The sequence below is a fragment of the Mycobacterium shunyiense genome, from assembly GCF_058270035.1.
Genome location: NZ_JBZDPT010000019.1, coordinates 1 through 56,573, shown reverse-complemented (window position 1 = coordinate 56,573; position 56,573 = coordinate 1). Strand labels below are relative to the sequence as shown.

Genomic DNA, 56,573 nt, shown 5'->3' with positions numbered 1-56,573 from the left:
AATATCGGCGAGCGCCGCATCGGCATGGCGGATCAGCTCGGCGGGGTCGGCGCTGTCCATGAGAAATCATCATTGCACTGTCGGGCCGCGGCCGGGTGCACGGATTTGTCCGACCGGCCGGACTTCGCTGGCGGGCTCTGCCCGAAGTTCTCGCATCCGCCCACCTTCGCCACAGGAAATGCCCAGCCAGCAGGCCTACCGTGAGGGAAGAGCCATACAAAAACATATGGAAGGTGGCAGATCATGCGAATAGTCCCTGCCGCCGCGCTGGCCATGGCCGGCGTCGCGGCGTCGCTCATCTTTGCGCCCCTCGCCGGAGCTGCACCGGTACCGACCGGCAGCCAGCACATTGGGCCGGCGCCGCAGTCGTGCACCACCACCAACGTGGGTAGTGAGTGCATCTCACCAGGAAACGCGCAGATCAACGATGCTCCGCCGTTCGTCAACAATTTCCCGATGTATGGGGACTTCCCGTGGATCCTGTGATGCGCGGTGATGAGGAGGTCGGGGCATGGCCGTCGACAATCGGTTGGAGGCACTCCTAGACAACGATCGGCCCGTCGGGGCGCTGCGAGAATCCGTCGATGAACGGCAGTTCGCCGGCGGCATTCCCCGGGCACCTGCCCGGTTCCCGATGGTTCGGCTGGGCCGACGCTGGGTCAACGGATTGTGGCTGGTGCTTGTCGGTGCCGTCGCGTTGATCGTCGTCGTGGTGGTGGCCCAACAATTGCGGCAGTACGGCTGGATGCAGAACTTCCTGGCCCGCTATCCGGGTACCTCGACCAGCTACGCGCCCGCGGTCACCACCGGGTTCCCGGCGTGGCTGCGTTGGCAGCATTTCTTCAACATCGTGTTCATGATGTTCATCCTGCGCTCAGGATTGCAGATCCTGGCCGACCATCCGCGGCTCTATGTGAACTCGGGTTGCCGGCCGGGCACGGAGTGGCTCAGGTTGCGTGGCGCGGTTCCCGAAGACCGGCTGGACAAGGCCGACGCACCACGCCTGTGGACCTCCAAGGACGACGCGGTGACCCTGCCGAAGTGGTTGGGAATACCGGGTATTCGTCACTCGATCGGGCTGGCCCGGTGGTGGCATTTCAGCTTCGACCTGTTGTGGTTGGTGAACGGAGCGGTGTTCTACGTGCTGCTGTTCAGCACCGGGCAGTGGCACCGGATCGTGCCGCAATCGTGGGATGTCTTTCCCAACGCGGTGTCGGCCGCGGTGCAGTACGCGTCGCTGAATTTCCCGGCCAACCAAGGCTTTACCGTCTACAACGGTCTGCAGGTGTTGGCGTACTTCATCACCGTGTTCGTTGCGGCGCCGCTCGCGTTCATCACCGGCCTGCTGCAGGCGCCGGCCGTTGCCGCACGGTTCGGCACCGGCCGCGGACCACTCAACCGCCAGGTGGCCCGAACTGTGCATTTCGTGGTGTGGCTGTGGATGGTCGGTTTCATCGTCGCCCACGTCACCATGGTGCTCAGCACGGGCGCGTTGGCCAACCTCAACCACATCACCCTCGGCAGTGACACCCGGTCTTTTCGGGCGCTGGCTGTTGTCGGGGTGGCCGTCGCGATCGTGCTCGGGTTGTGGTTGACGGCAACACCATTGACGTTGCGCTATCCGCGACTGGTGCAGAACGTCGGGCGGTTCACCGTCGGCTGGGCCAAGGCCTGGATGGAGCGGACCCACCCCCGGGCGTCGTACCGGGACAAGGACATCACCCCGTACTTCTGGGCCAATGGCCGACTGCCCGACAGCGAGCGGTACCGGCGGTTGCGGGACGGCTGCTGGTCGCAGTACACGCTGCAGGTGGCGGGGCTGGTGGCCAGTGCGGTCGAGCTGTCCTACGCAGAGTTGTTGGCACTGCCCAAACATGAACAGATCACCCAGCACTACTGCATTCAGGGCTGGTCGGGGGTGGCCAAGTGGGGCGGCGTCCGGATGGCCGACATCCTGGCGCTGGTGCGGCCGCTACCGGAGGCGAAGTGGGTGGTGTTCTACTCGTTGGCCGACGGCGCCGAACCCGGCCATGGGCGCTACTACGACTGCCACCGCATCGAGCACATGCGTGAGCCCATGGCGTTGCTGGCCTACGAGATGAACGGCGAACCCCTCAGCGAGGCGCACGGTGCGCCGCTGCGCCTACGCAATGAGTTGGAACTCGGCTTCAAACAGGTCAAGTGGATCGAGGCCATCGAGTTCGTGGCGGATTTCCGGTCGGTCGGATGGGGCCGTGGCGGCTACAACGAGGACCACGAATACTTCGGCCATCGGATGCCGATTTAGGCGGTTCGGGCCAATGGTCGATGTGCCCGCCTGTCAGCGACTTTTCAGCGACAATCGCAACACGAGTAGCTCCTGTCTCGTCAAACCCATTGTCGCTGAGCGTTTTCGCCTCTCCAGCGCCATGAGTCCCACGAGTCCCGTCTGTCCAGTGCCCGCCTGTCAGCGACACTGTCGCTGATAGCTGGGCAGCCCGAATTCCGTTGCGTACGAGGCTGATGCGTATTCGAATGACGCAAGTTCACATCGCGCCCGTGACCAACGATGCTCACGATATGCATGTGGCGATTGTCGCTGAGTTGTCGCTGATAGGCGGGCAGGTCGGTACGTGCCGGCCCGCCGCGACACGCCCGCCGCGACACGCCGAGGGGCGCGTCAGATCATCTCGTTCTTTGTCAGCCACCGCATCACGGGCCAGCCGATGAACACCGGCAGCCAGCAGGTCAGCACCCGGTAGAGCAGCACTGCGGGCACCGCGATCGCGGCCGGCACGCCGAACGCCGCCAGGCCACCGATCAGGGCCGCCTCGACGGCGCCGACACCGCCGGGGGTGGGGGCCGCCGAGGCCAGGGTGCCGCCGACCATCGTCACGACTGTCACGGTGACGAACGAGGTGGTTCCGCCGAACGCCTCGACGCTGGCCCAGAGTGCCAGGGCCGCACCGAGAGTCGTACCTGCCGCGCCCAACACGATGAGTGCGAGCCGTTGCGGTTCGCGGGCCAGTTTCACCAGGTCCTCGGTGACCTCTTCGAGCTTGGGTCGCACCGAGGACGACAGCCAGCGCCGCAGTTTGGGTACGGCCAGGAATGCGCCGATGAGACCGAGGGCCAACCCCGCGATCAGGTACAGGATCGTGGAACTCGGGACGAAGTGCGACAGGTCGGCAGAGGCTCCGGCCGCGGTGCTGAACAGGATCAGCAGGATCACGTGCACGATCACCTGCACCGACTGCTGCAGGGCGACCGCGGCGGTGGCGCGTGCCGTGCTCAGCCCGCCCTTCTGTAGGAACCGGGTGCTCAAGGCGAGGCCGCCGACGCCCGCGGGCGTGGTGGTGGCGGCAAAGGTGTTGGCCACCTGCATGATCGACAGATTGCGGAAGCTCACCAGCCCGTCGGCGCACGCCCACAGCGCGGCCGCCGCGCCGACATAGGTCAGCGCTGAGACGGTCAGCCCGAGCAGGGCCCACGCCCAGTTGACGGTGCGCAGTTCGGAAAAGAAGGTCGGCACGGTGCTGATGAACGGGTAGGCCACGTACACCAGGGCACCCAACAGCACCAGCTGGATCACCTGGGTTCGGGTGAACCGCGTGATGGTCTCGGTCTGGATCTGGTCGGCACCGGTCTGGCGTTTCACCTCGTCGCGCGCGGCGGTCATGATGGCCTTGGCGTCGGGAACGGCGTCGCGGACCCGCGACGGCACGGCGGTCTTCGTCAGTCGCCGCGACGCGGTCAGCACGGCGTCGCGACCGAACGCGTCGATCGCCGCGGCAACGGCAGACTGCGGGTCGTACAGCGCCGTGGTGGTGACGAGTAGTTGGGCGATGTCGGACTGCAATTGGGCGTCGGTGGCGCCGTACTCGGCGCTGCCGAAGCCGCCGAAAAGCACGGCGCTGTCGTCGACGGTGATCTCCTTGCTGCGGAGGTCGCCGTGGGAGATCTGGTGGTCGTGCAGGGTACGCAGCGCGTTCCACACCCGCCCGACCGTGGTCTCGTCGATGCACTTGTCCAGCGGGATGCCGCGTTTGCGGTTGTGCGCGTACAGGGTCCAGCCGCGGTCGAGCGCGGCCACCGACATGGTCGAGGTACTGGCCAGGCCTAGGTCGCCGATCGCGATGGCCATCAGCGCCCGGTGCTCGACGGCGCGGCGCATCGAGGTCTGCAGGGGTGCGGTCTCGTTGGAACGCAGACGCAGCTTGCGCCACACCTGGCGCACGGCGCCGCCGCTCTGTTGATTGGGGCCGTAGAGCTCGATGACAGCACTGGAGTCAGGATCCTGGGAGGCCGCGTCGAGCATCAGTGGTCCGGCGCCGGCCGGGCGCACCACGGTGAACGAGGAGACGACGAAGCCGCGCCGGGCCAGGGCGCGCACCGCGCCGTCGAGCGGGACCTCCAGCGCCGGGGTGCCCACGATCCACACCACCAGGGCGCCGACGAACCAGCCGGCGGCCAGACCCAGTAGAGAGCGGGCCGGCACGACGGCGCTGACCACGAGGTGGATGGGCACGAACGCCAGCAGCAGCGTCCACCACCAGCGCCGCAGCCGACGGGACAACCACGGCCCGGAGACGGTCAGGACCGCGGCCAGCATGCCGATCCAGCGCGGGTCGTCGAGGAACTGCGACAACTGGGAGCTGAGCCGGTCGGACAGGTCGAAATGCCATCGGGGTGCGGCGATGCCGTTGGCGGTGATCGACAGCGACAACATGGTGATCAGCGCCGCGGCCGCGTATGCGCCGAGCAGTTTCCACTGCCGGCCCAGGATCAGGCTGACCAGGATCACGAATGGCAGCGCCAGGATCGCGATGCCATACGCGAGGTAGACCAGATTGGACTGGGTGGGGGTCAGCACGCCGACGATCTTGGAGATCGACTTTTCCAGCGCCACCCATTCGTAGCGGGTGATCAGTGAGCTGGTGATCACGGTGGCCAGGAAGATCGCGGCCAGTGTCAGACGCAGGATGTCGTTGGTGCGACGGGTCGGCGGTTGCAGGAGGCTGCCGGTGACGGTGATGTCCCGTCCGTCAACGCGCATGTTCCCCCTTCCTGGCCCGGTATCGAGACGCGCTATCAAAGCCCGCGACCAAGGTAGCGGGATCGGATGCGGATATCGGCATTTGATCGCCATCTGGACCGTTACGAATTCACATCGTTCTCATCTGTCACCGCAGGCGACAATTTTTGCTCGCTCGATGTGATCTAGAGCGACGCATGCGGCAAACGTGATGTAACTTCGATCGACATGCCGACGCCGAATTGGCCGGTCCGGAGGAGTTGAACGGGTGGATTCGACCCCATTCGGGCACTATCAGCTGCAGAAGCTGATCGGTCGGGGCGGAATGGGCGAGGTTTACCGGGCCTACGATTCCGACACCGACCGCATCGTTGCGCTCAAGGTCCTGCCGCCGCACCTGGCGCAGGATTCGACGTTCCAGGAACGGTTCCGCCGCGAGTCGCACGCCGCGGCGGGCGTGAGCAATCCGCATGTGGTGCCCATCCACGGCTACGGCGAGATCGACGGGCGGCTCTATCTGGACATGCGGCTGATCGAGGGCCGCAACCTCGGCGCCATGCTCACCAAGACCGGCAAGCCACTGGACCCGGCGTTCGTGGTCGGCATGGTGGAGCAGGTGGCCGAGGCGCTCGACGGGGCGCATGCGGCCGGGCTGATCCATCGGGACGTCAAACCGTCGAACATCCTGATCGCCGACAACGACTTCGTGTACCTGATCGATTTCGGGCTGGCCCGCACCGCGGGTGATTCGGGCATGACCACTGCGGGCAGCACGCTGGGCACGTTGGCCTACATGGCGCCGGAGCGGTTCGACGGCGGCAAGGTCGATCTGCGTTCGGACGTCTACGCATTGGCGTGCGTGCTCTATGAATGCCTCACCGGGGAACGGCCCTATCCCTCCGACAGCCTTGAACAGCAGATCGCCGGGCACATGGTGTCCCCGGCGCCACGGGCGTCGGAGAAGGATCCGCGGCTGGCGGCCTTCGACGAGGTGATCGCCAAAGGTATGGCCAAGAAGCCGTCCAAGCGCTATCAGAGTGCCGGGGCGCTGGCGGCGGCGGCACGGGCCGCCCTGCAGGTGCCGGTGCGCACCACCGGACGGTCGGGTCGCCATTCGGCACAACGGGTTCCGACCCGGGTGCGGGTGTCGAAGAAGGCGGCCCTGATCGCCGGAGCGACGGTTCTGGTGGCCGCGCTGTGCGCGGTGGGGGTGTGGCAGCTTCGCGATGACGGTTCGGATCGTGTCGCCAATACGGTCGGGTCAGCCGGATCCGGTCCGGTGCAGGCGCCGACGGGTGCGGTCGACGAGATCGCGAAGACCGTGCCGTCCGGCATCCGTGACTCCGGTCGATTGGTGGTCGGGGTGAACGTGCCCTACGCGCCCAACGAATTCAAGAATTCGAGCGGCGAGATCGTCGGGTTCGACATCGATCTGATGAAGGCGGTGACCCGCACGATGGGGCTGGTGCCCGACTTCCGCGAGACCGGTTTCGAGGGGATCCTGCCGTCGGTGGCCGACGGCAATTTCAACGTCGGCATGTCGTCCATGACCGATACCGCCGAGCGCGAGAAACAGGCCGACTTCGTCACCTACTTCGAGGCGGGCACGCTGTGGGCGCGACGGCCCGGCTCATCGGCGGACCCGGGTTCGCCGTGCGGGCTGCGAGTTGGGGTGGCGTACAGCACGATTCAGGACACGCAGGAGATCCCGGCCAAATCGGACGCTTGTGTGGCAGCGGGTTTGCCGCCGATCGAGAAAGTGGTCCGCACCCATCAGGACGAAGTGACGGCCGCGCTGATCGCCGGTGAGGCGGACGCCATGACCGCCGATTCCCCCGTCACGGGGTTCGCGATCAAGTTGAGCGGCGGTGCGTTGGAGCCGGCCGGCGAGGTGTTCGACGCGGCGCCCTACGGTTGGCCGGTGGCCAAGGGTTCCGGTCTGGCCGAATCGTTGCGGCTGGCGCTGGAGCACGTGATGGACACCGGCGAGTACCGCACGATCGCCACCATGTGGGGCGTGGAGAAGGGCATGATCACCCAGCCGGTGATCAATGGGGCTGCCCCTTGAGCGGTTCCGTCCTCAGACCGCGTTGCGCCCGGCGATGGCCTTGGCCAGCTGCACGACCTGGCCGTCGGTGAGGTTGGTTCCCGTGATCCGGATGTCGACCACGAGGTTGTCCACGGCCAGGATCGCGCGCCGGCTGCCCTGCTGTGGGGTGAAGGGTGACTGCTCGTTGGTGACATCGATATCGTCGACGACGCTCGGGTTTCCGAGCACGTAAGTGCTTGGCCGGCGGTTGCCGTCGTAGCTGATCTTGAGGCTGTCCCCGGCGCACTGCCGCCAGGTGTCGACCGTGCGGCTGACGAGTGTCCTTGCCGCCGTGGGGGTATCGAAGGCGGTGACGGCCTGGTCGACCTCGAGGTCGTCGCCCTCGTCGGCGAACAGGGACTCGCGGAACTGCCGGAAGCCGCTGTCGCGGTACACCTCGTCCATGGCGTTACCAATCACGGCCAGGCACACCGGGCGCGACGCGTGCTCGTCGGCGTCGAGCCGGGCGGGCTGGCGTAGTGCCGTCTTGGGGTGCAGGTCCGAGGTGGCCAGGATGGTGTTGAGTTCCGATTCGCTGGCCAGCATGCTGCCCAGGACGTCGACCTGTGAGCCGGTGTCGTACACGGGTGGCTTGGTGCTGCACCCGGTGAGCGCGGAACCGGCCAGCGTAATGACCGCGATGGCCGGTACGGCAGCCCGCTTCACGTCCATCTGCCCCCCTCGATCGTGTTTGCTGATCGTAAACGGTCGGAGGGGTCAGGCGCAGCGCTCGAGCGTTGCTGAGACATCTGTAGACACACCGGTCTCAGCAGTACCACGGAGGTCAGGGATGTGCGGTTCCGAAACGCGGCGTGGGCCGGTGATGCCACGTTTTGGATGAGGGGAGGCCTTAGCGCTTCCGGGGATGCAGAACGTCATCCGTGGACGACGTATCACCGGCTTTGGCGCGCTTTGCGGCACGTTTCTCTTTGAGGGATTTTCCGGACTTCTTGGTCAGGCTTTGCCTCGGCGATTTGTCGGCCATGTCGGCCCCTTTGATATGGGGGCCTGTGTCGGTCCCGGTCCCTCGAACCATACGCGTACGGTCGGTTGTGCGGCGCCAACGCAGGTCGTCGCAGTTGACAATGCCTATGGTGCAGCGTTGACTGGTGTTCTGGCCCGGATCCCGCCACAAGGCACAATCGATCCAAGCGCTAGCGGAAAGCAATCAGTTTTCTTGCGGTATCGCGAAATTCGGTTCAGTTCATTCACGTCGGTCTTGACGTGCTCGGAGTAGCCCGAGATGTCGGCCGTGAGCCGAAGCGAGGGCAGTCATTACGCACATCACCGAGCCGAGGGTAATCGGCAACCACGCAGACATGGGGCCGTCAAATCCGAAAGGTGCTGACAATTCGCAAGTTTCACCCCCGGCGCGGACTGCCGTGGAAGTGGCTCGCGCCCAGATCATGTCGAGTTCATCTTGAGTGCTCCATCCATTCTGCATTTGCCGGCCGGCCCTGCAGCGGTGCGTGCCCAACCTGACCGTCTCAGGGTTGGGATGCTCAGCACGTATGCGCCGACTGCCTGCGGTCTGGCGACATTCAGCGCAGCGCTCGCAGGCGGTTTGTCCGCGACCGGTGCGGAAGTGGGTGTCGTCAGGGTCTCTGATGGTTCGACGTCCGGCGACGGTCGGGTGGTCGGCGAGCTGGTCAACGGATCCGCGCGATCGGTGGCGGCCAGTTCGGATCTGCTCAATCAGAACGACATTGCCGTTATTCAGCACGAGTACGGCATCTACGGGGGTTTGGACGGTGACGAGGTTGTCGACATCATCGGTGACCTTGACATCCCGTCGATCGTCGTGGTGCACACCGTCCTCAATAATCCGACGCCACACCAGCGTTCACTACTCGAGGTGGTTGCGGCGCTGGCGGATCGGGTCGTCGTCATGTCTGAGTCGGCCCACCGACGACTGTGTCTCGGCTACCACGTTGACCGGCGCAAAGTCACCACGATCCCGCATGGCGCGATGGTCCCGGCGCCCGCGCACACGAAGCGCGGCGGTAGACCCACCCTGTTGACCTGGGGGTTGCTCGGGCCCGGGAAGGGCATCGAGCGGGTCATCGACTCGATGGGCGAACTGCATCAGCTCAACGGCCGACCACGGTACGTGGTAGCCGGCCGGACGCATCCAAAGGTGCTCGCTGCCGATGGTGAGGAATACCGGGACTTCTGTATAGAGAAGGCCCGGTTGAGCGGCCTGACCGACGCGGTGCACTTCGACTCCGGGTACCTCGACGCGCCGTCGCTGAGTGCTCAGCTCCGGGCCGCGGCGGTGGTGGTGCTGCCCTACGACTCGACCGAGCAGGTCACCTCCGGCGTGTTGGTCGACGCGGTTGCGCATGGGCGGCCTGTCGTTGCTACCGCCTTTCCACATGCCGTTGAGCTGCTCGGGACTGGGGCCGGCATTGCGGTCGAGCATGGAAATCCGGATGCGCTGACATCCGCTTTGCGGAGCGTGCTCACCCAGCCGCGCCTCGCCGGCGCCATGGCCGCCGAGGCTCGCCGGTTGGCGCCCATGATGTCGTGGTCCGTGGTCGCCAATGCGTACCAAGCCGCTGCGCGGCAGATCCTGGCCGACCGATCGGGACGCCGGTGACCGACCTGCCGATTCCCCGGTTCGACCACCTGCTGCGGATGACGGATGGCAGCGGCACCTTCGAACATGCCCGCCTGGCGGAGCCGCGACCTGAGAATGGTTACTGCACAGACGATATGGCGCGGGTACTGATCGTCGCCACCCGTGCGCCCGGCCCCGACAGGGAGCTGAACCGTCTCGCGGGTGTGGCGATGCGCTTCCTCAACGAGGCGCAGACCCTCACCGGCGCCTGCCACAACCGTTTGGACAGTACCGGTGCGTGGGTCGACGAACCGGCGCTGGAGGACTCTTGGGGGCGCTGCCTGTGGGGCTTGGGAACCGCCGCTGCGCACAGTGATGTCGGCATGGTCCGCCACATGGCGGTCAACCAATTCAAGCGTGCCGCACAGCAGAGGTCGATATGGCCACGGGCAATGTCGTTCGCGGTACTCGGAGCTGCTGAGCTGCTCTCCGCCCACCCCGGGAACAGCGTCGCTCTCGCACTGATCACCGACTATGTCGCCGGCATCCCTGCGCCCACCGGTAACTCGGAGTGGCCATGGCCCGAACCGAGACTCACCTACGCCAATGCGGTTCTCGCCGAAGCCATGATTGCCGCGGGGGCGGCGCTCGACGACCCGGCGCTGTACAACCGGGGCCTGGACCTGCTGGCATGGTTGGTCGAGCGTGAGACGGCCGGCGATCACCTGTCGGTCACGCCTGCCGGCGGCTGGGGCCTCGATGACCCGCGACCGGGGTTCGACCAGCAACCGATCGAGGTGTCTGCGCTGGCAGATGCATGCTCCCGCGCCGCTGCTGTCGATCCGAGCGCTGTCTGGCCGGAAACCGTGCGAGCTGCTGCCGCCTGGTTTGAGGGTGCCAATGATGTCGGCGAGCGGATGTGGGATCCCGAGACGGGTGGGGGATTCGACGGGTTGCACGCCGAAGGGGTGAACCGCAACCAGGGCGCCGAGTCGACGCTGGCGGTGATCTCGACTTTTCAGCAGGCGCAACGCTTTTCTCATGCGACCCCATGACGTCACTCCGCCCGATTGCTCTCGCGCGCAGTCCGCAATGGTTGCGAGCTGACCGTTCGCGGGTGATCACACAGCTGTTCGTGCCGGGCCAGGAGGGTTTCGAACGCCAGGACTCCCGGGCAGGCAAGGTTTTGGCGCGGATCCTGGAGCTGGATGAGGCCGACGTATTGGCGGCGTTGGACGATGTCCGTTTCAGATTCGGTGATCGCCATCGCGGCCTCATCGATACGTTTCGACGTCACGCCGGCGAGCTGGCCGACCGGCTGGCTCCCGGTTCGGAGTTGTCCGAGTCGCGAATCTTGTTGCTTGGGGCGGTATTCACCAACGAATACGCGATCGAGGGTGCGGCGCTGTGCAATCCCAGCATCGTCGCGCACCCAGATCAATCGGGCATCGCCACGGGCAGTGTGAGATTCGTGCTGAGTGTGCGTGGGATCGGGGAGGGGCACCGCTCCTCGATCGGCTTCCGGACCGGCGTCGTCGATGATGCCGGCCGCGTCGTGGTCGACGACCCGGTGCCGTTCGCCTCCACCGGTGCGATGGTGCCGACGCTCCTGCATGCGGACGTGTTCCGCAGCGAGCTGGTCCGGTTGCACGGCGGCGGCGAGACGTCCGACTATGTGCTCGATGCTCTCGGCGATCGGTTCACCCGTGCCGACCTCGATCAGCGGCTCGAGCAGTTACAGCGACATCGCAGCACACGGCGGCACGCGCCGGCGACGATCGCGTTGATCCGAGCGATCGCGGACCGCGCGTACGGGGTCGAGTTCTCAGGCGATACCGCACTTTCCGAACGTGTGCTGTGGCCCGCTACGAGCGCCGAGGCCGCCGGGATGGAGGATGCGCGTTTCGTGCGTTTCGTCGACGACGACGGCGCGGTGAGGTTCTACGCGACCTACACGGCGTACAGCGGCTCGCAGATCAGCCAACAGCTGCTGACGACCACCGATTTCCGGTCGTTCACCTCGGTGCCGATGGTCGGACGGGCCGCCGCGAACAAGGGACTTGCCCTGTTTCCGCGCCGGATCCGCGGGCGATTCGCGGCGATGTCGCGATCCGACCGGGAATCGAACACCATCGCCTTTTCGGACCACCCGGCGGTATGGACGAGCTCGCTGCCGTGCCAGCAGCCGACGCAGCCCTGGGAAGCGCTTCAACTGGGAAACTGCGGTCCACCGATCGAGACCGAGGATGGATGGCTGGTGCTCACTCACGGCGTCGGCCCGATGCGTACCTACCGCATCGGGGCCATCCTGCTCGACCTGGACGATCCGACCCGGATTCTCGGTCGGCTCACCGAACCGCTGCTGAGTGCCGCGGACGACGAACGCGACGGTTACGTGCCCAATGTCGTGTACTCGTGTGGCGCGCTCGTGCACGCCGACACCTTGGTGCTGCCCTTCGGGGTCGGTGACGCCGCAATCCGCATCGCCACCGTTCCGCTGCCCGAACTGCTGGGCGCATTGCGCCCGTAGCGCCGCGTGGGCACCCGTCATGGGCGCTCGACCTGGTGTGGTGGCAGGGATCCCTGTCACCACCTAGGCTGAAAGTACTTTCACCCAGGTGGCCCGGACCATGCCGCCGTACACAGACGGACCGGGATTCTGACAATCAGAGATATCGCCGCATACGCGAAATTGAGCCGCGCGGACATCGACGCGATCGGTGCGGAGCTCGACGCCATCCGCAGCGACGTCGAGGAGTCGCTGGGGGCGAAGGATGCCGCCTACATTCGGCGCACCATCGTGTTTCAGCGGGCGCTCGAGGTCGCGGCACGCCTGCTGATCGCAGGCACCCGATCGAGGGCCGGCCTGCTGGCCGGGACAGCTGCGCTGGCCTACGCGAAATCCGTTGAGAACATGGAACTCGCGCACAACGTCGGCCATGGCCAATGGGATTGGATGAATGATCCCGAGATTCACTCCGCCACCTGGGAGTGGGACATGGTGGGCCCGTCGGCACAGTGGCGCTATTCGCACAATTACCACCATCACGTGTTCAGCAACGTGCTGGGTGTGGACGACGACCTCGGCTTCGGCATTCTGCGGATGAGCCGCGACCAGAAATGGGAACCTCAACATCTGGTGCAGCCGTTGCGAAACATGCTGTTGGCCCTCATCTTCGAGTGGGGGATAGCCCTGCACGACTTCTACTCCGCCCGGGACCGGGCGGACACCGAAGCCGGTAAGAACGCCGCGCGCCAGCTGCTGCGCGCCAAGATCGGCCGCCAGCTCACCAAGGACTTCATCGTCCTGCCGGTGTTGAGCGGGCGGCGGTGGAAGCGAACCCTCGTCGCGAATCTGGGTGCGAACGTGCTGCGCAACCTGTGGGCCTACGTGGTGATCTTCTGCGGGCATTTCCCCGACGGCGCGGAGCGGTTCGGCCCGGAGACGCTGCAGGAGGAGAGCCGCGGCGAGTGGTACCTGCGACAGATGCTGGGCGCGGCGAACTTCAAAGCCGGTCCGGTGCTGGCCTTTTCAAGTGGACACCTGTGCTACCAGATCGAGCATCACCTGTTCCCTGATCTGCCCAGCAACCGTCTGGCAGAGGTGAGCGTGCGGGTGCGCGAGGTGTGCGAGAAGTACAACCTGCCCTACACCAGCGGGCCACTGGCCCGGCAGTATCTGCAGACACTGCGGACGATCTTCAAACTCGCCGTGCCCAATGCGGGGTGGCGATCACTGTTCGGAGCGGCGCCACCCGTCTGACCGGGATCCCGAAAAGGAACTTTACTTCTGCAGTCCCTGTGCCGTTGACGGTCGAACAGGGAGAAGCTGTCGATCAGCGGATGGCGCGCCCTGTACCCCCAGTAGACGCCGATATGGGAGCAGTGTCAACGCTTTTGGAATAGTCGTTGTAATACATTGTGGTGCAATGTGTTTCGGTTCCACGGACGGTGCCGATCACACCTCGTCGACACCTGGCGACGCCGGGGTGGCGACACCGCAGGCCGCGGCGAACTGCACCGGGTTGAGGCCGTCGGCGGAGTTCATGTCGCAGTTGCCGAATGGCGGTGCGCCTTGAGGTAATCCGAAACCGAACCCGCTGCCGTCGGTGTACTGGTGGGCGACCTTGCCGGGATAGTCGGGATTACTGCCGTAGGCCGCGATGATGAGCCTGATGCTGCTGGGTTTGGTGCGCCACATGTTGTTCAGGTCGCCGACGTTGCCGTAGCCGATGATGCGGGCTCGGTCGCCGGCGTAATCGGCGAGGTTCGCGTACAGCAGGTTGATCCACTCCGAGCCGTCGCGGCGCGGGTTACCGCCCTGTTCGACGTCGAGCATCAGCGCGATGCGCGGGTGCAGGCCCCCGTTGGCGTCGATCATCGCGCGCACGGTGGTGGCGTTGGCCAACCAGTTGGGCCGGCAGTAGGTGTAGACGATGCCGAACACCAGCCGCCCGGAATCCAGCGCGCCGCGCATCCAGGCGTAGTTGGCCGCGAAATTGTGGTCGCGGTACGTGCCGTCGCTGACCCGGATCGACAGCACCTGATACGGGTAACTGTCATCGACCGGGTGTTGCCACTCGGAGACGTCGGCGAACAGGGTGTCCTTGATGACGGCGGCGGTCTGTACCACCCGCGGGGCTCGGCCGGACTTGCGCCGCTTCCCCCGCGGGACCCTTTGATTCATAGCACCACTGGGCATGGTCGTACTCCTGTGACCAGCGTAGGTCGGGCGGAGTCAGAGTGCGTTGCGGCCGGCGATGATCTTGGCCAGCTGCACGGTCTGCTGGTCGGTGATGTCGTTGCCGCTGATCCGCAGGTCGACGACGAGGTTGTCGACCGCCAGGATCGCCCGGTGGGTGATGCGGTCGGTGACGTCCACGGGTTCGTCGTGCGTGATGTCGACACCGTCGAGCACGCTGGGGACGGCCATCCAGCGGGCGTCCTGCGTTTTGCCGCCGTCGTAGCTGAAGGTCAGGGTGTCGTTGCCGCAGCGGCGCCAGATGTCGACGGTGCGGGCCACCACGTCCTTGGCGGCCTTGGGAGTATCGAACTTGGCGATGGCCTGGTCGACCTCCACGTCGTCGGCGTCGTCGGCCAGTTGGGTTTCGCGGAACTCGCGGTAACCGCTCGGGCCGTAGATCCACTCCATCGCGTTGCCGATGACAACCATGCACTCGGGGCGGGAGACGGGCTCGTAATTGGCATTCGTCATCGGGGAACGCAGTGCGGTCTTCGGCCGGACCTTGGCGTTCATCACGGTGTTGATCTCGGATTCACTGGCCATCATGCTGCCCAGCACGTCGACGTGAGTGCCGTCGGAATCAGGGGCTGTGGGGGTGCAGGCGGTGAGCAGGGCAGTGCATAGCGCCAGGCCGGCCGCCGCGTTGCGATGAGCGCTCATCAGGTCCCCCTTGGATCTGTTTGCTGATCCTAAACGCCATCGCGGGGTGCACCAGACGGTAATCGGTGACCAGAGGGTGAACTGGCTCGCGCGGCTCGCCCGTTCGGCACTCGCGCCCGTTTCTACATCCGGGTCGTGATGGTCGAGCTGTCACGACCCAGTGGTGGAAAACGGCGCGGCTCGCAGCTTGCTCGTTCCCCCGATCGGAGGACATGGGATTCGTCCGGCCGATGGGCCGGTCGGTCGATACAGGCGCGGGCCGGATCGGCGCATTCTTATTTCAACGCCGGAACACACCGGAACAACACCAAAAGCCTTATCCGACAAAGGAGTCGACATGAGCACCATCGCCCGCCGCATCGCCGCAGGATTCACTCTGGCCGCCGCTCCCGCGCTGATCGCCCTGGGCGCCGCCACCGCTCATGCCGATTCCGCCACCCTGAACGCCGGCCCGTCGGTCAGCGCGCATCAGGCCTTCCCGCACCAGCACAACATGCCCCAGCCCGGGTCCGCGACCCATCACCACCACCAGCGCAACCACGCCAAGTAGGCCTGGGGGAGGCAAGGCCCGGACGCAAGCCGGCGTCCGGGCCTTTGGTATGCGGTCGACGGCTCGTATGGTGGGTTTATGGGCGGTACCGCGTCACTACCGCCGGGGCCGCCGTTGCCCCGGGTCGTACAGGCCGCGTTGATGATGCATTACTGGCCGCGTTTCGTTTCGGCCTGCCGCCGCCGCTACGGCGACGTGTTCACGCTGCGGGTCGCGGCGATGGGCACGATGGTGTACCTGGCCGACCCGGCCGACATCAAGGTGGTGTTCGCCGGGGATCCGACGATTTTCCATGCCGGGGAAGCGAATTCGGTGCTCAGTGCGCTGCTGGGTGACAGCTCGGTGTTGGTCATCGACGAGGACGAGCACCACGAACGCCGCCGCCAGATGCTGCCGCCGTTCCACCGCGACGCGGTGGCCCGCCAGACCGAGATCATGGCCGAGATCGCCGCGGAAAACATCGCGGGCTGGCCGGTGGGAACCGCGTTCCCGGCGGCACCGAAGATGGCCGAGATCACCCTGGAGGTGATCTTGCGAACCGTGATCGGGGCATCGGATCCGGCCCGGCTGGCCGCGCTGCGGGAGGTGATGCCGCGGCTGCTCCGGGTGGGGCCGTGGGAGTTGATGGCGGTCGCCCGGCCGGCCCTGATGCAGCGACGCCCGTGGCGGGCGCTGCGGCGAAATATCGAAGAGGCCAACCGGCTGCTGGGCGCGGAGATCGCCGAGCGTCGCGCCGACCCGGAGCTGGCGACCCGCACCGATGTGCTGGCCATGCTGGTGCGTTCCACCGATGAGCGCGGGCACACCATGACCGACCGTGAACTGCGTGATCAGCTGATGACCTTGCTGGTCGCCGGGCATGAGACGACGGCGACGGCGTTGTCGTGGGCGCTGGAACGGCTGACCCGTAACCCGGGAGTGCTGGACAAGGCGGTAGAGGCCGCACGAACCGGCGACGACGAGTACCTCGACGCCGTGGCGAAGGAAACCCTGCGGATCCGACCGGTGGTGTTCGACGTGGGGCGGCTGCTGAAACAGCCGGTCGAGGTGGCCGGTCACCGGTTGCCTGCCGGGGTGATGGTGGCCCCGGGTATCGGACTGGTGCACGAACGCGACGACGTGTATCCCGACGCCGACAAATTCGATCCGGACCGGATGCTCGGCGCGACGCTGGGGCCCACCACTTGGTTCCCGTTCGGCGGCGGCAACCGTCGTTGCCTGGGCGCGACGTTCGCGACGGTCGAGCTGCGGGTGGTACTGCGCGAAATCCTGTGCCGGGTCGACCTTTTCACCACCACCGCGGCCGACGAAGGACAGCGCGTCAAACACGTCACGCTGGTTCCGAACCGTGGGGCACGGGTGTGTGTGCGGGCGCTACGGGAGGTGCCGTCCGCCAGCGCTGCTCAGGCGTCGCTGGCGGCGGAGGGTTAGTCCACCTCGAATCGAACGAGCACGAGGGCGTCGAGCTGCTCGGCGAACTCACCTGGCAGGTCTGGATCGTCGTCGCGGTATACCTGAACACCCATTCCCGGTGGCACATCTGGGGACAGACACAAGCGCACGCCGCTATAGGTCCGAGTGACCATCAGCAACCGGTCGGCTGCCGGGCCCTCATCCCACTCCGGGACGTCGTCGGGGTCGCCGTCAGCCACGGCCTCCGCCAGGGTTGGCATCGCGTCCACGGCCATCAAGCCAAAGGACTGCCCGTCGGGCACGGTGAACGAGCCATGGACTGTGCGATAGAAATCGGCCAGCTCGGCCGGAGCCGCCGACCACAGCTCCGGGTACCGCGCGACCGCCTCCGCCGTCGGCGGCTCACCGACCCATACCGCAACGGTGCGCTGGGCCTGCTTGTATCCCACGTCGGCGAATCGGAAGACGAACTCGACGACATAGACGAGCACTGGTCGGTCATCGCGCTGACCCACCCATGCGTCGACCAGGAACTCTTGCAGCACCGCCCAAAATCGCGGGACCAATGTCCGCGCGCCGTCGGTCCACAGCGACAGCGCCGCCACCGCACGCACGCTCGGATTGGCCACGTCGAACACCGGTAGCCACGACGCAGGGACCAACTCCCGCTGCTCGGGTGCTAGACGGGACACGGCCGAGCCGCGGCGGAACTGTTCGTCGATCTCCTCGTCGGTCACGCCCATGGCTCACCCGATCCGGTAGTCGGGCAAATCGAGGTCATCGCGCACGCTGCCGGCAAACAGCCCGGCTATCGGGCGTCCCAGGTTCATCGCGCGCAACGCGACATCGCGGAACCACAACCCGAACCGGGTTCTCGTGGCGAAGAAACCCAGCATCCGTTCGGCACCGGCCTGCTTGCCCTCGATGAACGGCCGCAGCAGCGATTCATAACTGTCGAAGGCGCGGCGGTGATCGTCGCCGGCGCGGGCGAGTTCGCCCGCCAGGGCGTACGCCTCGGTGATCGCCAGCCCAGTGCCCTCTCCGCCGAGCAGCGAGATGCAGCCCGCCGCATCGCCGATCAACAACACCCGGTCCTCGGACCAACGGTCCATCTTGATCTGGCTGACCACGTCGAAGTAGAGGTCGTCGACGTCGTCCACCGCGGCCAGAATCTGTCGCGCTTCCCAGCCGGCGTCGCCGAACTGATTGCGTAACTGCTCTTTTGGTGTCAATCCGCGGTTGTCGTGCTGGTCGCGGAACACGAACAGGAACATGGTGCGGTTCCCGCGCAAGGTGAACTGCCCGATCTGGCGTCCGGGAACGCTGTACGTGAGATAGGTATCCGAACTCCCGCCGCCGTAGCCGTCCACCACACAGGCCGCGACCTTGCAGCCCAGGTAGTGCTCGAACCGGGCCTCGGGACCGAACACCAGGCGGCGCACGTTGGAGTGCAGGCCGTCGGCGCCGATGACGAGGTCGAAATCGGCGGCCGGGTTCTTCTCGAAGGCCACCCGAACCCCGTCGGGCCGTTGGTCGATGCCGGTGATGCTGTCGTCGAACACCGTCGGCACGTCGCTCTCTACGGTGCGGTAGATGGCGGCGGCCAGGTCGCCGCGGGGCAGGCTGGTGTAGTCGTTGCCGACCATGCGGCGGAACACGTCGACGCGGAGCTCGGCACGTGTCCTGCCGTCGGATCCGAGCGAGCGCACCGACTCCACGTCATAGCCCGCGTCGCGGATCGCGGATTCGATGCCCATCTTTCGGGTGACCCGGTAGCCGATGCCCCAGAAATCGATCATGTAGCCGCCGGTGCGAAACGCCGGCGCCCGCTCGATCAGCGTCGGGCGGTGGCCGGTGCGCTGCAGCCAGTGCGCGAGCGCCGCCCCGGCGACCCCGGCTCCACTGATGGCTATCCGCATGATGATTCGAGGCTACTCGTGGGGCGGCATGGCTGGGCTTGATGTCTGGTCGAGCATGGTGGGGAAGAAGATCGTCAAGATCTTTGACGGCCCATGCGGGGAAGCGCCTCTCAGGACGACAGCCGCCGCGGTCTCGGGCGGGCAGGAAGTGCTCATGTCGATTCCTTCGGGTCTGGTGCCTGGCATCCACGCCAGGCGAACAGGGGAACGTACAAACAGCCACCGACAAGTGCGTGCCCCCGGCAACCGGCGCCCCGATGTCCAGCCGAGCGTCAGACTCGCGTGCCAAGCTGGGGGCATGGCTGCGAAACGTTCCCCGCACCGTGCCGACCTCGTGCTTTCCGGAGGCGGGGTCAAGGGCATCGGCCTGGTGGGGGCCGTCGTCGCACTCAAGGACGCCGGGTATGCGATCGAACGGATCTCCGGAACCTCGGCCGGCTCACTGGTCGGCGCCGTGGTGGCTGCGGCCGAGCAACGTAACGAGCTGACCAGTGCGCAGCTGCGCGAGCTGGCGTTGAACGTGCCCTACCGCAAATTCCGCGACAGCGGGCCGATCGAGCGCATCCCGGTGCTGGGAACGGCGTGGGGGCTGCTGCGTGAGACCGGTATCTATCGCGGGGATTTCGCCTACGACTGGATACGCAGCGAGCTGAAAAACCTGGGCGTCAAGACTTTCGGTGATCTGGCGATCGACGATGATCATCTGCTTCCGGAACGGCGCTACCGGTTCGTGGTCACGGTGACCGACGTGACGACGGGGCAACTGGTGCGTCTGCCCTGGGACTACCGGCGCGTGTACGGGCTCGACCCCGACGAGCAGCTTGTCGCCGACGCCGTGCGTGCCTCGATGTCGATCCCGTTCCTGTTCCATCCGGTCACGCTGAACACCGCGGCCGGCGAGCCGTGCACGCTGGTGGACGGCGGGGTGCTGTCGAACTTCCCGATCGACTCGTTCGACCGACCCGACGGCGCGGAGCCGCGCTGGCCGACTTTCGGGGTGACGGTGGTGCCGTATCTACCCGCACCATCGGCCGAGCAGCTCATCCCCGGGTTGGGGATGTTGCGCTGCGGCGAACCGACCTTCCTGGAAAGCCTGCTCACCACCATGCTGGTCGGTCACGACCAGGCCCATCTGAGCCTGCCGTGGGTGAAGGTGCGTGCGGTCCAGGTGGATTCGACCGATGTCGGGGTGCTGGACTTCGACATCACCCGCAACGAGGCCGAGGCGCTGTACGACAAGGGCTACGCCGCGACGACGGAGTTTCTGACCACCTGGGACTGGCCCGCCTACCTGGACCACTTCCGCCGGGCCACGCGGGTGGATCCGCGCTAGTGCGAATCAGATACTCCGCGCCGGGCCGGGTCAATCTGATCGGCGAGCACACCGACTACAACCAGGGCTTCGCGCTACCGATTGCCCTGCCGCAGCGGACCTTTGTGAACTTTGAGCCGGACCCGTCGGGCGTGCTGTCGGTATCGAGTGCGTTCGGCGACGGGCCGGTGCGGATCGGTCTGGATACCGTGCCCGGGCAGGTCACCGGCTGGGCGGCCTACGTCGCCGGGGTGGTGTGGGCGCTGCTGAATGCCGGGATCGCGGCGCCGGGCGGGACGATGACGATCACGAGTGAGGTGGAGACAGGGTCGGGGCTGTCGTCTTCGGCGGCGCTGGAATGTGCGGTGCTCGGTGCGCTGGTCGCCGCCGTCGGTGCCGATCTCGATCGCATCGAGCAGGCCTGGATCGCGCAGCAGGCTGAGAACGAGTACGTCGGTGTGCCAACGGGACTGCTCGATCAGTTGGCGTCGCTGTTCGGTTCGACCGGGCACGCCGTGCTGATCGATTTCCGCGACGTCACCGTGCAGCCGGTGCGCTTCGATCCCGAGTCGTCCGGCGTGGCACTGCTGTTGATCGACTCCCGGGCTCGGCATGCACACGCCGGTGGCGAGTACGCGGCCCGGCGGGCATCGTGTGAGCGGGCTGCTGCCGCGCTCGGGGTAGCCTCGCTCCGGGAGGCCGACCCGTCTGCACTGCAGAGGATCGCCGAAGTTGATGCCCGTCGGGCCCGTCATGTGCTGACCGAGAACCAGCGGGTGCTCGATTGTGTTGCCGCGCTGGCATCGTCGGATTTCGAGGCGGTCGGTGCGCTGTGGAACGCGTCGCACGCCTCGATGCGCGACGACTTCGAGATCACCACACCGCACCTCGATCTGATCGCGGCCACCGCTGTGCACGCCGGTGCGCTGGGAGCGCGGATGACCGGCGGTGGGTTCGGTGGCTGCGTCATCGCGCTGGTGCCGGGGGAGCAGGCGGACACGGTCGGCGAAGCGGTGTCGCGAGCGGTGCGAGAGGCCGGCTATCCGGAGCCGGGCATTACCAGGACGCGCGCGGGCAGTGGTGCGGGGCCGGCTACTTCAACTTGACCATGCGCGTCGTCGAACTCTCATCCAACTCGACGACATCGGAACGTGACCGCAGGAAGTCGCTGAAAGACTTGAAGCCCAACGACTTCTCACTGAACGACGGGTCCATCCGCTTCATCTGACCCTTGACCGCCGAGTTGTGCAGCCACTCGACGTCGTCCTTCTCCAGGCCGATCTGCAGCGCACGGGTCAGCAGCGCGGTGGCCTGGGCCTGCGGGTCGGGCTCTTCCTTCTTGCGGGTCCGCCTCTGCTGCTTGGGTTCCGGCTCTGGGGCCGGCGTGGGGATGCCGGGCAGGGCGTCGTAGACCACGAACTCGTCGCACGCGGCGGCCAGCATCCGGCTCGAGGAGCCGGCCACTCCGATGCCGACGACGTAGCGGCCCAGGCGTTTGCAGCGCTGGGCCAGCGGGATGTAGTCGGAGTCGCCGGCCACGATCACCACGTGGGTGAGGTCGGGCAGCCGGAACATGTCCTCGACCGCGTCGACGGCCAGCCGGATATCGGCGCCGTTTTTGCTGTAGGCGGCGGTGGGGAAGAGCTGCACCAGATCGACGGCGCGGCCGACGAGCTGTTCGCGGTACCCGGCGTTGACGTCGGCCGACCAGTCCGCGTAGGCGCGGGTGAGCACCAGGGTGCCGAAGGAGGAGGCGAAGTCCAGGATGGCGGCGACGTCGACGGTGGCCTTGGTGAGCTTGTCGGCCTCCAGGCCCTTGGCCTTGTCTTTCTGAAATGAGTTGCGGCCGTTGACCTGGTCGTAGCGGGAGATGACGATGTTGTCGAAGTCGAGGTACACCGCGACGCGGGTGTCGAGTTCGGTCATCTCAGTCCTCGGCCTCGGGTTCGGGCTGCCCGATCAGGTTGCGGGCGCCGGTGGGGCCGAGCAGTTCCCGGAATGCCTGGATGGTGTAGCCGACGACGATGGCGTCGGTCTTCGCGCGTGCGGTGGCCGATCGCGGCAGGCTGAACAGCGGCCCCATCTCCCCGAAGTAGTCGCCGGGGCCGACGGTCTTGATGACTTCCTCACCGCCGCTGGCCAATTCACGTGCAAGCTCGATCTCGCCCTCGGTGACGATGTAGATCTGATCGCCCATCTCGCCCTGGGAGAACAACACCTCACCGGCCGCGATGGTCACGGTCTCGGTGTTCTGATGCTCGACGGCGACGTGCGGGACGAGCTCCACCACGTGGTCGGCCAGTGGCAGGATGCGGGTGTCATGGGTGGCGACGACGACCACGTGGTCGCCGCTGGCGAGTTCGCGGATGAGCCGCAGCACTTCCTCGACCTGGATGAAATCCAGGTGGGCGGTCGGCTCGTCGGCCAGGATCAGCGGCGGATCGAGCGCGATCGCCCGGGCGACCGCGACGCGTTGTTGCTGCCCGCCGCTGAGATCGCCGGGACGGTGGTGCAATCGGCTCTCAAGGTTGACGCGGGTGAGCAATTCGGTGGCGCGTTCGCGGGCTTCACGCCGAGTCCGGCCCGCGGCGCGCAAGGGCACCATCACGTTCTCCAGCGCGGTCAGGCTGGGCACCAGGTTGAAGGCCTGGAACACGATGCCGACGGTGTCGCGCCGGTAGTCCGAGAGCGTCTTCTTGTCGAGCGTTGTCACGTCGATGTCGCCGAACTCGATACGGCCCGCAGTCGGTTTGAGGATCCCGCCGAGGCATGACAGGAGCGTGGTCTTCCCGCAACCGCTGGGGCCCAACAGAATTGACAGCGATCCGGCGGGAACTTCGAGGTCGAGGCCGTCGATCGGGCGTACCGCGTAACCGCCGCTGGAGTATTCCACGACGAGGTCTTTGACCATCAGATCTGCCATATCAGGGACCTCGGAATGCCAGTGCGGGGTCGACGTTCACGGCGCGACGCAGTCCGGCCACACTGGCCAGCAGGCCCACCGCGACAGCGACGATCGGTAGCGCGACGAATGCCACGGTCGGCACGTCACAACGCATCGGGAAGAGCGGTCCGAGCAGCAAGGACAGCCCAGCGCCCAGCACCGCGGCCAGCAGAGCGACCGTCACGGCCTGCATCGCCAGGCCGGCCATGATGGAGCGGCTGGCCACGCCGACGGCCTTGAACACCGCGAAGTCACGCGTGCGTTCCAGCGCCGACAAGTAGATCACCGAGCCGACGATCAGCACCGCGACCGCCCACAGCAGGCCGGCCATCAGGCTCATCGCCTGGTTGGCGCCCCGCAGCGGACGCACCATGTCGTCGATGGCGCCGGAGCGGTCGACGATCCGGAATTCCGGTGGCGGTGGGCCCGGGTTGCCGACGATGCCGACCGAGGAGATCAGCTTCTGCCCGGAGAACAGCAGCATTTGGGCGCCGGGGACCGACAGGTAGATGTTGTCCTGGGCGGCCAGTGCGGTGAGGTCGTCGACCAGGCCGACGACGCGCAGTTTCGCCGCGCCGACCGCGACATCTGAGCCGATCGGCTGGTTCATCGTCGTCGAGACCGCGACCTCGTCGGTGGCGCGCGGGGCCCGGCCTTCCTTGATGGCCGGCGTGCCCGGCCCTGCCTCGGGCACGCCGAACACGTTGACATTGCGCGGGGTGCCGTTGTTGGGGATGGTCGAGGAGCCGTAGACGAGCGGGACGGCGGTGGTGACGCCGGGCAGCCGGGCGGCACGCTGAACGTCGGTGAGCGGCAGCGGTGCCGAGCCGAGGAACGGGCCAGCCGCACCCGCTTTGATCATGTATGCGTCGAGGCCCAGGGCGTCGACGCTGCGTTCGGCCTCCACTCGGAAACCATGGGCCAGACCCGTCAACACCAACGTCATGGCAAAGACCAGGCCGGTGCCGACGGCGGCGATCAGGAATCGCCGTCGCCGCCATTGCAGATCGCGTAACGCCGCCATCAACACGTCGGTGCCCTCCGCATCTCTGCCGACGTTACCGAGGTGGATGTTGCTGGTGGCGGTTATTGGGGCATTTGGTGTGGGGGGTGCGGTTTCGTACCGGTGACGGACGCCCCGCGCACTGCTACTGTCCAGCGCAATCGGCGAGGGGCAGAGGTATGCAGGCAATAGCCGAAGTTCGGCACAAGCTGGGTCAGATCATCGAGTCGGGGCATGCGGTGGCGCGGCTCGTCGACCGAGGCATCATCGAGCCCCTGGACATCGGCGCGGCGGTGCGCAGCGCCAAACTTGCCGGGCTGTACGGGCCGCAGGCCACCATGGCGATTCAGGGCGGGCGGCGGTACGCGGACCTGCCTGCGGTGGTCGACGAACGCGGCACGTTGACTTATAAGCAGGTCGACGACCAGTCATGGGCGTTGGCAAATGGCCTGCAAGGTCTAGGGCTCAAGGAAGGCTCCGTTGTCGGGCTGTTGTGCCGGGATCACCGCGGCCTGATCGTCGCGATGGCCGGCTGCGGCAAGCTCGGTGTGCGGCTGGTGCTGATGAACACCGGCTTCGCCAAACCGCAGTTCGCGGAGGTCTGTGCGCGCGAGGGCGTCAGCGTGGTGATGCACGACAGCGAGTTCCTCGGACTGCTCGACGCGCTCCCTGCCGAGCTTCCGCGAGTACTGACCTGGGTGGACGACGACGCCGAGTTACCCGACGGCGCACAGACAATCGACGACATCGTGGCCGCGAACCCGACCGGACCGCTGCCCCCGCCGAGCAAGCCCGGAGGGTCGGTCATCCTGACCAGCGGCACCACCGGTCTGCCGAAGGGCGCCCCGCGTGACGCCGTGTCCCCGTTCGCGACCGCGCAGATCGTCGACCGAGTTCCGTTCCCGCGCAAGGGAACCATGGTGATCGTCTCGCCGATCTTCCACAGCACCGGGTGGGCCACCTACCTGGTGGGTGCTGCCTTGGGCAACAAGGTGGTGACGGCGCGACGGTTCAACGCCGAGGGCACACTGAAGCTGATGGCCGAACACCGGGCCGACATGCTGGTCGCGGTGCCGACGATGCTGCACCGGATGGTCGAACTGGGCCCCGAGGTGCTCGCCAAGTACGACACGTCGGCGCTGAAGGTGATCCTGATCGCCGGGTCCGCTCTGAGCCCGGAGTTGTCCACTCGGGTCCAGGATGCCTTCGGCGATGTGCTGTACAACATGTACGGCTCCACGGAGTGCGCGATCGCCACCATCGCCACGCCGGCCGAACTGCGGGCTGCTCCAGGAACTGCGGGGCGGGCCCCGGTGACCTGTGAGGTGGTGCTCTACGACGAGAACGATCAGCGGGTAGAAGGCGCCAACCGCCGCGGCCGGATTTTCATCCGCAACGGTGCGCCGTTTCAGGGCTATACCGATGGTCGTACCAAGCAGATCATCGACGGCTACATGTCCAGCGGCGACATGGGCCATTTCGACGAGAACGGACTGCTGTTCGTCGACGGCCGCGACGACGACATGATTGTCTCCGGTGGTGAGAACGTCTTCCCGCAGGAAGTCGAGAACCTGCTGGAGGAACGCGACGACATCGCCGAGGTGGCGGTGGTCGGTGTGGATGATGTCGAGTTCGGAAAACGGTTGCGGGCCTTCATCGTTGCCGAGCCTGGTGCCAGCCCTGACGCGGCCGAGATCAAGCTGCACGTGAAGAACAACCTGGCCCGGCACAAGGTGCCCCGCGACGTGGTGTTCGTCGACGAACTGCCGCGCAATGCCACCGGCAAGCTGCTGCGACGGGTGCTCGTCGAGATGGTCATCGATACCTGATGTCCGTGCGTGGGTCTCATCACGCTCGTCACAGGCACCGTCCGTGAGACTCCTCTCCTGCCGCAGGGCGCGTCGACGGGAGCTGCCTTGTCGGTGGCTGGTGCGACGATGCGCGGTTCACTTCAAACAGGAGGTTGATATGAAGCGTGTATCGGTGGCAGTCGTCGGTCTGGTGGCCGTCGCTCTGGCGGCGAGTCCGGCGGCGGTGGCGTCGCCGTCGTGGACCATGCCGAATCTGATCGGGATGGATCTGCAGGGCGCACAGGATGCGATCCAGTCGCTGACGCACGGTGAGGTGTGGTTCAGCAGCTCGACAGATCTGACCGGGAAGGGCCGGGCCCAGATCAGCGACCGCAATTGGCAGGTGTGCAGCTCGACACCGCCGCCCGGGTCGACGTTCGGTACTTCGACCAAGATCGACTTCGGGGTGGTGCGCATCGACACGGAAAAGTGCCCGTGACGCGGTGACTTTTGGGGCTCGAAGCCGTCGCTTCGAGCCCCAAAAATCGCTGCATGGGCGGTAGGCCGGCTCGCCTTAGTCTGGTTGACGACGGAACCGGGGGCCTAGATGTTGCGAGCGATGATGTGTACGTCCGTGCTGTTGGCATTCGGGGTATCGATGACGGCGTGCGGCCCCCGGACGGAAGCGCCGATGCCGCCGGATCAATCGAAGGTCTTCTTTCCGGGGACGGGTGAGACCTACGGACTCGACCTCACGCCGACCGACCGCGACCATCTGGCCGAGCTGTATGCGCTTCGTCAGATCGATCCGTGCGGCTTCGTCGACCGGAAAACCCTGGAAGGCAACGGCCACACGGACTTCAGTTACACATATTCCTCGGTGTCCTGGATCGAAACCGGTGCGAATTCGCCTATCGCGACACTCGGTGGTGAGGGGTGCACGGTTGGCTTCCCGGCTACCAAGGCGGGGCTCGAACTTCTGGTCCGACCGGGCGAAGTCCGGTGGAACGACAGCCAGTTCAGTTCCGATCCAGCGCATCCGGGTGTCCTGGGGACGACGCCACCGGGCTGCACGTTTCGGGTTCCTCTGCCACTGGCCGGCCTCACCGGCGCACCCGAGTCTATGCGGGATCCGGTGATGGAGGTGTCTGCGGTGGATGTGACAGACGGGCGGCGGAACTCTGAGGACACCGAGCTGTGCGAGCTCGGTGGGGCGGTCGCGGGTGAGATCGCGGCACACGTCGAAGCCAACGGCGTCCCGGTGCACACTGATAAGTCTTCAACTGCGACACGGTTTCTGACCGCAGATCCGTGTGCGGCAGCGGCGGACCTTCACGCGGTGGGCTTCGAATGGTGGGAACCCAAACCCGAAGCGCAGTGGCCGACGACGTGGCGGCATCCCGGTGTGTGCGAACTCCAACTCGATCCGGCCGCCGGCGAACCCGCCACGGCCGTAGCCAAATACGGACTGGTCAAGTGGTCCGATGACATTGTCAAGATGCCGTGGAGTCCAGAGTCGCAACGTAGCGAGCAGGACGGCGTGACACTGTTCGACGTCGGTGGGTCTTCGGGTCCAGACTGTTACGTGATCGCCAAAACCAACCTCAATATTGAACCGGTGACCGTGGGAACCGGGGCTGCCGACCTGGTCGCGTCAACTCCGATCGTCACGGTGCGAGTGAGCGCACCTACCGCAGGGAACTGCGCTGGCAGCGCGAAGGAAGCGGCACTGAGGGCAGTCCAGCGGGCGGGCTGAGCGTCACCGCTTGCACAGCTCGTACATCTGCGTATCCGCATCGACGAGTTGTTGAATGATGTTGGTATAGCTCGCTGTTCGAATCTCGACGCTATCGTCGGATAGTCCGGGTGTGCGGGCTTGTTCGACGATGCTGACGGCCTCGGCTGACAGATCGCTGATCCGGTGCAGATGGCGGCTGATTCCGGGGTCGGCGACCTCGTCGGCATAGCGGCCCAGCTGAGCTGACCACGCGTGGTACTTGTACAGGGCTGGTCCGCCGGGGCCGATTTGGCCCGGGTCGAGAAGGTCCTGGTGGTCAGCGATGTAGCCAACTGCTGCCCGGGCGGTGCGGCAGTCTCGGCCGGACTCTTGCGTGAAGAATAAGGTGGCCAGCATAGCCGCGGCCACCAACACGAGAATGACACCGATTCGAAGCAGATGCTCACGGGTCGTCGGCACCGCGGGAGGCACGGCGTGAGCGACCGCAGCGGCGACCTCCGGATCGGCATCGGCGGCGGCGCGTAACCGTGCCAGATGCGGCTCACGGCGACGCCGGACCCATGCCGGCCATACCTGTGCGACCACCATCATCACGGCCAGGACCAGAAACATTGCGGCCAGTCGAGGCTGGTCTGCCATGAATTCAACGGCGGGAAGCGGTACGGCGAACAGTCCGATGAGCACCCAGGTGAGGCGGCGGCCCGTCGGGGTGACACGGTTCCGGTATGCCCGGGCCAGATCGCTGGCGCGCACGGCGGCGGTCAGCACCGCCGGGTCGGTGGGTACCGGACCGCGACGCAGTGCCATGGCGGTTGCGGTGCGCTGGGCGGCGGTGAGGCCCTCGAGCACGGTGGCGTAGGTTCTCACGACGGGTCGGCCGAGCAGGGTGATCGGGATGCCGGCTACCAGCCCGAATATGGCCAGTCCGATCGCGTCAACCCAGATCGGCCACGGCGTCGACCAATGGTATTCGGGTCGCAGCACGGCCCAGCCGAACAACAAGAACCACACCGTTATCCATGCCGAATTGACGAGCCAACGAGCCCACCACGATGCGGTGTTGTACCAAACCCACAACGGACGAAGTCCTTTCGACGGACGGTGCTGCGTTCAGCCGGCGCCCTGCGATTGTGACATCGCTATGTGGGGTCCGATTGCGCCAATTTTCCGCTACCAGGTCAATTGAACGCGGTGCTACCGGACACGGCGTGCGTCGTGCTGATGAGCTTCGCGTAGCAGTGATTCCGGTCGAAACCGTGGTCGCTGCACCAGGCCAACGCCCCGCTCGCGGTGGGATAGGTGATCGGCGCGATGGTGACCCAGAAGTTGGGCCCGTCGAACGTCGACCAGTCACCGGACCACAGGAGCTTGGCGCCGTACTCCTGGCGCAGCCGCAGATGCTCCTCCAACGTCAACTCGTTGTTCCACACCACACCTTGGTCGACGACACCCGGCCGCTTGGAACTCAATTGCGGCACCCATCGATCGGAACCCTGGGTGCTCACGACGGTGTGGTCGTCCAGCGAGATCTGGCGTAGCTGTGCCGAACTCGACGCTTCGGCGTTGCGGGTTGTCGTCGGCGTGTACGACGGCGTGGCAGCCGTCGTCGGCGCCGGCACCGTCTTGTACACAGTTGGCCCAGCGACGGTCACGCCCGTCGGCGGTGCGAGCGTCGGTGTCTGTGCCGATGACGAGTCGTCTGAGTTATTCGACAGGAGCAGACCGATGACCAGCCCGACCCCGCCGAGCAGGAGTGCGGCCACCAGCACGACGGCGGCCATCGGCACCAAGGATTGCCGGGGAGGCGGTCCGGGCTCAGTGGCACCGGATGCGATGTGCGCGACGACCGGCGGTGCGGTGAGCAACGGCGGTGAAACATATGGTGCCATCATGGTTTCGGCGCTGGCGGCGACCCTCTCGTCAGTGGTGTGCAACGCCCGTTGCGCGGCGCGCCCCAATGCGCCGGCGCTGCCGTAACGGTCGTCGGGCTCCTTGGCCATGCCACGCGCGATGACGGTATCCAGGGATGTCGGGATTCCCGAGTGGGCCGTACTGGGCCGCGGCGGCGGGTTCGTCAGATGCGCCGCGATCAGCTGTTCGTTGCTGTGGGTCGGGAACGGCGCGTCGGCGGTCAGCGCCTCGTAGAGCACGCAGGCCAGCGAGTAGATGTCTGCGGCGGGCGTGCACGGCTCGTCGCCGAACCGTTCCGGGGCCATATAGCTGAACGAGCCGATCCGCGTGTCTGCCTGGGTGAGCCTCGAATCACCTTGGGCCTGAGCGATACCGAAGTCCAACAGGTAGGCGAAGTCCGCAGAGGTGACGATGATGTTCTGCGGCTTGACATCCCGGTGGATCAGCCCGCGAGGGTGGGCGGCATCCAACGCGGAGGCGATCTGCTCGATGACGGTTACCGCGCGGCGCGGCTCGAGCGGGCCGCTGTTGATGAGGTCATGCAGGGTCTGCCCGCGGACCAGGCGCATGTCGATGTAGAGGTTGCCGTCGATCTCGCCCCAGTCGTGAATCGGCACGACATGGGGCTCCTCCAAACTGGCCGCCGCCTGCGACTCACGCAGGAACCGGGTCCGGAACTGCTCATCGTGCGCAAACTCGGCGCGCAGGATCTTCAGGGCAACGGTCCGGCCCTTGTCGGTGTCGACGGCCTCGTACACCTCGCCCATGCCGCCACGGCCGAGCAGCGCGGTCAGCTCATACTTGCCGAACCGGCCACCCACGCCCGGGTTGTTCTCGACCATCCTGTGTGCCTCCTCGACTGGCGAACAGGAGAACGTAGCGCGGGGTCCCGACAAGATTTGCGCATTGCCGGACCCGGTCTCGGCCTTAGGCTGATGAGCATGCGATTTGCTCCCGTTGCCGCCGCGTTGTTGGTCGCGGTGATGGTCGGCGTGAGTGGCTGCACCGGTGCGCCCGATCGTGAACAGGAAGCAATCGACATCAAGAACCGCATCGCGGCGATGCCGGGGGTGTCCGAGGTCGGCCTGATCTATGACAACGGCATCCTCGAAGGCACTCGGTTCGAACTGAAGGTCGACATGGCGCAGGCCAGTGATCAGCAGGTCGGCGAGGTGGCCGCGCAACTCGATGAGCTGCGCGGCAAAGATTTCGCGAAGTTCGATCAGTCGATGAAGATCGTTGTGGCCAAATGGACTTCGATCTCGGGCAGCGTCGATCTGCCCGACGACGTCGAACACGTGTCCGGGCTGGTGCGTCGCCTTCGTGCCGAGGCTCCGGCCGGGGAAATCAGGTGGTTCAGTGGCGCCGCGCCTGAGGTATCACAGATAGAGGTCCGGGATGCCGAGCAACCTGGTGCCGCCGTCGACGCGATCCTGCGGATCTTCGCCGACCGGCCACCGAGCGACATTGAAGTCGCTCCCGCCGACCGGGTCGGTGATGCGCACTGGAAGGTCTTCACCCGCTTGACCCCGGCCGACAAGCAACGCATCGACCGGCAACTGGCCGCGGCAGCGCCCGCCGACCCTGGGTGGGTCAGCGTCCGGGACGGACGGGTTGTGCACCTGACTTTCGGGGTGCCGACCCGGGCGACTGCCTATGACGACATCGTGCGGACCATCCACGCGCTCGAGGCCGGTCCGGAGCATCCGGTCAGCCTCACCTGGCGCTGGGACGGCGACCGGGCCCGCTTCGACGAGCCACGTTGGGCGGGCAGCGCCATGATCGGCAAGTGTGAGTACGTCAACGGCGACCGCACGAAGTCGGAACCGCTCCTGCCGGAGGCGTTGGCGCTGCAACAGCGCATCCGCGACGAGTTCGACACCTGCCTGAAGTAGAGGCTAGGTCGGCGGGGTCAGTTTGATCGCGGCCAGGTGCTCGCGGTCGACTGCGTCGGTGAACTCCTCCAGCGTGGGGATGCGCTGATAGCGGAACGTCAAACCCATCATCCGCTGGGCGCGTTTGGGGCCGTAGGACTCGGCGCAGCGGTGGAACAGATCGGCGACGGTCGCGCGGTCGCCGATGAGCTCACCGCGCATGGTCGTCGTCTTGCCGTCGAGCAGCACCTCGGCGGTGGCGCCGCCGCGGAAGTTGTTCTTCCACGCCGCGTCGGTCATCGCATAGAGGGTGTTGTCGATGACGTGCGCGGTGAGCGGAATCGCATACTGCTTTCCGGTCTTTCGTCCCCGGACGTTCACGACCATGAACTGTTTGCGTGTGGCGCCGGCGAACGGGGTGCGCACCAGCATCCGCATGATCGGGTTGACGACACGCAGCATTACTTTCGGCGGATGCGCCACGGTGACCGCGGGCGACTGCTCTGTCATGACCTCACGCTAGGCCGATTGTTCGGTGTTGCCCAGGGTGTCAATGCGCGTCCTGCCATGCCTGCCAGATGTCAGGGCGGAGTCGGCCGCGGGGTGGAACCTCCAGGCCGGCTTCTCGCGCCCAGGCTCGGACCTCGGCGGTGCTCGGGCCGGGCGCCGCGCTGCCCTGATCGACGATGGCAACGTCGACGTGGACCTGTGAAATACGTTGTATTGCAGCCTCTTCAGTTGTCGACCAGGCATGCGCGGCAGCGAGGAACCGGTAGGTCCATTCCTCGGCGAGTTGGCGTGCTTCGCAGAACACGATCGGCACGTTCGGCCACCGAATTTGTAACTCTGCCAACCCGTCGGCGACCACGGCGGGGCGGACCCGGTCCAGCTTGAACAGTTGCGAATAGCGGTCCTCGACGACGACTGCGGCGCGGGGGAGGGCGGCCAGGTCGGCGATCTGATAGCGCAGTTTGCCACCGGTGAGGCTGGAGACCAGGTCGGCCAGGGATTTGCGCTCCACGCTGGCGACGAGCGTTCCATCGATGGTCAGCCCGTAGTCGCCGCATGGCAGTGCGCGCTGAATAGTATCGGCCTGCTGGCTGGCGAACTTGTAGGCGTAGCGCTCGTGGCTGTCGACGACGATTTGGAGCTCGGCGATGCCGTGGGCGCGTGCTCCCGGGGTTCGCACATTTGGGCGGGCCTGCTTGCGGGTGCGTGGTGACTGCCAGAACACCGCGTCCCTGCCCCGGGCGGTCGTGAAAACCAGCTGCGAGCGGTTCTCCCGTGATCGCTGCAGGATCACGTCGATGGCAGCACCCCGACGCTGGCACGAGCGCAATTCGACACGTTCGACGATCACCGCGTCCGTAGGCCACTCGTCGAGGCCCACTGGATAGCAGTACAGCGACTTGGCGCGCGGCCACGTCCCCGACGTGCGGAAGAGGAGGTCGCCGTCGGGCTGTGGAATCCGCAGGAGGTAGGGCAGTCTGGAGCCTTCGTCCGGGTTGAGGGCTATGACCATCTCCGCCACAACGTGATTCTGCCTGATTCGCCGTCGAGACCAATCGGTGGCCGTCGTGAGGACGTCTGAAGTGCGGAAAGTCGTAGTACAACCTCTTTTGCAAAAGACGTCGAACGACTACAATCGGAAATGTCGTCGAACGACTACAAGGAGTGGGCATGCAAGTCAAGACAATGGGCGACGTTGGTGCCCTCGTCCGCTCTGCTCGCACAGCCCGTGGAATGACTCAGGCTGAGCTGGCCGAGCAACTGCGCATGAGTCGGGACTGGGTCGTTCGGCTGGAGAAGGGGCATCCACGACTGGAAGCGCAAAGGGTGCTCGATGCACTTCGCGTTGTCGGCGTGAGCCTGGAGGCGACCGCGCCCGAGGGGCCGTCGAACGCTCGAAAACGTACCCGGAAGGGAGCTCCCGAGAAGCCCAAGCCTGCCGGAACGGCTCCCGCAACCCTTGATCCGTTCGACGCGCTGTTCGGCACAGGGAAAAGGTGATGGCGGACAGGGCGTTGCGGATCTACCTGGACGGGATCCCCACCGGCACGGTGACACAGTCTGCTCACGGAGCGCTGAGTTTCACCTATGACGATGAGTACGCCGAGCGGGACGACCCGACACCGTTGTCGCTGTCCTTGCCTGTCGTGTCGAATCGGCATCGGGACAAGGCTGTTCGGTCCTATCTTGAAGGTCTGCTTCCAGACAGTGAAGGTGCGCGACAGCGGTGGGGACGCGAATACAACGTCTCGCCGAACAATCCCTTCGCCCTGCTCGCTCACGTCGGGCGCGACGCAGCCGGCGCAGTCCAGATTCTCCCGCCCGAAGTCGATCCGTCTGACGCGCGGGCGCGGACGGGTGACATTCAATGGCTCAATGAGACTGAATTCGCCGAGCTCGTCCAAGCGCTCGCTGCTCATCAATCCGACTGGGACCCAGGAAGGTTGGAGGGCAGGTGGAGCCTCGCTGGCGCTCAACCCAAGGTCGCGCTATTCCGGGAGCCAGAGTCCGGGCGGTTCGGGATCCCGCGAGATTCGACGCCGACGACCGTGATCGTCAAGCCGGCAACTGCTGGTTACGCACGGCATCACATCAACGAGGCACTGTGCCAGCGTGCAGCGAGCGAAGCCGGGCTGCTCGCAGCCGAATCCACAGTGATGGAGATCGGTGACGTTCAGGTGTTGACCTCGACGCGCTACGACCGCCTTTATCACGGGACTACCTGGCACCGGGTCCACCAAGAAGACATCTGCCAGGCGTTGTCGGTCCACCCCAGTCTGAAATACCAGTCCGACGGAGGCCCCGGTGTCGGTGATATCGCTGAGCTTCTCAACAGGCTGCCGATCGAGGACCGCGCTGTGAACGCCGAACGCTTCTTCAAAGCGCTTGCCTACAACGTCCTCATCGGCGGAACTGACGCTCACGCCAAGAACTACTCGCTCGTCCTCGTTGGGTCACGCGCCCAGGTGTCGCCGCTGTATGACGCCGCCTCTGCGGCACCGTACAACCAGCGCGAGCGCCTACACGCTTCGATGAAGATCGGTGACCACTGGAAGATGCTCGATGTCACCACCTCGGATTGGAGGAAGGTTGGACGCCGTCTCGGAATTCCCGCGGATCAAGCTGTGGCCTGGGTGGACGAACTCCGTATGGACCTTCCTGCTGCGTTCTCGCGTGCTGCCGCGGCTCTGCCAGAGAGCGTGCGACCCGAGGCGGCACGCATGACGGAGCGGATCATTGAGCATGTCTCCGGGACATGGAAGCCCAACCTGGACCGCTGAACAGCGCGACCATGGCGGTATGGCCGGTTTCGTCACGGTCCGGGTCTACGCCGAGCTCAACGACTTCTTGGAAGCGGACTCGCGCGGTCAGCTCGTGCGCCGCCCCTGCCAGAGCCATCAGACCGTCAAGGATGTCCTGGAGGCCATGGGTATTCCGCACACCGAGATCGACCTGATCCTGGTTGACGGGGAACCGGTGGGTTTCGACCACCGCCCGGCAGTCGGCGATCGCATCGCGGTGTATCCGATGTTCGAGGCGCTCGACATCGGGTCCACGGCGCGGCTTCGGCCCGAGCCATTGCGGGATCCGCGGTTCGTGATCGACGTCAACCTGGGACGCCTGGCACGACTGCTTCGGGTGCTGGGGTTCGACGTGTGGTGGGCGAGCGACGCCGACGATCAAACGCTGGCCGACATCAGCCTGAACCAGCAACGGATCATGCTGACGCGAGACCGGGGCTGTTGAAGCGTCGCGCGATCACCCATGGCCTGTTCGTTCACTCTCAGCAGCCGGAGGAGCAGACGCTGGAGGTGATGCGGCGGTTGGATCTGCGACGGCGGGTCGCGCCGTTCACCCGCTGCGTGCGGTGCAACGGAAGGTTGGCTGCGGTGGCGAAGGAGCAAGTGATCGACCGCCTTGAGCCGTTGACCCGCCGCTACTACGACGAATTCAGCCAGTGTCCGGAGTGCGGGCGGATCTATTGGGCCGGTTCGCATTTCGAGAGATTGACCGGTCTGGTCGACGGGCTGCTGGAACAACTCTGATCAGGACCGCGGGAGTGGCTGGGCGCGAAGGAAATTGGTCCTCTTCCCACTCTCACTATACGGCGGGGGGTGGGGCTTGCGGCAAGGCCCCTGACGTGCTGCACAATCTTCCGGTCCGTGACGAGATGGGGGATTTTGTGACGAATACGCCGAAACCGTTCGAGGTGCACGAGTCCGGTGCGCTCCTGCACGGCACGAAGGCCGACCTGGCCATGGGCGAGTACTTGGTGCCCGGACGCGAGTCGAACTACCAAGCGGGACGGATCATGAACCACGTGTACGTCACCCGCACATTGGATGCCGCGGTGTGGGGCGCCGAGATGGCCGCCGGCGAGGGGCCGGGCCGCATCTACATCGTCGAACCCGAAGGTGTGCTGGAGGACGACCCGAACGTGACCGACAAGAAGCTGCCCGGCAACCCGACCTGCTCGTATCGCACCCGCGAGCCGGTGAGAATCGTCGGTGAGCTCACCGACTGGGTGGGGCATTCACCCGAGCAGCTGCAAGGCATGCGCGATGGCCTGGCTGACCTCCGTCGGCGCGGACTGGACGTCATCTACGACTGATCTCATAGACCCCGCCGGTTCGCTCGATACGGGGATTTGTGCCCACTCCCCGTACCCTTCGATCGTGAACGCGATCGACCCCGACCAGCTCAGCACGTGCCTACGGGTGCTCTCCGAGGTGGACAAGCTGCCTCCTGAGCATCCCGACGCCGTTGCTGTGCGGCTGGCCACCGCGAAGATGTTCAAGGCGCTGAAGAAGGCTCGTCGCACCGCCAGACGCGACGCGATCGTGGCCGCAGACCGCGCTGTCATCGCCGCGACCGCCACGGGTGCGCCGGGACGGATCGACGACGAAACCCAGGGCCTGCCGCTGGTGTCCACCGCGGTCGGGGCCAGTGCGGGCACGCTGCTGCGCTCGCGGGCCTGCTACATCTGCAAGAAGCACCACACCGTGGTCGACGCCTTCTACCACCAGCTTTGTCCAGAATGCGCCGCGATCAACCGGGCCAAACGCGACGCCCGCACCGACCTGACCGGGCGCACGGCCCTGCTCACCGGTGGGCGGGCCAAGATCGGCATGTATATCGCGCTGCGACTGTTGCGTGACGGCGCGCACACCACGATCACCACCCGGTTTCCCAACGACGCGGTGCGCCGCTTCGCCGCGATGGAGGACAGCGCCGACTGGCTGCACCGGCTGCGGGTGGTGGGGATCGACCTGCGCGACCCGGCCCAGGTGGTTGCCCTCGCCGACGAGGTGGCCGCACAGGGTCCGCTGGACATCCTGATCAACAACGCGGCGCAGACGGTGCGCCGTGCGCCGGGCTCGTATGCCGCGCTGGTGGAGGCTGAGCGGACCCCGCCGCCGGCCTTGGTGGACGTCGTCACCTTCGATCACGTCAGTGACGCGCATCCGCATGCCCTGGCCGGGAGCCTCGGCGAGCACCCCACCGCGCACGCACTGACCGAGCTGGCCCTGACCGCCCGCAGCGCCTCCCCGGAGCGGATCTCCGCGGGGACGGCCATTGACGCCGGCGGGTTGCTGCCGGATACCGCGTCGGTGAACAGCTGGACCCAGCGCGTGCACGAGGTCGACGCGATGGAGCTCCTCGAAGTGCAGCTGTGCAACCAGACCGCTCCGTTCATTCTGGTGAGCCGGCTGCGTCCCGCGATGGCCGCGTCACCGGCCCGACGCAAGTACGTGGTGAACGTGTCGGCGATGGAAGGCCAGTTTGGCCGCGGCTACAAGGGGCCCGGGCATCCGCACACCAACATGGCCAAGGCCGCGCTGAACATGCTGACTCGCACCAGTTCTGGGGAGATGCTGGAGCAGGACGGGATCTTGATGACCGCGGTCGACACTGGGTGGATCACCGACGAGCGTCCGCACCCGACCAAGCTGCGGCTGGCCGAGGAAGGTTTTCACGCACCGCTGGATCTGGTGGATGGTGCTGCGCGCGTGTATGACCCGATCGTGCGTGGGGAGTTGGGCGAGGATCTGTACGGGTGCTTCTTGAAGGATTACTCGCCGGCTAGTTGGTAGGGCGATCCTTCAGATGGCATCGAGGTCATGCATTGCGGCTGCAATGGCCTTCATGGGAAGGAAGAGGTGGAGAGGATCCACCGGCGACGCAATGAACTCTGCGTGGTGCAGATAGAAACTGCGGGCATTGTCGTCACGAGCATGGACCAAGAGTGCGGGTGCGGCTACGGACCTCGACAGCATGAAGACGCGCTGGAGTGCGTCGCCGAGTAGGCCCCATCCCAAGCCGCGGCCCTGCCATTCGAGGTCGACGGCGAGTCGTGCCAGAAGGAAGCACGGAACCATCTCGGGTGCCTTTTTTGCGATTGCCTCGGGTGCGGCGCGGCGTCGGTAGCCGGCGACGGTGATCGCGTAGTAGCCGACGACGCGGCCTTCGTACGTGCTGACGTATGTGGTGGCGTTGTCGGCCCGCTGGTTTTGCCAGCTGTACTTGCGGAGCCAATCGTCGAGTTCGGCGGCGCCTGATTCGAAGGCCGATCGGTCGTGGGTTTTCGTGAGTTTCTCGGGTCGAGTTGGTTTTGGCTGGGTGTCCGCCACCGGTCGTGTCAATCGTTGTCGGCGAAAGGGCTCTCGCGTCGGAGAAGCCGTCCAAGTTTGGGCATCGGCTCCAGCGGTGCATCGAGCAGGGTTTGGAACTCGACCCATTGCTCTTCGCTGGCGACGAACCACTTGCGGTCTGCGAGAACTCGCTCGGCGGTCTCTAGTGCGCTGTCCAAAATGAAGTCGGTGACCGTGCTGTCGGTGGCTTCGGCCGCCCGACGGATGAGGAGCTGTTGCTGCGCGCTGGCACGAATATTCATCCGCTGGTCGCGGGTGGTTTTCGTGGTGCTGGCGTCGGTGTTGCGCATATTGCCTCACTCGGTCGGTATGTACAGCGTACGTACGTCGCTGTCGGGGATCAACAAGGACGATTCGTTGGCGGCCACATCACCCCGCGATCGGTCGACGCACGTCCAGCTGTGCCAAGTCGGCTGCGATGCGCCCGGCCGCCCATCCGGCACCGTTGGACGGCGACATCATGCGGGCAATCGTCGCCGGGAAGAGCCGGTTGGTGAGGTCATCGGTTGCCTGGCTGCGCGCTGCCAGTACCGGAAGCAGTGTGCCGCGGTCCACCTCGGTGGCCACCGTCGTGGAGGTGACGGTGAGGCGTTCACCGATGCGCTCGGAGTACGAGAGAAGAAATGATTGACGAAACGAGCGGGTCCGGGTCCGTCCGTCGCCGGTAACGCGGCCCGCTGCCAGCATCGCCCGGTTGGCCTGGACTAGTAGTGAAGTCGACAGCAGCTCAACGAATTCCAGATCGCACGCGGCGCCGATGACGGCGACGAACCCGAGCTTCTCCGCGCACACCATCTGACACCGGTTGGCCGTTGCCACGGACTGCACCAGCGCTGCCTTGGCGATGACGTAGGGACTGTCGATCCAGATTCGCCGGGCGGTCGCCTCGGCTGCGCGACCTTGCTCGTGATCTCGGATCGCATGGTGCAGTGAGTATCTGCTCATCAGTTCTTGGGCCTTGGCCGAAAGTGCTTCCGCTTCTTCGGGAAATTTGGTGGCCTCTGCCTTGGCCAGTAGCCCGCGCACCCGGCTGAGCGCTTTCGCATCGGTCGGGTTCACCGCGACCGCCGAATGCTGGTGCGCACCGGGCAACGGCAGCAACGGCTCGAGGATCGGAAGGGTTCCCAGCAGCCGCAGCACCTTCAATACGACGGTCAACGCTGCGTGATGGTCGACGGCATTCCTGTCCGCCCAGCTCCACATCTGCGGAGCGCCGTGATCGAAATCCGCAGGCAATGCGGCGAGTTCGGCCCGCCATCGAGGATGCAGGGTCGTGACGGAATAGTGCCGCGATTCGCGAACGACGGACTCGGCCAGGTAGCCGGCTGCCGCTGCGTCGAGACGGCGACGAGCGAATTCGTGCAGGTCATTGGGCGACCAACCCACCTGCCACGCGCTGTTGATGGCACCGGCCAAGGTGCCCTCGGCGGCAAGGTCGAGATCGTCTGCCCAGCAGGGGAATTCGTCGAGTAGCTCAGCGGCGTGGAATTCCGCATCGTGGTCGGGACACAAAGCGGAGTTGTACAGCGCCGCGGTGATGCGGTCGAGGAGGGCGACCCGGTCGTACCCGGGATCGGTGCTCCAGCGTTCTCGTCGGGACGATGCGCGGCGGTTCTTCTGCTTGGCGGCGCGCTTCTGGCGGTTGCGGCGGCTCATGTCTGGAGTGTGCTGCAACGGTCTGACAAATTGCGCGTGCTGCCGCGCAGGCTGGACCGCGGCACATCGTGGGGCGGCTCTGCATTCGTAGTCTCTCTGTCTCGCGCCCGGGCACCGATGCCAGGCGAACAGAAGAACGTACAACTGTGCGCCGACAAATTCGGGGCCGTGATGTTCGGTTCGGATTTCCCCGGCAGGCGCTGGGTGGTGTCACCACCACGGAGGTCACCCCGACGCCCAGCGCATCAATGCATCATGATGCAGAGATGCTAGGATGTGGCATGCGGACCACCGTTGATTTACCTGATGACCTGCATAGGCAGGCCCAGGCGATAGCGCGGGACACGCGCCGAACCCTGAGTGAGACGGTTGCTGACCTGATGCGAAGGGGCCTGGGCGTAGCTTCGGCTCCCTCGACGGTTTCGACCGATCCCAGGACGGGGTTGCCGGTGGTCAGCGTAGGCGCCGTCGTCACCTCCGAGGATGTGCGGTCGCTGGAGGACGACGAGTGACCACGCTGCTCGACGCCAACGTGCTGATCGCGCTGGTGGTGGTAGAGCATGTGCATCACGAGGCGGCTACCGAGTGGCTGGCAGCGTCGGACGAGGCATTTGCGACCTGCCCGATAACACAGGGGAGCCTGCTGCGTTTCCTGTTGCGTAAGGGGTACCCCACTTTGGCGGCCCGCGAGGTGCTCGTCGCAGTCGCAGCGTCCGATCTACACGAGTTCTGGCCGGATGCAGTGTCTTTCGATGGTGTGCGACTGGACGGGGTGGTCGGGCACCGACAGGTGACCGACGCCTACTTGGCGCAGCTTGCTCGCCACTATGGCGGGCGGTTGGCGACGCTCGACACCGGGCTGGCGCATCTGCACGACGACGTCGCGGAGTTGGTGTCGTCCGGCGATCACTGATGTCGGAGTCGTCATGGACCATGTCGGATTCGATCGGGATGGATCTGCAGGGTGCGCAGGACGCGATTCAGTCGCTGACCGACGGTGACGCGTGGTTCAGCAGCTCCACTGATCTGACCGGCAAGGGCCGGGGTCTGGGTAGTGGGTCTTTGTCGGAGGTCGTCAAATTCTTTGACGGCCTCCCAAATCGGTGGACGCCGCGGACTCCGAACACCGTTGAGTGCATCCCCAATCCAGCCGAATGGCTGCGCCGTGTCATGTGCGGGCCCCGTCTCTCGGGTGCGCCGCGCCCCCTCGCTCCGTTATGGTCACCGGCACGCAACTTAGCCGGCTCACACCCGAAGCAGCCGACCTCACCGGTACCAACTGCCTCACTGGTCACCAATCAGGCTCGGGCTCAGGGTGAATCCGGCGCGGCGGTTTCGGGATGGTGGTGCCGATAGCTAGCCTGGCGAAGCCTCGAGGGAAGTGAAATATCGATGTTGGTTCTGCACGGATTCTGGTCGACCGAGGACCTGTGTCTGTGGGCCGAGGATTCGGCCCTGTCGGTGAAGAGCGCAAGCCAGGCGTTGCGTGCCGCCCGTCCGCATCCCTTCGCGGCGCCGGCCGATGTGATCGCCGAAATCCACACCGGCAAGCCAGGCAACGCCGTGCTCCTGTTGCCTTCGCTGCGGACGTCGCCGCTGGACTCGCCGGAACTGATGCGGGTCACGCCGCGGCCCGCATCACGCAGTGCGCCCGCGCTGCTGCCGTGGTCGGTTCCCGTGGTATCGCTTCCCGCCGCCTCTGCGCTGGCCCTTTTCGATGAGAAGGCAGCCGATGTGCGGTACGGCGAGTCGGTGACCTACATCGCCGATATCGCGAACTTCGCGCGAAAATTGGTGGCGCGCGGTCGAATTCTGCCCGCACTGGGTGTCGACGAGGGGCAGCCCGTCGCGTTCTGGCGGCCGGTGATTCAGGGCGCCGACGTGATGGAACTCACCGCGATCATCGCGGCTATGCCTCCGGTGTGCCGGGCGGAGTCGGATGCGGCCGGCACACCGGAGTTGGTGACGTCGGCGTTGGCCGCATTTGTCGACGAGTTGGCGCGCGCCGCCGCGCCGCCGGCCGAGGGGTTATTGCCACCCCGACGCGGGCGGCGCCCGAAACGCCTTGCGGTCGAAGAAGAATGGATGACCGCACTGACGGCGCCGGACGGCAGGTTCGATGCGGACCTGGATGATCTCGATGCCTTGGCCGACGCGCTGACGCCGTGGGATGAGATCGGGATCGAGGAGCCGGGCCCGGCTCGTGCGACCTTCCGGCTCACCGAGAACGAATCCGACGACGACGACGCGGGCTGGCGGCTGGAGTTCCTGCTGCAGTCGGTCGCCGACCCCAGCCTGTTGGTCCCGGCCGAGCAGACCTGGGACGACGACGGCAACCTGCGGCGTTGGCTTGACCGTCCCGAGGAGTTACTTCTCGCCGAACTCGGATGGGCCGTCCGGGTCTACCCGGAACTGACCTCCGGTCTGCGCACCGCACGTCCCTGCGGTATCGACCTGGACGCCGAGGGCGCCTACCACTTCCTGTCGGTCGCGGCGCCGCTGCTCGACGATGCGGGCTTCGGGGTGCTACTGCCGTCGTGGTGGGATCGGCGCCGCAAGCTCGGTCTCGCCGTATCGGCGTCCACCCCCGTCGACGGTGTGGTGGCGACGGCGAGTCGGTTCGGCCGCGAGCAGCTGATCGACTTCCGGTGGGCGCTCGCGGTCGGCGATGACACGCTCACTGAGGATGAGATCAACGCGCTGTCGCAGACCAAGGCACCGTTGATCAGGTTGCGCGGTCAATGGGTGGCGGTCGACCAGGAGCAGCTGCGCCGCGGGCTGGAGTTTCTCAAGGCCCATCGGTCGGAGCAGGCGAGTCCCGCCGAGCTTCTGGCGTTGGCGGCGAGCCACCCCGACGACACCGACACCCCGCTGGAGATCGTGTCGGTGCGGGCAGATGGTTGGCTCGGTGATCTGCTCAACGGTGTTGCCGGGCAATCACTTCAGCCCCTGCAACCGGCGCCGGACTTCGCTGCGACGCTGCGTCCCTACCAGCAGCGGGGCCTGTCGTGGCTGGCCTTCCTGTCGGCGCTGGGTCTGGGCAGTTGTCTGGCCGACGACATGGGTTTGGGCAAGACCGTGCAGTTGCTTGCGCTGGAGTCCACACAACGTCACAACGAGCCCGGTACTGCGCCGACACTGCTGCTCTGCCCGATGTCGCTGGTCGGCAACTGGCAGCGTGAGGCCGCGAAATTCGCACCTGCGCTTCGGGTTTACGCCCACCACGGCCCGGCACGGCTGCGCGGCGAGGCTCTGGAGGAACGGCTGGCCGAGGTCGACCTGATTGTCACCACCTATGTGACCGCCACCCGTGATATCGATGAACTCGCGGACTACCGGTGGAACCGGGTGGTGCTCGACGAGGCTCAGGCCGTCAAGAACAGCCTGTCGCGCGGCGCCAAGGCGGTGCGGCGGCTCGACGCCGTGAACCGCATCGCGCTCACCGGCACCCCGGTGGAGAACCGGCTCGCCGAATTGTGGTCCATCATGGACTTTCTCAACCCCGGCCTGCTCGGTTCGTCGGAGGTGTTCCGGGCCCGGTACGCGGTGCCGGTGGAGAAATACGGCCAGACCGAGCCGGCCGAACGGCTACGCCGGATCACCCGCCCCTACATTCTGCGGCGGCTCAAGACCGATCCGGCCATCATCGATGATCTGCCCGAGAAGATCGAAGTCAAGCAATACTGCCGGCTCACCACCGAGCAGGCCTCGCTCTACCAGTCGATCGTCGACGAGATGATGGAGAAGATCGAGCACACCGACGGAATCGAGCGGCGCGGCAATGTACTTGCCGCGATGACGAAATTGAAGCAGGTCTGTAACCACCCCGCGCAGCTGTTGCACGACCGCTCACCGGTTGGCATGCGCTCCGGCAAGGTGATCCGGCTCGAGGAAATTCTGGAGGAGATTCTCGCCGAAGGCGATCGGGTGCTGTGCTTCACCCAGTTCACCGAGTTCGCCGAGATGTTGGCGCCGCACCTGGCCGCGCGGTTCGGTCAGGACGTCGCGTACCTGCACGGCAGTGTGCCGAAGAAGCGGCGCGACGAGATGGTCGAGCGTTTCCAGTCCGGTGAGGGACCGTCGATCTTCCTGCTGTCATTGAAGGCGGGCGGAACCGGCCTGACCTTGACCGCCGCCAATCATGTTGTGCACCTGGATCGGTGGTGGAACCCAGCGGTGGAGAACCAGGCGACCGACCGGGCCTTCCGGATCGGTCAGCAGCGCACCGTGCAGGTACGTAAGTTCATTTGCACGGGCACGCTCGAGGAGAAGATCGACGACATGATCGAGCAGAAGAAGGCGCTGGCCGATTTGGTGGTCGGCGACGGCGAAGGCTGGCTGACCGAGTTGTCCACGGGGGATCTGCGCACATTGTTCAGCCTGTCGGAGGGGGCCGTCGGTGAATGACTGGTATCCGCCGTCGCGGCCCCGTGCCGCTGACGGGTTGAAGGCCCGCAGCGCCCGTGGTGCGATCGCCCAGACCTGGTGGTCGCAACGGTTCATCGAAGTGCTCGAGGCCATGGGGATGGGCAGTCGGATGCAGCGCGGCCGGAACTATGCCCGCCGGGGTCAGGTGATCTCGCTGGACGTCGGGCCGGGTCTGGTCACTGCGGAGGTGCAGGGCAGTAGGGTACGGCCCTATCGGGTCCGGATCGGGATCGCTGCGTTCGGCAAGGGCGAGTGGTTGCAGATCGAAGCTGTACTGGCCGAAAGTGCGTTGTACACTGCAGCTTTGCTGTCCGGTGAGATGCCGTCCGATATTGAGAATGTGTTCGGCGCGTTGGAATTGCCGCTGTTTCCGACGACGGCCCGCGACCTGTCCCTGGACTGTTCGTGTCCGGACTTCGCCGTGCCGTGCAAGCATCTGGCGGCGACGTTCTACCTGCTGGCCGAGGCGTTCGACGAGGATCCGTTCACCATCCTTGCCTGGCGAGGCAGGGACCGTGAGGACCTGTTGGAGAATCTGGCGGCCGCCCGTTCGGGTGGGCGGCCGGCTGCCGACCGGGTGGTGTCCTCGGGGCCTGCTTTGGCCGACTGTCTCGATTCATTCTTTGTGCGGCAGAGCGCTCTTCCCGTTCTCGGCCCTCCCGTTGCCTCGTCGACGGCACTGCTGGATCAGCTGCCCACGGTGGCGGTCGCCGTGCGCAGGCGGGGGCTCGCTGAGATTCTGCGACCGGCGTATGTGGCGTTCGGGGAATCCGACGCGGCGGCGCCCTGACCACGTCTACTCCTGGCCCCACATGGCGGCAAGCATGCCAGCTCTCGGAAGCAAGGTGCGCCCAAGATTCTCGACCTACCCGACACCGTCTGGATCAACCCACCAGCCCGGGAGGCCAACACCACAGCCGCTTAACACCCGATGGACACATCCGCCTTGACAAATTCCGGTTCACAAATTTGCTGGCCATGTGGAGGCAGCTTTCCGATTTGGGCCGTAGCCATTGACAGCTACTTCACAGCAAGTGCGCTCGATCGGCCTGAGATGATTGCTGTAGTCAGGGCTAGAGCCCAGGGGGGAACTATGGCAGATCTGCGTGTGACACCGGAAGTGCTGCGAGAGGTGTCGACGGAATTCGGGACGGCGGCGCAGCAGTTGCACGCGAGCCTGGCATCGCTCGACAGCGAGGTCGCGCAGATGCTGGGGCCGAGTTGGAGCGGGAGCGCGGCATCGGCCTATGACACAGTCTGGCGCGAGTGGCATGAGGGGTCGTCGAAAGTCGTTCAGGGGTTGACGGCGATGTCGGAACTCTTGGTCACGGCGGCCGCCCGGTATTCGGGCACTGACCGAGACGCTGGCGTGTCCATCGCAGGATCGGATCTCTAGAGCATGGCCGCTTTCAAGGTGGATCCGGCGGTGTTGTTGGCCGCTGCCGATCGGATGTCGCAACTCGAGCAGCACATGGAGCAGACGGTGGCGCAGCTGGAGGCCGTCGAGCATCAATTGGGCACAGCCTGGGATGGCGAGGGTGGGCACGCGCAAGCTGCCGCCCAGCAGCAGTGGACCGAGGGCGTGGCCGAGATGCGACACGCATTGGCCCATTTACGGGCAATAGCTGAGGGTGCACATGAGAACTACCACGGCGCTGCGCAAATGAACCTGCGCAACTGGGGTTAGTCGGTGGGCGGCTACGAGGTCGATCCGCAGCAGTTGGCGGCCTCCGGGAAAAGTGTTGGTGCGCAAGGTGACGCGCTGATCGCTGCGCTGCACACGTTGGATTCGGCGTTGGCGGGATCTGAGCTCATGTGTGGAACTGATGGGGCGGGTCTGCAATTCTTCTCCGACTACCGCAAGAGCGCGCAAGCGGTGATCTCGGCGGCTGAGTCGGCGGTGAACGCCTTCCGCAATGTCGGGTATGGCGTTGAGGTGTCGGCGCACAACTATGCGGTCAGTGATGCTGCCTCGACCGTCGGCGGTGGACGCGAGTCGATTCCGGTGCCGGCGGAGCCGACCAAGTACGCGGCCTCGGGGGTGGTGGGGCAGTCGGGGCCGGAGATCCCGGAACCGAGCTTGTGGTCCTTGGTCCAGCCATTCGTCAGCCGGGCTTGGCCGAACGGCAATCCGGACACGATGCGCGCGGTCGCGGGCGCATGGCGTTCGCTCGGTATGGCGATGTCGACCGCAGCAGGCGATGCCGGGGATTGCCTGTCGAGCGTGGCGGGTCACGATATTCCCGAGTTGACGCACATTACCGGGGCGCTGAGCACGTTGACCGGTGGCACCAGTGCTTTGGCAGGCAAGTGCAGTTCCCTTGCGGAGAAGCTGGATTCGTTCGCTGGTGAAGTGCAAGGCGCGCAGGACGCGATCCGGGATCTGCTCCACCGATTGAGTGCCTCCGGAATTGTCAGCCAGATCGGCAGGGTTTTCAGCGGGCATAACCCGCTCGATGGCCTCAAACAGATCGGCCACGATATCTCGGAGATCCTGCACGCCCTCAGCGGTGAATTGGACACCGCTGCTTCCGGTTTCCAGGTACTCATCGATGGCATGGATGGGCTGGTTCGCGATTTCGAGGAATGGGACCGCAAGGAGTTCACCCGGTTCTTCGGCAACGACGTCGGCGGTTTCTTGGCGGGCTTTGTTAATGCGCGCACACAAATCGCTGAGGGCGTGGTGAAGTCGGGGCTGGAGGTTGGGCAGTCCGTTCCGACGATGCTCGCCCACCCGGTAGAAGCAGCGAAGGGTATCTGGGAGATCGACAAGAACCTGGCGGAGTTCTTCAATCCGTTGGGTCCGATGCTTGATCCGAAGGGGCAGAAAGAAGCCGGCGAGCATCTACTTGAAACCGTCAAAGGTGTTGTGGATTACAAGGATTGGTCCAGTGACCGCCCACTGGTCGGGCTGGGCGACAATCTCGGCAACATTGCACAGGTCCTGATGCCCGGTGTCGGCGAGGCCAAGGCCGGAGTGACAGCGGGGAAGGCGGGCGAGGAAGGGGCGCAGGTCGCTCGGGCCGAGGGTGCGGCAGCCCGCAGCGGGGTGGAGGCATTCGGGAAGACCGGGGTCGATGAAATCGCCGGCCAGGCCGGCAAGATCGGCAAGGACCTCGACTCGCTGAGCGCCGCCCCGGTGGAGGCACCGAAGGGCCCTGAACCGGTGGCGCGGCCGGCGGACTCGGGGCCTATGCCATCGTCGCATTCTGGCGACGGTGCCGCAGCGGGGGACGCTGGTGCCGGAAAGGCCCCGGCAGACGCCGGGGTGCGGCCGAGTGGGGAGTCGGTGCCCGGCACTCATGGTCCGGGGACAGCAGCGTATGGCGGCGAGGACGCCGCCGGTGTGCACCATGGAGTTGCTGACGGTGCGCATACGCCTCCACCGGAGTACGCGTGGACCAACGAAGCGAACCCGGGTGGCGCTGTTTCGCATGAGCCTCCTGTACCCCACGAGATGGCTGAAGCGCACAGCGGTGGTGGTGACGATGGCGGTTCGCACGGGGGTGGCGCTGATCAAGGCGGTGGTAACCATGGTGGGTCGAGTGACGGGTCACGTATCTACTCGTTGATGGACGATAGCTCCCATACCACCGGGTTTGCCCCGGACCAACTATCGGATGTCCAGCGCATTGATGGCGCATTGGCCGACCACGGCGTCAAGAAGAGTGACTTCATCGACTTGATCAACACAGCGACCGATAGTCTCACCCCGGCCCAGCGGGACCTGATCAATGATGTGCGCGACTATTTGCCCCATCCGACGAGCGACACCGTGATGCAGAAGGTGATTCCGCCGGGGTATTTCGACGAAGCAAACGGCTTGGTGCAGGGTCGTGCCGATGACTACATCATGGAGCACGGTGTCAGCCCGGATCGAGTGGGTGGTGCGGTCACAGTGGCAGACGATACGGCTCACCTCGGCACACCCGACGGAATCTACGACGGTCTCAGGTTGGACTACACCGACTCTCCATTTGAACGCTACGACCCAGGCACACACGTCATTCGGTTCCAAGCCGACCCTGAGTCACCGGGCAGTTATGAAGTGCCGCGCAACTCCGACATGGGAGGCAGCAATGCCTACGACTCGTGGGACGATCCGTTCACCGGTAATGGGTTCACGAAGTCCGGGGACGACGTCATTCCGGAGTACTACGCCAGAAACACGACGATGAGAGAGGGTGCCGAGATGTGGGAAGTTCTTGACGACGGCACACAACGCCTCGTTGCAGTCTTAAAGGGCGGACACTGGATTCCGCAGGGGAACTGATGATTGAAATGCCAACCACGGGCGCGATCGCGGAATATCGCGGTGAGCGATACCGCATCGTTTTCAGCGGTGACGACTGGGTCGCATTGCACGCAGAACCGGATACTGAGATCCCGGATGGGTTCGCGACCGGCGAAGCGTCCATGGGTCGTGGGTACCACCAGTCTTGGGTGAAGGTTCCCCGATCCGCGCTGGACGGCGTGGTGCACGTTCGCGTGAGCGGAAAGCTATCCGGACACGCTGTGTCCCTGCAGAGCCAATTCCCTGACGGACAAATTGGGGTTGAATTCGTCGGTCCCCCCGCGGTGGCTCGGGAACTTGGATTGGACGGCGACCAATACATGGGATGGACTGGTCTGGTGATGCCCGACAGGTTGACAGACGTACAGGTGGAAGAGACGCGTCGTGCCTGACACGCTGGTATTGCAGAAGCTGCTTGCAGGCCCCACTGCTAGTGCGATCGTGGAAACGGGCCACGATCAAGTTGGCGGGTTTGTGACGGATGCGAGAGCGGTCGTCGGCCTGCGGACCCCGGCAGAATTGTTGGCGGCGTATGGCATTGAAGGAACGCCCGAATTCGTCGATGTCGTGCGGTTCGAGCAGCCAAGACTGGCTAGATTCAGTGCCCCGGGTGAAGCTGAACGTCCGTGGCCGGTTTTCCCGCACGGCTTCCTGCTTGGCGACTCGTTGGCGCAGGTATGGGTCATGGGACGGACCCGGTACTCATACGGCGCTGAGTATTGGCGGATTCGTTCCGATGGTGAGCAGAAGCGGCTTTCTCGTTACGAGGGCGCTGCTCGAGGCTGGGTTGGCGCCAAGCAATGGCGACCGCCGAGTCCTCTAGTGGGCAGCATGGCACGCTGGCGCGGCGGGGAGTATTTCGCCGACGTGGCTGGCGACAAAGTCCTTCTGACTGCGACAGCCGAGGAAGGTCCCGCAGGTTTCTCGCAGGTTCATCCGCGGGCGTGGTCTGCGACAGCGCCTTTGTCGGAATGTGAGGTATTCGAGCGGGTCTACACCGCTGAGTTACAAGGTGTTCCGGTGCGTGTATTGCGTTCTGGCGGAGGGGCAGCCGAACTGCTCTTGCTCTCCGATGATCCCGCCGATGCGGAGCAGGTCGGCGCCGGACTCGTTGAACCCGGTGTCTACGAACTGATTGTGGATCCCAGTCGGTTGGCGAACGTGCGCGGCATCGAGAACCAATTGGCTCGGGGGTGAGTTGACGCAGGATCTCCGCGTGCGCTTACGGGTGCTCGCAGATGGAAGTCAGCTCCCATGTTGTCGAGGGGGCAGATGGGGAGGTCAGGTGCCAGGCGACGACATCGATATCAATGAGGCGATTCGTTTGTACTTGGAGCACTTTCCCGGTGGCAATGATGCAGATTTTGCTTCATATTTCGGTCCGGCTGCAGCCGGAGTCGCCAGAGGGCTGGTTCGCGCGGTACTTGACGAGGCGATGAGTATCAACCCTGACTGGAACTCGATGGACCTCAACGAGGCCGGTGACTACGTTGAATCAGTGATGCAGGATCGCCATCCCGAGCTTTCGAGGAAGTCCTTGGAATGTATTGGCAACTACTTCACGTATCTGATGCGTTAATACGATCGAACTTCGAAGCCTGGGTCTCCTCTTGTTACTGAGGGGTTTGTCGCGATACTGCCACTCGGGGATCGCAGGGCTGCACCGAAATTCGTCCGCGGCTGGACGCAGGACAACTGCGAGTCAGGAAGGGTTGCCCGCCGGTCGTTGGGGCCGCCGTACTAATGCGCCCATTCGATGACCCTGCATTTACGTCGCACCACGCTGCATCGGTTAGCGACTCAGTCAAGCAAGCTGCCCGAGCGCCGCCGCTACCGCCGCGCGCACCGTGGTGGCAATGGTCTCGGGGGAGGACGCGTCGAACTTGCCGTCGAGATGCAGGAAAGCCAGGCCGTGCACGAGGGCCCACACCGCATTCGCCATCGCATCCGGATCCGACGTGGGAAGCGCCTGCCGCACAATCGATCTGAGGTACTCGCTGATCGCATCCACCGCGGCGACGCGTTCGGGGCTCGTCGGATCGCACGGTTCGGCGAACATCGCCCGGAACAGGCCGGGGCGTTGCAGTGCGAAGTTCACATAGGCGATGGCGATGTCGGCGAGGTCGTCCGTCGTTTTCGGTGACGGGTTGGCCGCGGCCAACTGGGCGGCCAGGTCGCGGTAGCCCACCGCGGCGACCGCGGACAACAGCGCGTCACGATCGGCGAAATGCCGGTACGGCGCGGCAGTCGACACCCCCGCCCGCCGGGCCGCCGCGCGTAGCGACAGTTCGGTCGCGCCGCTCTCCTCGAGCAGTTCCAGCGCGGCCTGCACAAGAGCGCTGGGTAGGTCGCCGTGGTGATACGACCGCGTTGACGTGGGCATTCGGGATCCACCTCACAAGTGTTGACACCGCTTACATGTTGATCGTATGTTAGCAGTCAGTAAAAGTAAGCACTGTCAACATTGCTAGGAGTTCCCATGTCGAACGCGTCGGAGGCGTTGTTCGCGCCCCTGCAGCTGAAGTCCGGCCAGGTCTTGTGCAACCGGATCGCGAAGGCCGCCATGGAGGAGGGCATGGCCGGGCAGGCGCAGCTGCCGGATGAGCGCCTCATCGCGCTGTACCGGAAGTGGGGCGCCGGCGGCACCGGTCTGCTCATCACCGGCAACGTCATGGTCCACGCCGAGGCGATGACCGGGCCCGGTGGCGTGTTGCTGGATGCCGACTCCCCGCTCGAGCCGTTCGCGGCGTGGGCGCGGGCCGGCAAGGACGACGGTTCGGCGATGTGGATGCAGATCAGCCACCCCGGCCGTCAGGTCCAGGCCGACATGCCGGGTGTGGTCTGGGGACCGTCCGACGTTGCGGTCGAGCTGGGTCGGCATTCCAAGCGCTTCGGGCAGCCGGTCGCGATGACGGCCGAGCAGATTGCCGACACCATCACCCGCTTCGCCACCACCGCGCGCCGCGCCGAACAGGCCGGGTTCGACGGTGTCGAGGTGCACGCCGCGCACGGATACCTGCTGTCGCAGTTCTTGTCTCCGCTCGTCAACACCCGCACCGACGAATGGGGCGGCTCGCTGGAGAATCGCGCCCGGCTGCTGTTGGAGATCGTGCGGGCGATCCGCGCTGAGGTATCGCCGGGCTTTTCCGTTGCGGTGAAACTGAATTCAGCGGACTTCCAGCGCGGGGGCTTCGACGCCGACGATGCCCGCAAAGTGATCGACATGCTCGCCCCGCTCGGCGTCGACCTGGTCGAGCTGTCCGGCGGCAGCTATGAAAGCCCCGCCATGACCGGCCGCCCGGCCGACGAGCGCACTGCGGCCCGCGAGGCGTACTTCCTCGAGATGGCCGCCGAGCTCGCGGTGAGCAGCCCGATTCCGCTCATGCTGACCGGCGGCATCACCCGGCGTCAGACGGCCGAGCGGGTGCTGGCCAGCGGTGTCGCGGTGGTCGGCATGGCCACCGCGCTGGCCGAAACCCCCGACCTGCCGGCACGGTGGCGCCACGGCGCGGAGGCGACCGGACGACTGAAGCCCGTGACCTGGTCGGACAAGCCGCTCGCCTCCATCGCGAGCATGGCGATGGTCCGTTACCAGATGCGCCGGCTCGGCGCGGGGAAGAAGCCCGCGCTGGGTGTTAGGCCGGCGTTCGCTCTGGTCGCCGATCAATTGGTGTCGCGGCGGGCCCTGCGTCGTTACTCGCGATGGTTGGCGTCGCGGCCGCGGGTGGGTACTCGGACATCGGTTTGACGGATCGGGACAGGAGACGATCATGACGAACGTGCTGATGGTGATCTCGGCGGCCGACCGCTGGACACTCAACGACGGGACGGTGCATCCGTCCGGGTACTGGGCCGAGGAGGTCGCGCGGCCGCACCAGATCTTCACCCAGGCCGGGTGGCACATCACGGTGGCGACGCCGGGTGGCAAGGCGCCGACGCTCGACCAGCTCAGCCTCGGGATCTCCGGCGGCATGCCGTGGAAGCGCAAGGAGGTCAAGAGCTATCTGGACAGCATCGCCAACGTGCTGGCCCATCCGGTATCGCTCGACACCGTGAACGCCGACGACTTCGACGTGGTGTTCTATCCCGGCGGCCACGGTCCGATGGAGGACCTCGCCTACGACCCGGTCTCCGGCGCGCTGCTCGCGCACCGGTTGGAGTCCGGCCAGCCACTGGCGCTGCTGTGCCACGCGCCAGCGGCGATCCTGGCCGCTGCCGGGCCGGACGGGGTGTCTCCCTTCGCCGGGCGGCGCATGACCGGGCTGTCCAACCGTGAGGAGCACCTGAACAGCTTCGGGCGCAAGGCGCCGTGGTTGTTGGAGGACAAGCTCGAGGAGTCCGGCGTCGACTACTCCAAGGCGCTGCTACCGCTGCGTCCGCATGTCGTGGTCGATGGCAATCTCTACACCGGGCAGAACCCGCAGTCTTCGGAGAAGCTGGCCGAGCGGCTGGTGGCTGACGTGGGGAGGGCCTGATGGCTGTTCAGGATGTGGTCGAGGTTGACCTCGGTGGTCATCTGGTCACGGTGCCCAAAGGTGGACTGTATGACCGGTTTCGGATGCGGACCGATCTCGACGAGGTCGCGCGTGATCCCCGGGTGTCCAGCGTCGACTTCTTTCGGAAGCTGCCCAAGACCGAGGTCAACTCGGCGATCGGCCCGACGCTGACGCCGAACTTCTACTACCGCATCTCCACTGCCAGGCTCGTCATGCTGGCTCGATCCCGTGACATCCGCATGCGGCTACCGAAAGCGCTTGCGCCGCTGGAGGTTGCATCCGGCCTAGGGATCGTTTCGGTGATGTTCTTCCGGTACGACGTGTGCGACATCGACTTCTACACGGAGGCTGCTGTCGGGGTCGCGGTTCGCCCGGCGCGGCATGGCAAGCTCGGCTTCGCCGACCTGGCGAGCAGCCTGGCCAACGAGCACCTGCACTCCTACGTGCTGTCCCTGCCGGTGAACACCCAGATCGCCCAGGTGCGCGGACATGACGGGTATGGGTTCCCGAAGTGGGTGACGGGGCTTGATGTCTCCATCGACCCGGACCGGACTGTGGCGCGCGTCGGCAACGACGACGGTGGGATCGACCTAGCGCTCTCCGCTGTCACCCCGCGTCAGGCGAAGTATGAGACGGGGGAGCGGGTTTCGACGCTCACGTCGTACACGTCATTGGGTGGCGCTTGGCATTCCACGCTGAGTCAGACGAATGTGCTCTCGGCCGGAACGGCGCAGTTTCCTCGGGGCGTCGACCTGCAGGTCGGGCAGGGGAGGATGGCTGACGACCTGCGGTCGCTCAAGCCGATCAAGACGATCCAGTTCGATGTCGTCACGGAAGGTCAACTGGCGCTGCACATGCCGGTGCCGGTGTCTGTGCGGGATCTGCTGGTCAGTTGAACGCCGCGCTGCCGGCCACGGGATGCCTCGTGCTGATGAGCTTGGCGTAGCGGTGATTCCGATCGAAGCCGTGGTCGCTGCACCAGGCCAAGGTTCCGGTTGCGGTGGGATAGGTGATCGGCGCGATGGTGGCCCAAAAGTTGGGCGCGTCGATCAGTCACCCGACCACGGCGGCGTGGTGCGGTCCTACTCGCGTAGTCGCACGTGTTCTCTAGCAACGTCAACTCTTTGTCCTACACGACACCTTTACGAGATGGCTGCCCGACTCAGGAGTGCGAGGCCCTGACTACCTCCACGTCTGAGGTCCAATGTGCTATTCCGCGTCGTATGTCGGCGTAGTTTGGATTGCCATAGTCAGGCGGCGCTGTCTCTTCAAGCCCGTTTATCCGTACGGAGTACAGCGATGCCGAATTGGCGGTGATTGACAACGAACCACTTGGAGACGTCTTCAATTCAAGTGAAAATTCTGATTCTTTACGAAGTGCAGTTGAGCTGATAATCGTCCAGGCGGTCCTCCCGCCTCGCCGGTCAGTTTGATTCCACGAGTAGTGGATAACGTCGCGTGCTACTAGTAGTGCGGTACTTGTCTCTGTAATTCTCTCCGCCAGACGCATCTCTAAAACAACACCGAGTACGGACCGAATTCCGTCGTATCTTACTTCAAGAATCTGTGCCTCTAGGAGAGCATCTTGTTCCGAGAACGGATCAGGTGTGACGATACCGCTGGTCACTAGCTGTCCGGGCTCAAGGAAGAATAAATCATCCAACATCGGCATACTTAAGTCCTAACCTAAAGGGATGTGCCAGTACGGGTCTGCGCGGCTGATTGTCTGGCCTGTGATCGGATTGACTGCCTGGCCTGCGCTATTTTCGTAGGATACGTATCCGTTCGGATACTGGTAGTTACCAGTGGTTACTGGGTCCATGACGCGAACTCGGACCACTCGCGGGTCTAATACCCGGCTACCGGGAGGGATGTCATAGACCATGCCTTTGCCGTTATCAGTGACTGTTCCCGCTGCGCCCGGAGGCACAGCGGGCAAGGACTCATTTCCAGGACCCATAACAGTCTCAGGCCTCGGATGTCCTGAGCTTCCGGGGAACGCGCCATCGGGGTAGATACCGAAGTCGGCGAGTCTAGCGCGTAGCGCGGCTTGCTGAATGTCGAGGGATTCTCTCTCTGCGAGGCAAGCGTTGTATTGGGGCACTGGGAGTGGTCCGACGATTGCTACGGAACACCTGCCGTTGTAGGAAGCGATGTCCAGGTTCAGCTTGTCCCACGCCGCTAGCGCCTGTTCCTTGGTCATGAGTCGTGGGTCGTCGGGGGCAGGTGCGGTCTTGAAGGTGACCGCCTGCACTGTGCCGTTCTCGTGGAATGTGAGTTCGTCTAGTGGCGCGAGTGTGGTGGTGATTTTGGCGGCCACCTCACCGTCGATGTTCATGAGTTTCTGTACTCGGGAGGTGATTTCGGTCGCGAAGGCGGTGGCTCGGGCCTGTCGGGCCTCGAATCCGCGCATCAGCGGACTCCATGACCGGTCGCTGACGGAGAAATCCTGCTCCACAGTGAACCCGGCGATCTGAGCTTCTTCGATGGCGTCGAGGACCTGGGTTTTAGCCCAGACGATTTCACCGGCGCCATGACGGGCGGCGGAAGCGGCAGTTTGCAGGCAGTCGACCGCACCACGCACCTTCACCACATCGCCCCACGCGCGGTCGGCTGCGGCGTCCGCGCCCTGTCCTGTCCATACAGTGCCGCCAGGCGAGAGGGTCTGGGTGTGCAGGGACTCGAAGGTGGACTCCCAGAGTTTCGCTGTGGTGGCCCAGTGGGTGTCGGCGGACTCCAGGTGCGCGACGTCCAGGGCTTCGACATCGGTCCGGGTCGGACTAGTGAACCCGTTGAGGGCGGGCATATCAGGCCTGTACGGTCTGGCCGATGTCGGCGATGTGCAACGCCGAGTCGGCGTCGGTGCCGAGGTAGGAATCGGCGGCGGTACGCACTTTGGCCCCGGTCACCCTCGTGCGGGTGGCCAGGATTGATGAGGCGGCGGTGATCCGGCTGTGGCCCTGCTCGACCGCTATCGTGCTGGCCCAGAAGGACGATCTGGTAGCTGGGGGAGCGGTGGTGCCGGTTAGGACGGTTGCTGCGGTGTCATGTGCACCGGCGAGCTGGTGCAACCCAGCCTCGTCAACATTGATGGCTTCCCCCACGGAGGACACTGTAGGACAGCGGGGTGCTGGCTAGGGCTATCTGCTGTCCCCGATGGTCTCGCCGTAGTTGACGAAGTACGGTGGTCCGGCACTGACTGCGGCGACCACGGTGTTCGACATGGTGATGGCTGATTCGGACTAAGGCAGGTGCATCGCACTGGCCGCGGGTGCCGCTGGCGGTGGCGGGGGTTGAGCTATGGCAGAAGGCGGTGCGGCGTTGAGCCTCATGACGGGTCCGTTTGCCAGTTGCCGTCCCGGTATTCGCCGCTGCAGGTGAACTTGCCGGGGTTTCGGCGAGATCGAAATGGGCGAGTGACCGCGCTCACTGAAATTCCCCACTGACGCTCATTGAAAATCCCCACCCGTGTGGCTCCGCCGAGAAGGGCGGGCCTCCCTCGATGCTGCTGGTGTC

The 56,573-nt window shown here is 65.4% G+C and carries 52 protein-coding genes and 2 pseudogenes (1 of these 54 running past the window's edge); 34 read left to right on the top strand and 20 right to left on the bottom strand.

Annotated features, from left to right (window positions below; genetic code table 11):
* Positions 1–60, bottom strand: the beginning of a protein-coding gene (locus tag AC4ELS_RS12355) for an SNF2-related protein (RefSeq protein WP_499047559.1). It extends 1,887 nt beyond the left edge of the window; the window shows 60 of its 1,947 coding nt (coding positions 1–60); it begins with the start codon at positions 58–60; its stop codon lies off the left edge, out of view.
* 183 nt (positions 61–243) lie between these two features.
* Here AC4ELS_RS12355 and AC4ELS_RS12350 point away from each other — a divergent pair, with 183 nt between their 5' ends.
* Together AC4ELS_RS12350 and AC4ELS_RS12345 are read left to right on the top strand one after the other, a co-directional pair.
* Positions 244–486, top strand: a complete 243-nt coding sequence (locus tag AC4ELS_RS12350; RefSeq protein ID WP_110777958.1) for a hypothetical protein — start codon at positions 244–246, stop codon at positions 484–486.
* 25 nt (positions 487–511) lie between these two features.
* A complete protein-coding gene (locus AC4ELS_RS12345; RefSeq protein ID WP_463791011.1) occupies positions 512–2,287 on the top strand; it encodes a molybdopterin-dependent oxidoreductase in 1,776 nt (591 codons plus the stop codon).
* Positions 2,288–2,659: 372 nt separating this feature from the next.
* On the opposite strand, the gene AC4ELS_RS12340 is transcribed toward AC4ELS_RS12345, so the two are convergent.
* Entirely contained in the window at positions 2,660–5,035 is a 2,376-nt protein-coding gene (locus AC4ELS_RS12340) for a flippase-like domain-containing protein (protein ID WP_448443600.1), read from the bottom strand.
* A gap of 247 nt (positions 5,036–5,282) precedes the next feature.
* Here AC4ELS_RS12340 and stpK7 point away from each other — a divergent pair, with 247 nt between their 5' ends.
* Positions 5,283–7,082: a serine/threonine protein kinase StpK7 gene (stpK7, locus tag AC4ELS_RS12335; protein ID WP_499047556.1), complete on the top strand. Its 1,800-nt coding sequence runs from the start codon at positions 5,283–5,285 to the stop codon at positions 7,080–7,082.
* A 12-nt stretch (positions 7,083–7,094) separates the two neighbouring features.
* Here stpK7 and AC4ELS_RS12330 read toward each other — a convergent pair whose 3' ends face one another.
* Positions 7,095–7,775 (bottom strand): sensor domain-containing protein, encoded by a 681-nt coding sequence (locus tag AC4ELS_RS12330; RefSeq protein WP_448443596.1) that lies wholly within the window; start codon positions 7,773–7,775, stop codon positions 7,095–7,097.
* 826 nt (positions 7,776–8,601) lie between these two features.
* Here AC4ELS_RS12330 and AC4ELS_RS12325 point away from each other — a divergent pair.
* The 4 genes from AC4ELS_RS12325 (at position 8,602) to AC4ELS_RS12310 (ending at position 13,426) form a co-directional block, all read left to right on the top strand.
* Positions 8,602–9,702: a glycosyltransferase gene (locus AC4ELS_RS12325; RefSeq protein WP_463791008.1), complete on the top strand. Its 1,101-nt coding sequence runs from the start codon at positions 8,602–8,604 to the stop codon at positions 9,700–9,702.
* Between the two features lie 38 nt (positions 9,703–9,740).
* A complete protein-coding gene (locus tag AC4ELS_RS12320; protein WP_448444167.1) occupies positions 9,741–10,718 on the top strand; it encodes a glycosyltransferase in 978 nt (325 codons plus the stop codon).
* Positions 10,715–12,193 (top strand): glycoside hydrolase family 130 protein, encoded by a 1,479-nt coding sequence (locus tag AC4ELS_RS12315; protein ID WP_448443594.1) that lies wholly within the window; start codon positions 10,715–10,717, stop codon positions 12,191–12,193. Before AC4ELS_RS12320 ends, AC4ELS_RS12315 begins: the two co-directional genes overlap by 4 nt.
* Positions 12,194–12,322: 129 nt before the next feature.
* Positions 12,323–13,426: a fatty acid desaturase family protein gene (locus tag AC4ELS_RS12310; RefSeq protein WP_499047839.1), complete on the top strand. Its 1,104-nt coding sequence runs from the start codon at positions 12,323–12,325 to the stop codon at positions 13,424–13,426.
* Positions 13,427–13,621: 195 nt separating this feature from the next.
* Here the strand turns inward: AC4ELS_RS12310 and AC4ELS_RS12305 are convergent, their stop codons facing one another.
* Positions 13,622–14,350 (bottom strand): glycoside hydrolase family 25 domain-containing protein, encoded by a 729-nt coding sequence (locus AC4ELS_RS12305; protein WP_499047554.1) that lies wholly within the window; start codon positions 14,348–14,350, stop codon positions 13,622–13,624.
* A gap of 51 nt (positions 14,351–14,401) precedes the next feature.
* The gene (locus AC4ELS_RS12300) at positions 14,402–15,067 is read right to left on the bottom strand and encodes a sensor domain-containing protein (protein WP_499047552.1); all 666 of its coding nucleotides are present in this window, start codon (positions 15,065–15,067) and stop codon (positions 14,402–14,404) included.
* Between the two features lie 337 nt (positions 15,068–15,404).
* Between AC4ELS_RS12300 and AC4ELS_RS12295 the strand changes: the two genes are divergently transcribed.
* Together AC4ELS_RS12295 and AC4ELS_RS12290 are read left to right on the top strand one after the other, a co-directional pair.
* Positions 15,405–15,617 (top strand): hypothetical protein, encoded by a 213-nt coding sequence (locus AC4ELS_RS12295; RefSeq protein ID WP_064887940.1) that lies wholly within the window; start codon positions 15,405–15,407, stop codon positions 15,615–15,617.
* Between the two features lie 78 nt (positions 15,618–15,695).
* Positions 15,696–17,048 (top strand): cytochrome P450, encoded by a 1,353-nt coding sequence (locus AC4ELS_RS12290; protein ID WP_499047549.1) that lies wholly within the window; start codon positions 15,696–15,698, stop codon positions 17,046–17,048.
* On the opposite strand, the gene AC4ELS_RS12285 is transcribed toward AC4ELS_RS12290, so the two are convergent.
* Positions 17,045–17,773 (bottom strand): hypothetical protein, encoded by a 729-nt coding sequence (locus AC4ELS_RS12285; RefSeq protein ID WP_499047547.1) that lies wholly within the window; start codon positions 17,771–17,773, stop codon positions 17,045–17,047. The genes AC4ELS_RS12290 and AC4ELS_RS12285 overlap by 4 nt on opposite strands.
* A gap of 3 nt (positions 17,774–17,776) precedes the next feature.
* Positions 17,777–18,949 carry an FAD-binding domain gene (locus tag AC4ELS_RS12280; RefSeq protein WP_499047545.1) on the bottom strand — a complete coding sequence of 391 codons (1,173 nt, stop codon included), beginning with the start codon at positions 18,947–18,949 and terminating at the stop codon, positions 17,777–17,779.
* 298 nt (positions 18,950–19,247) lie between these two features.
* Here AC4ELS_RS12280 and AC4ELS_RS12275 point away from each other — a divergent pair, with 298 nt between their 5' ends.
* Both AC4ELS_RS12275 and AC4ELS_RS12270 read left to right on the top strand, forming a co-directional pair.
* Positions 19,248–20,282: a patatin-like phospholipase family protein gene (locus AC4ELS_RS12275; protein WP_499047543.1), complete on the top strand. Its 1,035-nt coding sequence runs from the start codon at positions 19,248–19,250 to the stop codon at positions 20,280–20,282.
* A complete protein-coding gene (locus AC4ELS_RS12270) occupies positions 20,282–21,367 on the top strand; it encodes a galactokinase (protein ID WP_499047541.1) in 1,086 nt (361 codons plus the stop codon). Before AC4ELS_RS12275 ends, AC4ELS_RS12270 begins: the two co-directional genes overlap by 1 nt.
* Here the strand turns inward: AC4ELS_RS12270 and AC4ELS_RS12265 are convergent.
* From AC4ELS_RS12265 to AC4ELS_RS12255, 3 genes are read right to left on the bottom strand one after another with little or no spacing between them, the layout of a single operon-like run.
* On the bottom strand, positions 21,354–22,187 hold the full coding sequence (locus tag AC4ELS_RS12265; protein WP_418008517.1) for an NYN domain-containing protein: 834 nt from the start codon (positions 22,185–22,187) through the stop codon (positions 21,354–21,356). The genes AC4ELS_RS12270 and AC4ELS_RS12265 overlap by 14 nt on opposite strands.
* Before the next feature lies 1 nt (position 22,188).
* Positions 22,189–23,184, bottom strand: a complete 996-nt coding sequence (locus AC4ELS_RS12260) for an ABC transporter ATP-binding protein (RefSeq protein WP_499047539.1) — start codon at positions 23,182–23,184, stop codon at positions 22,189–22,191.
* Between the two features lies 1 nt (position 23,185).
* The gene (locus tag AC4ELS_RS12255; RefSeq protein WP_499047537.1) at positions 23,186–24,235 is read right to left on the bottom strand and encodes an ABC transporter permease; all 1,050 of its coding nucleotides are present in this window, start codon (positions 24,233–24,235) and stop codon (positions 23,186–23,188) included.
* Positions 24,236–24,387: 152 nt separating this feature from the next.
* Between AC4ELS_RS12255 and AC4ELS_RS12250 the strand changes: the two genes are divergently transcribed.
* The 3 genes from AC4ELS_RS12250 to AC4ELS_RS12240 all read left to right on the top strand — a co-directional run bounded on the left by AC4ELS_RS12250 (position 24,388) and on the right by AC4ELS_RS12240 (position 27,754).
* Positions 24,388–26,037 (top strand): acyl-CoA synthetase, encoded by a 1,650-nt coding sequence (locus AC4ELS_RS12250; RefSeq protein WP_499047535.1) that lies wholly within the window; start codon positions 24,388–24,390, stop codon positions 26,035–26,037.
* A 139-nt stretch (positions 26,038–26,176) separates the two neighbouring features.
* On the top strand, positions 26,177–26,497 hold the full coding sequence (locus tag AC4ELS_RS12245) for a hypothetical protein (protein WP_498885747.1): 321 nt from the start codon (positions 26,177–26,179) through the stop codon (positions 26,495–26,497).
* A 192-nt stretch (positions 26,498–26,689) separates the two neighbouring features.
* Positions 26,690–27,754, top strand: coding sequence for a hypothetical protein (locus tag AC4ELS_RS12240; RefSeq protein WP_498885745.1), 1,065 nt, complete (start codon positions 26,690–26,692; stop codon positions 27,752–27,754).
* Positions 27,755–27,757: 3 nt separating this feature from the next.
* On the opposite strand, the gene AC4ELS_RS12235 is transcribed toward AC4ELS_RS12240, so the two are convergent.
* A complete protein-coding gene (locus tag AC4ELS_RS12235; RefSeq protein ID WP_498885743.1) occupies positions 27,758–28,747 on the bottom strand; it encodes a hypothetical protein in 990 nt (329 codons plus the stop codon).
* Positions 28,748–28,914: 167 nt separating this feature from the next.
* Positions 28,915–30,489: a serine/threonine-protein kinase gene (locus AC4ELS_RS12230; protein ID WP_499047533.1), complete on the bottom strand. Its 1,575-nt coding sequence runs from the start codon at positions 30,487–30,489 to the stop codon at positions 28,915–28,917.
* A 99-nt stretch (positions 30,490–30,588) separates the two neighbouring features.
* Here AC4ELS_RS12230 and AC4ELS_RS12225 point away from each other — a divergent pair, with 99 nt between their 5' ends.
* Positions 30,589–31,542 (top strand): hypothetical protein, encoded by a 954-nt coding sequence (locus AC4ELS_RS12225; protein WP_498885740.1) that lies wholly within the window; start codon positions 30,589–30,591, stop codon positions 31,540–31,542.
* Between the two features lie 3 nt (positions 31,543–31,545).
* Here AC4ELS_RS12225 and AC4ELS_RS12220 read toward each other — a convergent pair whose 3' ends face one another.
* Together AC4ELS_RS12220 and AC4ELS_RS12215 are read right to left on the bottom strand one after the other, a co-directional pair.
* Positions 31,546–32,031 (bottom strand): hypothetical protein, encoded by a 486-nt coding sequence (locus AC4ELS_RS12220; protein ID WP_498885738.1) that lies wholly within the window; start codon positions 32,029–32,031, stop codon positions 31,546–31,548.
* 40 nt (positions 32,032–32,071) lie between these two features.
* Entirely contained in the window at positions 32,072–33,052 is a 981-nt protein-coding gene (locus AC4ELS_RS12215; RefSeq protein WP_498885736.1) for an ERCC4 domain-containing protein, read from the bottom strand.
* A 149-nt stretch (positions 33,053–33,201) separates the two neighbouring features.
* Between AC4ELS_RS12215 and AC4ELS_RS12210 the strand changes: the two genes are divergently transcribed.
* The 6 genes and pseudogenes from AC4ELS_RS12210 to AC4ELS_RS12185 all read left to right on the top strand — a co-directional run bounded on the left by AC4ELS_RS12210 (position 33,202) and on the right by AC4ELS_RS12185 (position 37,625).
* Positions 33,202–33,531: a helix-turn-helix domain-containing protein gene (locus AC4ELS_RS12210; RefSeq protein ID WP_498885734.1), complete on the top strand. Its 330-nt coding sequence runs from the start codon at positions 33,202–33,204 to the stop codon at positions 33,529–33,531.
* Positions 33,531–33,788: pseudogene (locus AC4ELS_RS12205) on the top strand (HipA N-terminal domain-containing protein); the annotation flags it as partial. The gene AC4ELS_RS12210 and the pseudogene AC4ELS_RS12205, both read left to right, overlap by 1 nt.
* Before the next feature lie 186 nt (positions 33,789–33,974).
* Complete coding sequence (locus AC4ELS_RS12200) at positions 33,975–34,811, top strand: HipA domain-containing protein (protein WP_498886201.1); 837 nt, start codon at positions 33,975–33,977, stop codon at positions 34,809–34,811.
* 19 nt (positions 34,812–34,830) lie between these two features.
* A pseudogene (locus AC4ELS_RS12195) lies at positions 34,831–35,576 on the top strand (Mut7-C RNAse domain-containing protein).
* A 125-nt stretch (positions 35,577–35,701) separates the two neighbouring features.
* On the top strand, positions 35,702–36,142 hold the full coding sequence (gene arr / locus AC4ELS_RS12190; protein WP_498886199.1) for an NAD(+)--rifampin ADP-ribosyltransferase: 441 nt from the start codon (positions 35,702–35,704) through the stop codon (positions 36,140–36,142).
* Between the two features lie 64 nt (positions 36,143–36,206).
* Entirely contained in the window at positions 36,207–37,625 is a 1,419-nt protein-coding gene (locus AC4ELS_RS12185) for an SDR family NAD(P)-dependent oxidoreductase (RefSeq protein ID WP_498885732.1), read from the top strand.
* Between the two features lie 9 nt (positions 37,626–37,634).
* Here the strand turns inward: AC4ELS_RS12185 and AC4ELS_RS12180 are convergent, their stop codons facing one another.
* The 3 genes from AC4ELS_RS12180 to AC4ELS_RS12170 form a co-directional block, all read right to left on the bottom strand.
* A complete protein-coding gene (locus tag AC4ELS_RS12180) occupies positions 37,635–38,162 on the bottom strand; it encodes a GNAT family N-acetyltransferase (RefSeq protein WP_498885730.1) in 528 nt (175 codons plus the stop codon).
* Positions 38,163–38,170: 8 nt separating this feature from the next.
* Positions 38,171–38,473 carry a type II toxin-antitoxin system TacA family antitoxin gene (locus AC4ELS_RS12175; RefSeq protein ID WP_491841730.1) on the bottom strand — a complete coding sequence of 101 codons (303 nt, stop codon included), beginning with the start codon at positions 38,471–38,473 and terminating at the stop codon, positions 38,171–38,173.
* Between the two features lie 79 nt (positions 38,474–38,552).
* Positions 38,553–39,839 (bottom strand): DUF2786 domain-containing protein, encoded by a 1,287-nt coding sequence (locus tag AC4ELS_RS12170; RefSeq protein WP_498885727.1) that lies wholly within the window; start codon positions 39,837–39,839, stop codon positions 38,553–38,555.
* Between the two features lie 281 nt (positions 39,840–40,120).
* Here AC4ELS_RS12170 and AC4ELS_RS12165 point away from each other — a divergent pair, with 281 nt between their 5' ends.
* From AC4ELS_RS12165 to AC4ELS_RS12120, 10 genes are all read left to right on the top strand, one after another.
* Positions 40,121–40,351, top strand: coding sequence for an antitoxin (locus AC4ELS_RS12165; RefSeq protein ID WP_498885725.1), 231 nt, complete (start codon positions 40,121–40,123; stop codon positions 40,349–40,351).
* A complete protein-coding gene (locus AC4ELS_RS12160; protein WP_498885723.1) occupies positions 40,348–40,752 on the top strand; it encodes a TA system VapC family ribonuclease toxin in 405 nt (134 codons plus the stop codon). Before AC4ELS_RS12165 ends, AC4ELS_RS12160 begins: the two co-directional genes overlap by 4 nt.
* Positions 40,753–41,231: 479 nt before the next feature.
* Positions 41,232–44,246 (top strand): DEAD/DEAH box helicase, encoded by a 3,015-nt coding sequence (locus tag AC4ELS_RS12155; protein WP_499047530.1) that lies wholly within the window; start codon positions 41,232–41,234, stop codon positions 44,244–44,246.
* Positions 44,239–45,057: an SWIM zinc finger family protein gene (locus tag AC4ELS_RS12150; protein WP_498885719.1), complete on the top strand. Its 819-nt coding sequence runs from the start codon at positions 44,239–44,241 to the stop codon at positions 45,055–45,057. The genes AC4ELS_RS12155 and AC4ELS_RS12150 overlap by 8 nt, the downstream gene beginning before the upstream one ends.
* A gap of 303 nt (positions 45,058–45,360) precedes the next feature.
* Positions 45,361–45,663, top strand: coding sequence for a WXG100 family type VII secretion target (locus tag AC4ELS_RS12145; RefSeq protein WP_498885718.1), 303 nt, complete (start codon positions 45,361–45,363; stop codon positions 45,661–45,663).
* 3 nt (positions 45,664–45,666) lie between these two features.
* Positions 45,667–45,954, top strand: coding sequence for a WXG100 family type VII secretion target (locus AC4ELS_RS12140; RefSeq protein WP_498885716.1), 288 nt, complete (start codon positions 45,667–45,669; stop codon positions 45,952–45,954).
* Positions 45,955–45,957: 3 nt separating this feature from the next.
* Positions 45,958–48,540, top strand: coding sequence for a WXG100-like domain-containing protein (locus AC4ELS_RS12135; protein ID WP_498885714.1), 2,583 nt, complete (start codon positions 45,958–45,960; stop codon positions 48,538–48,540).
* Positions 48,540–48,953, top strand: coding sequence for a UCP033725 family protein (locus AC4ELS_RS12130; protein WP_498885712.1), 414 nt, complete (start codon positions 48,540–48,542; stop codon positions 48,951–48,953). Before AC4ELS_RS12135 ends, AC4ELS_RS12130 begins: the two co-directional genes overlap by 1 nt.
* Positions 48,946–49,758, top strand: a complete 813-nt coding sequence (locus AC4ELS_RS12125) for a hypothetical protein (RefSeq protein WP_498885710.1) — start codon at positions 48,946–48,948, stop codon at positions 49,756–49,758. The genes AC4ELS_RS12130 and AC4ELS_RS12125 overlap by 8 nt, the downstream gene beginning before the upstream one ends.
* 88 nt (positions 49,759–49,846) lie before the next feature.
* Positions 49,847–50,140, top strand: coding sequence for a hypothetical protein (locus tag AC4ELS_RS12120; protein WP_498885708.1), 294 nt, complete (start codon positions 49,847–49,849; stop codon positions 50,138–50,140).
* A gap of 225 nt (positions 50,141–50,365) precedes the next feature.
* On the opposite strand, the gene AC4ELS_RS12115 is transcribed toward AC4ELS_RS12120, so the two are convergent.
* Positions 50,366–50,944 (bottom strand): TetR/AcrR family transcriptional regulator, encoded by a 579-nt coding sequence (locus tag AC4ELS_RS12115; RefSeq protein WP_499047528.1) that lies wholly within the window; start codon positions 50,942–50,944, stop codon positions 50,366–50,368.
* Between the two features lie 96 nt (positions 50,945–51,040).
* Between AC4ELS_RS12115 and AC4ELS_RS12110 the strand changes: the two genes are divergently transcribed.
* The 3 genes from AC4ELS_RS12110 to AC4ELS_RS12100 are packed head-to-tail and all read left to right on the top strand — an operon-like array spanning position 51,041 to position 53,953.
* Entirely contained in the window at positions 51,041–52,309 is a 1,269-nt protein-coding gene (locus AC4ELS_RS12110; protein WP_499047526.1) for an NADH:flavin oxidoreductase/NADH oxidase family protein, read from the top strand.
* A gap of 22 nt (positions 52,310–52,331) precedes the next feature.
* Positions 52,332–53,036, top strand: a complete 705-nt coding sequence (locus AC4ELS_RS12105; protein ID WP_499047524.1) for a type 1 glutamine amidotransferase domain-containing protein — start codon at positions 52,332–52,334, stop codon at positions 53,034–53,036.
* Positions 53,036–53,953, top strand: a complete 918-nt coding sequence (locus AC4ELS_RS12100) for an acetoacetate decarboxylase family protein (protein ID WP_499047523.1) — start codon at positions 53,036–53,038, stop codon at positions 53,951–53,953. The genes AC4ELS_RS12105 and AC4ELS_RS12100 overlap by 1 nt, the downstream gene beginning before the upstream one ends.
* A 785-nt stretch (positions 53,954–54,738) precedes the next feature.
* On the opposite strand, the gene AC4ELS_RS12095 is transcribed toward AC4ELS_RS12100, so the two are convergent.
* Positions 54,739–55,863, bottom strand: a complete 1,125-nt coding sequence (locus tag AC4ELS_RS12095) for a hypothetical protein (protein ID WP_499047521.1) — start codon at positions 55,861–55,863, stop codon at positions 54,739–54,741.
* A 1-nt stretch (position 55,864) separates the two neighbouring features.
* A complete protein-coding gene (locus tag AC4ELS_RS12090) occupies positions 55,865–56,161 on the bottom strand; it encodes a hypothetical protein (protein ID WP_499047519.1) in 297 nt (98 codons plus the stop codon).
* Between the last annotated feature and the right edge of the window lie 412 nt (positions 56,162–56,573).

What these genes read in the sequence shown, in the direction of transcription:
- AC4ELS_RS12350 (WP_110777958.1), top strand. Translation starts at nt 244, where the DNA reads ATGCGAATAGTCCCTGCCGCCGCGCTGGCCATGGCCGGCGTCGCGGCG.
- AC4ELS_RS12345 (WP_463791011.1), top strand. Translation starts at nt 512, where the DNA reads ATGGCCGTCGACAATCGGTTGGAGGCACTCCTAGACAACGATCGGCCC.
- AC4ELS_RS12340 (WP_448443600.1), bottom strand. Translation starts at nt 5,035, where the DNA reads ATGCGCGTTGACGGACGGGACATCACCGTCACCGGCAGCCTCCTGCAA.
- AC4ELS_RS12330 (WP_448443596.1), bottom strand. Translation starts at nt 7,775, where the DNA reads ATGGACGTGAAGCGGGCTGCCGTACCGGCCATCGCGGTCATTACGCTG.
- AC4ELS_RS12325 (WP_463791008.1), top strand. Translation starts at nt 8,602, where the DNA reads ATGCTCAGCACGTATGCGCCGACTGCCTGCGGTCTGGCGACATTCAGC.
- AC4ELS_RS12320 (WP_448444167.1), top strand. Translation starts at nt 9,741, where the DNA reads ATGACGGATGGCAGCGGCACCTTCGAACATGCCCGCCTGGCGGAGCCG.
- AC4ELS_RS12315 (WP_448443594.1), top strand. Translation starts at nt 10,715, where the DNA reads ATGACGTCACTCCGCCCGATTGCTCTCGCGCGCAGTCCGCAATGGTTG.
- AC4ELS_RS12305 (WP_499047554.1), bottom strand. Translation starts at nt 14,350, where the DNA reads ATGAATCAAAGGGTCCCGCGGGGGAAGCGGCGCAAGTCCGGCCGAGCC.
- AC4ELS_RS12300 (WP_499047552.1), bottom strand. Translation starts at nt 15,067, where the DNA reads ATGAGCGCTCATCGCAACGCGGCGGCCGGCCTGGCGCTATGCACTGCC.
- AC4ELS_RS12295 (WP_064887940.1), top strand. Translation starts at nt 15,405, where the DNA reads ATGAGCACCATCGCCCGCCGCATCGCCGCAGGATTCACTCTGGCCGCC.
- AC4ELS_RS12290 (WP_499047549.1), top strand. Translation starts at nt 15,696, where the DNA reads ATGGGCGGTACCGCGTCACTACCGCCGGGGCCGCCGTTGCCCCGGGTC.
- AC4ELS_RS12285 (WP_499047547.1), bottom strand. Translation starts at nt 17,773, where the DNA reads ATGGGCGTGACCGACGAGGAGATCGACGAACAGTTCCGCCGCGGCTCG.
- AC4ELS_RS12280 (WP_499047545.1), bottom strand. Translation starts at nt 18,949, where the DNA reads ATGCGGATAGCCATCAGTGGAGCCGGGGTCGCCGGGGCGGCGCTCGCG.
- AC4ELS_RS12275 (WP_499047543.1), top strand. Translation starts at nt 19,248, where the DNA reads ATGGCTGCGAAACGTTCCCCGCACCGTGCCGACCTCGTGCTTTCCGGA.
- AC4ELS_RS12265 (WP_418008517.1), bottom strand. Translation starts at nt 22,187, where the DNA reads ATGACCGAACTCGACACCCGCGTCGCGGTGTACCTCGACTTCGACAAC.
- AC4ELS_RS12260 (WP_499047539.1), bottom strand. Translation starts at nt 23,184, where the DNA reads ATGGCAGATCTGATGGTCAAAGACCTCGTCGTGGAATACTCCAGCGGC.
- AC4ELS_RS12250 (WP_499047535.1), top strand. Translation starts at nt 24,388, where the DNA reads ATGCAGGCAATAGCCGAAGTTCGGCACAAGCTGGGTCAGATCATCGAG.
- AC4ELS_RS12245 (WP_498885747.1), top strand. Translation starts at nt 26,177, where the DNA reads ATGAAGCGTGTATCGGTGGCAGTCGTCGGTCTGGTGGCCGTCGCTCTG.
- AC4ELS_RS12240 (WP_498885745.1), top strand. Translation starts at nt 26,690, where the DNA reads ATGCCGCCGGATCAATCGAAGGTCTTCTTTCCGGGGACGGGTGAGACC.
- AC4ELS_RS12230 (WP_499047533.1), bottom strand. Translation starts at nt 30,489, where the DNA reads ATGGTCGAGAACAACCCGGGCGTGGGTGGCCGGTTCGGCAAGTATGAG.
- AC4ELS_RS12225 (WP_498885740.1), top strand. Translation starts at nt 30,589, where the DNA reads ATGCGATTTGCTCCCGTTGCCGCCGCGTTGTTGGTCGCGGTGATGGTC.
- AC4ELS_RS12220 (WP_498885738.1), bottom strand. Translation starts at nt 32,031, where the DNA reads ATGACAGAGCAGTCGCCCGCGGTCACCGTGGCGCATCCGCCGAAAGTA.
- AC4ELS_RS12210 (WP_498885734.1), top strand. Translation starts at nt 33,202, where the DNA reads ATGCAAGTCAAGACAATGGGCGACGTTGGTGCCCTCGTCCGCTCTGCT.
- arr (WP_498886199.1), top strand. Translation starts at nt 35,702, where the DNA reads ATGGGGGATTTTGTGACGAATACGCCGAAACCGTTCGAGGTGCACGAG.
- AC4ELS_RS12175 (WP_491841730.1), bottom strand. Translation starts at nt 38,473, where the DNA reads ATGCGCAACACCGACGCCAGCACCACGAAAACCACCCGCGACCAGCGG.
- AC4ELS_RS12170 (WP_498885727.1), bottom strand. Translation starts at nt 39,839, where the DNA reads ATGAGCCGCCGCAACCGCCAGAAGCGCGCCGCCAAGCAGAAGAACCGC.
- AC4ELS_RS12165 (WP_498885725.1), top strand. Translation starts at nt 40,121, where the DNA reads ATGCGGACCACCGTTGATTTACCTGATGACCTGCATAGGCAGGCCCAG.
- AC4ELS_RS12155 (WP_499047530.1), top strand. Translation starts at nt 41,232, where the DNA reads ATGTTGGTTCTGCACGGATTCTGGTCGACCGAGGACCTGTGTCTGTGG.
- AC4ELS_RS12145 (WP_498885718.1), top strand. Translation starts at nt 45,361, where the DNA reads ATGGCAGATCTGCGTGTGACACCGGAAGTGCTGCGAGAGGTGTCGACG.
- AC4ELS_RS12140 (WP_498885716.1), top strand. Translation starts at nt 45,667, where the DNA reads ATGGCCGCTTTCAAGGTGGATCCGGCGGTGTTGTTGGCCGCTGCCGAT.
- AC4ELS_RS12130 (WP_498885712.1), top strand. Translation starts at nt 48,540, where the DNA reads ATGATTGAAATGCCAACCACGGGCGCGATCGCGGAATATCGCGGTGAG.
- AC4ELS_RS12115 (WP_499047528.1), bottom strand. Translation starts at nt 50,944, where the DNA reads ATGCCCACGTCAACGCGGTCGTATCACCACGGCGACCTACCCAGCGCT.
- AC4ELS_RS12110 (WP_499047526.1), top strand. Translation starts at nt 51,041, where the DNA reads ATGTCGAACGCGTCGGAGGCGTTGTTCGCGCCCCTGCAGCTGAAGTCC.
- AC4ELS_RS12105 (WP_499047524.1), top strand. Translation starts at nt 52,332, where the DNA reads ATGACGAACGTGCTGATGGTGATCTCGGCGGCCGACCGCTGGACACTC.
- AC4ELS_RS12100 (WP_499047523.1), top strand. Translation starts at nt 53,036, where the DNA reads ATGGCTGTTCAGGATGTGGTCGAGGTTGACCTCGGTGGTCATCTGGTC.
- AC4ELS_RS12095 (WP_499047521.1), bottom strand. Translation starts at nt 55,863, where the DNA reads ATGCCCGCCCTCAACGGGTTCACTAGTCCGACCCGGACCGATGTCGAA.